This is a genomic window from Kribbella sp. NPDC104740, from assembly GCF_055583505.1.
Genome location: NZ_JBVJNV010000005.1, coordinates 57,672 through 111,850 on the forward strand (window position 1 = coordinate 57,672; position 54,179 = coordinate 111,850).

The 54,179-nt window shown below is 70.1% G+C and carries 58 protein-coding genes (2 of these 58 cut by a window edge); 30 read left to right on the forward strand and 28 right to left on the reverse strand.

What is annotated here, in order from left to right:
* Window positions 1-142 carry the end of a ricin-type beta-trefoil lectin domain protein gene (locus ACZ6Z4_RS25820; protein ID WP_465569363.1) on the forward strand. It extends 794 nt beyond the left edge of the window, so only the last 142 of its 936 coding nucleotides appear in the window; its start codon lies beyond the left edge, outside the window; the stop codon is at window positions 140-142.
* Here ACZ6Z4_RS25820 and ACZ6Z4_RS25825 read toward each other — a convergent pair.
* Window positions 139-1,053 (reverse strand): 1,4-dihydroxy-2-naphthoyl-CoA synthase, encoded by a 915-nt coding sequence (locus ACZ6Z4_RS25825; RefSeq protein WP_465569366.1) that lies wholly within the window; start codon window positions 1,051-1,053, stop codon window positions 139-141. The genes ACZ6Z4_RS25820 and ACZ6Z4_RS25825 overlap by 4 nt on opposite strands.
* A gap of 15 nt (window positions 1,054-1,068) precedes the next feature.
* Window positions 1,069-2,082 (reverse strand): LacI family DNA-binding transcriptional regulator, encoded by a 1,014-nt coding sequence (locus ACZ6Z4_RS25830; protein WP_465569368.1) that lies wholly within the window; start codon window positions 2,080-2,082, stop codon window positions 1,069-1,071.
* Between the two features lie 145 nt (window positions 2,083-2,227).
* Between ACZ6Z4_RS25830 and ACZ6Z4_RS25835 the strand changes: the two genes are divergently transcribed.
* Entirely contained in the window at window positions 2,228-4,189 is a 1,962-nt protein-coding gene (locus ACZ6Z4_RS25835) for a Xaa-Pro dipeptidyl-peptidase (protein ID WP_465569370.1), read from the forward strand.
* A 238-nt stretch (window positions 4,190-4,427) separates the two neighbouring features.
* Here ACZ6Z4_RS25835 and ACZ6Z4_RS25840 read toward each other — a convergent pair whose 3' ends face one another.
* A complete protein-coding gene (locus tag ACZ6Z4_RS25840) occupies window positions 4,428-4,700 on the reverse strand; it encodes a hypothetical protein (protein ID WP_465569371.1) in 273 nt (90 codons plus the stop codon).
* A 77-nt stretch (window positions 4,701-4,777) separates the two neighbouring features.
* Between ACZ6Z4_RS25840 and ACZ6Z4_RS25845 the strand changes: the two genes are divergently transcribed.
* Both ACZ6Z4_RS25845 and ACZ6Z4_RS25850 read left to right on the forward strand, forming a co-directional pair.
* The gene (locus tag ACZ6Z4_RS25845) at window positions 4,778-5,359 is read left to right on the forward strand and encodes a helix-turn-helix domain-containing protein (RefSeq protein WP_465569373.1); all 582 of its coding nucleotides are present in this window, start codon (window positions 4,778-4,780) and stop codon (window positions 5,357-5,359) included.
* Window positions 5,356-5,811 (forward strand): hypothetical protein, encoded by a 456-nt coding sequence (locus ACZ6Z4_RS25850; RefSeq protein ID WP_465569375.1) that lies wholly within the window; start codon window positions 5,356-5,358, stop codon window positions 5,809-5,811. Before ACZ6Z4_RS25845 ends, ACZ6Z4_RS25850 begins: the two co-directional genes overlap by 4 nt.
* 209 nt (window positions 5,812-6,020) lie before the next feature.
* On the opposite strand, the gene ACZ6Z4_RS25855 is transcribed toward ACZ6Z4_RS25850, so the two are convergent.
* Both ACZ6Z4_RS25855 and ACZ6Z4_RS25860 read right to left on the reverse strand, forming a co-directional pair.
* A complete protein-coding gene (locus ACZ6Z4_RS25855) occupies window positions 6,021-6,422 on the reverse strand; it encodes an arsenate reductase ArsC (protein WP_465569377.1) in 402 nt (133 codons plus the stop codon).
* Window positions 6,419-6,778 (reverse strand): ArsR/SmtB family transcription factor, encoded by a 360-nt coding sequence (locus ACZ6Z4_RS25860; protein WP_465569379.1) that lies wholly within the window; start codon window positions 6,776-6,778, stop codon window positions 6,419-6,421. The genes ACZ6Z4_RS25855 and ACZ6Z4_RS25860 overlap by 4 nt, the downstream gene beginning before the upstream one ends.
* 88 nt (window positions 6,779-6,866) lie before the next feature.
* Here ACZ6Z4_RS25860 and ACZ6Z4_RS25865 point away from each other — a divergent pair, with 88 nt between their 5' ends.
* Together ACZ6Z4_RS25865 and ACZ6Z4_RS25870 are read left to right on the forward strand one after the other, a co-directional pair.
* Window positions 6,867-8,288 carry an FAD-dependent oxidoreductase gene (locus ACZ6Z4_RS25865; RefSeq protein WP_465569381.1) on the forward strand — a complete coding sequence of 474 codons (1,422 nt, stop codon included), beginning with the start codon at window positions 6,867-6,869 and terminating at the stop codon, window positions 8,286-8,288.
* A complete protein-coding gene (locus tag ACZ6Z4_RS25870) occupies window positions 8,288-9,001 on the forward strand; it encodes a hypothetical protein (RefSeq protein WP_465569383.1) in 714 nt (237 codons plus the stop codon). The genes ACZ6Z4_RS25865 and ACZ6Z4_RS25870 overlap by 1 nt, the downstream gene beginning before the upstream one ends.
* A 289-nt stretch (window positions 9,002-9,290) precedes the next feature.
* On the opposite strand, the gene ACZ6Z4_RS25875 is transcribed toward ACZ6Z4_RS25870, so the two are convergent.
* The gene (locus ACZ6Z4_RS25875) at window positions 9,291-10,052 is read right to left on the reverse strand and encodes an SAM-dependent methyltransferase (protein ID WP_465569384.1); all 762 of its coding nucleotides are present in this window, start codon (window positions 10,050-10,052) and stop codon (window positions 9,291-9,293) included.
* Between the two features lie 131 nt (window positions 10,053-10,183).
* Between ACZ6Z4_RS25875 and ACZ6Z4_RS25880 the strand changes: the two genes are divergently transcribed.
* Genes ACZ6Z4_RS25880 through ACZ6Z4_RS25890 form a run of 3 tightly spaced genes read left to right on the forward strand, consistent with a single transcriptional unit; the run spans window position 10,184 to window position 13,672 of the window.
* A complete protein-coding gene (locus ACZ6Z4_RS25880) occupies window positions 10,184-10,762 on the forward strand; it encodes a dihydrofolate reductase family protein (protein ID WP_465569386.1) in 579 nt (192 codons plus the stop codon).
* Window positions 10,763-10,805: 43 nt separating this feature from the next.
* Window positions 10,806-13,109: a glycoside hydrolase family 95 protein gene (locus ACZ6Z4_RS25885; protein ID WP_465569388.1), complete on the forward strand. Its 2,304-nt coding sequence runs from the start codon at window positions 10,806-10,808 to the stop codon at window positions 13,107-13,109.
* 59 nt (window positions 13,110-13,168) lie between these two features.
* Window positions 13,169-13,672 (forward strand): hypothetical protein, encoded by a 504-nt coding sequence (locus ACZ6Z4_RS25890; protein WP_465569390.1) that lies wholly within the window; start codon window positions 13,169-13,171, stop codon window positions 13,670-13,672.
* On the opposite strand, the gene ACZ6Z4_RS25895 is transcribed toward ACZ6Z4_RS25890, so the two are convergent.
* Window positions 13,669-14,589: a helix-turn-helix domain-containing protein gene (locus tag ACZ6Z4_RS25895; RefSeq protein ID WP_465569392.1), complete on the reverse strand. Its 921-nt coding sequence runs from the start codon at window positions 14,587-14,589 to the stop codon at window positions 13,669-13,671. The genes ACZ6Z4_RS25890 and ACZ6Z4_RS25895 overlap by 4 nt on opposite strands.
* Window positions 14,590-14,767: 178 nt before the next feature.
* Here ACZ6Z4_RS25895 and ACZ6Z4_RS25900 point away from each other — a divergent pair, with 178 nt between their 5' ends.
* The gene (locus tag ACZ6Z4_RS25900) at window positions 14,768-15,100 is read left to right on the forward strand and encodes a PadR family transcriptional regulator (protein WP_363677177.1); all 333 of its coding nucleotides are present in this window, start codon (window positions 14,768-14,770) and stop codon (window positions 15,098-15,100) included.
* Complete coding sequence (locus ACZ6Z4_RS25905) at window positions 15,097-16,377, forward strand: DUF1700 domain-containing protein (RefSeq protein ID WP_465569394.1); 1,281 nt, start codon at window positions 15,097-15,099, stop codon at window positions 16,375-16,377. The genes ACZ6Z4_RS25900 and ACZ6Z4_RS25905 overlap by 4 nt, the downstream gene beginning before the upstream one ends.
* A 12-nt stretch (window positions 16,378-16,389) precedes the next feature.
* Here ACZ6Z4_RS25905 and ACZ6Z4_RS25910 read toward each other — a convergent pair whose 3' ends face one another.
* The 4 genes from ACZ6Z4_RS25910 to ACZ6Z4_RS25925 form a co-directional block, all read right to left on the reverse strand.
* A complete protein-coding gene (locus ACZ6Z4_RS25910) occupies window positions 16,390-17,103 on the reverse strand; it encodes a GNAT family N-acetyltransferase (RefSeq protein WP_465569395.1) in 714 nt (237 codons plus the stop codon).
* Between the two features lie 34 nt (window positions 17,104-17,137).
* Window positions 17,138-18,133, reverse strand: coding sequence for an adenylate/guanylate cyclase domain-containing protein (locus tag ACZ6Z4_RS25915; RefSeq protein WP_465569398.1), 996 nt, complete (start codon window positions 18,131-18,133; stop codon window positions 17,138-17,140).
* Window positions 18,111-18,518, reverse strand: coding sequence for a cyclic nucleotide-binding domain-containing protein (locus ACZ6Z4_RS25920; protein WP_363677184.1), 408 nt, complete (start codon window positions 18,516-18,518; stop codon window positions 18,111-18,113). The genes ACZ6Z4_RS25915 and ACZ6Z4_RS25920 overlap by 23 nt, the downstream gene beginning before the upstream one ends.
* Window positions 18,519-18,583: 65 nt before the next feature.
* Window positions 18,584-19,201, reverse strand: a complete 618-nt coding sequence (locus tag ACZ6Z4_RS25925; protein ID WP_465569400.1) for a TetR/AcrR family transcriptional regulator — start codon at window positions 19,199-19,201, stop codon at window positions 18,584-18,586.
* Window positions 19,202-19,261: 60 nt separating this feature from the next.
* Here ACZ6Z4_RS25925 and ACZ6Z4_RS25930 point away from each other — a divergent pair, with 60 nt between their 5' ends.
* Window positions 19,262-19,921: a hemerythrin domain-containing protein gene (locus ACZ6Z4_RS25930; RefSeq protein WP_465569403.1), complete on the forward strand. Its 660-nt coding sequence runs from the start codon at window positions 19,262-19,264 to the stop codon at window positions 19,919-19,921.
* On the opposite strand, the gene ACZ6Z4_RS25935 is transcribed toward ACZ6Z4_RS25930, so the two are convergent.
* Together ACZ6Z4_RS25935 and ACZ6Z4_RS25940 are read right to left on the reverse strand one after the other, a co-directional pair.
* Window positions 19,878-20,696, reverse strand: coding sequence for a class I SAM-dependent methyltransferase (locus tag ACZ6Z4_RS25935; RefSeq protein ID WP_465569405.1), 819 nt, complete (start codon window positions 20,694-20,696; stop codon window positions 19,878-19,880). The genes ACZ6Z4_RS25930 and ACZ6Z4_RS25935 overlap by 44 nt on opposite strands.
* Window positions 20,693-21,901, reverse strand: a complete 1,209-nt coding sequence (locus ACZ6Z4_RS25940; RefSeq protein WP_465569406.1) for a 3,4-dihydroxy-2-butanone-4-phosphate synthase — start codon at window positions 21,899-21,901, stop codon at window positions 20,693-20,695. The genes ACZ6Z4_RS25935 and ACZ6Z4_RS25940 overlap by 4 nt, the downstream gene beginning before the upstream one ends.
* A 257-nt stretch (window positions 21,902-22,158) precedes the next feature.
* Between ACZ6Z4_RS25940 and ACZ6Z4_RS25945 the strand changes: the two genes are divergently transcribed.
* The 4 genes from ACZ6Z4_RS25945 to ACZ6Z4_RS25960 all read left to right on the forward strand — a co-directional run bounded on the left by ACZ6Z4_RS25945 (window position 22,159) and on the right by ACZ6Z4_RS25960 (window position 27,161).
* The gene (locus ACZ6Z4_RS25945) at window positions 22,159-23,415 is read left to right on the forward strand and encodes a glycosyltransferase (RefSeq protein WP_465569408.1); all 1,257 of its coding nucleotides are present in this window, start codon (window positions 22,159-22,161) and stop codon (window positions 23,413-23,415) included.
* 97 nt (window positions 23,416-23,512) lie between these two features.
* Window positions 23,513-25,039, forward strand: a complete 1,527-nt coding sequence (locus ACZ6Z4_RS25950; RefSeq protein WP_465569409.1) for a DUF4185 domain-containing protein — start codon at window positions 23,513-23,515, stop codon at window positions 25,037-25,039.
* On the forward strand, window positions 25,039-26,634 hold the full coding sequence (locus tag ACZ6Z4_RS25955) for an RICIN domain-containing protein (protein WP_465569411.1): 1,596 nt from the start codon (window positions 25,039-25,041) through the stop codon (window positions 26,632-26,634). Before ACZ6Z4_RS25950 ends, ACZ6Z4_RS25955 begins: the two co-directional genes overlap by 1 nt.
* A 44-nt stretch (window positions 26,635-26,678) precedes the next feature.
* On the forward strand, window positions 26,679-27,161 hold the full coding sequence (locus ACZ6Z4_RS25960; protein ID WP_465569413.1) for a hypothetical protein: 483 nt from the start codon (window positions 26,679-26,681) through the stop codon (window positions 27,159-27,161).
* Window positions 27,162-27,224: 63 nt separating this feature from the next.
* Here ACZ6Z4_RS25960 and ACZ6Z4_RS25965 read toward each other — a convergent pair whose 3' ends face one another.
* Genes ACZ6Z4_RS25965 through ACZ6Z4_RS25975 form a run of 3 tightly spaced genes read right to left on the reverse strand, consistent with a single transcriptional unit; the run spans window position 27,225 to window position 28,707 of the window.
* Window positions 27,225-27,665, reverse strand: coding sequence for an iron chaperone (locus ACZ6Z4_RS25965; RefSeq protein WP_465569414.1), 441 nt, complete (start codon window positions 27,663-27,665; stop codon window positions 27,225-27,227).
* Between the two features lie 45 nt (window positions 27,666-27,710).
* Entirely contained in the window at window positions 27,711-28,316 is a 606-nt protein-coding gene (locus tag ACZ6Z4_RS25970) for a glyoxalase (protein ID WP_465569416.1), read from the reverse strand.
* Between the two features lie 40 nt (window positions 28,317-28,356).
* Complete coding sequence (locus ACZ6Z4_RS25975; protein WP_465569418.1) at window positions 28,357-28,707, reverse strand: VOC family protein; 351 nt, start codon at window positions 28,705-28,707, stop codon at window positions 28,357-28,359.
* Window positions 28,708-28,885: 178 nt separating this feature from the next.
* On the opposite strand from ACZ6Z4_RS25975, the gene ACZ6Z4_RS25980 reads away from it, so the two are divergent.
* A complete protein-coding gene (locus ACZ6Z4_RS25980) occupies window positions 28,886-31,702 on the forward strand; it encodes an ATP-binding protein (RefSeq protein WP_465569420.1) in 2,817 nt (938 codons plus the stop codon).
* Here the strand turns inward: ACZ6Z4_RS25980 and ACZ6Z4_RS25985 are convergent.
* Window positions 31,695-33,230, reverse strand: coding sequence for a threonine/serine exporter family protein (locus ACZ6Z4_RS25985; protein WP_465569422.1), 1,536 nt, complete (start codon window positions 33,228-33,230; stop codon window positions 31,695-31,697). The two genes, ACZ6Z4_RS25980 and ACZ6Z4_RS25985, sit on opposite strands and share 8 nt — an antisense overlap.
* 602 nt (window positions 33,231-33,832) lie before the next feature.
* Between ACZ6Z4_RS25985 and ACZ6Z4_RS25990 the strand changes: the two genes are divergently transcribed.
* From ACZ6Z4_RS25990 to ACZ6Z4_RS26010, 5 genes are all read left to right on the forward strand, one after another.
* Entirely contained in the window at window positions 33,833-34,996 is a 1,164-nt protein-coding gene (locus ACZ6Z4_RS25990; RefSeq protein ID WP_465569424.1) for a Gfo/Idh/MocA family protein, read from the forward strand.
* Entirely contained in the window at window positions 34,993-36,207 is a 1,215-nt protein-coding gene (locus ACZ6Z4_RS25995) for a dihydrodipicolinate synthase family protein (RefSeq protein WP_465569426.1), read from the forward strand. Before ACZ6Z4_RS25990 ends, ACZ6Z4_RS25995 begins: the two co-directional genes overlap by 4 nt.
* Entirely contained in the window at window positions 36,204-37,019 is an 816-nt protein-coding gene (locus ACZ6Z4_RS26000) for a sugar phosphate isomerase/epimerase family protein (RefSeq protein ID WP_465569428.1), read from the forward strand. The genes ACZ6Z4_RS25995 and ACZ6Z4_RS26000 overlap by 4 nt, the downstream gene beginning before the upstream one ends.
* 26 nt (window positions 37,020-37,045) lie before the next feature.
* The gene (locus ACZ6Z4_RS26005; protein WP_363677202.1) at window positions 37,046-37,795 is read left to right on the forward strand and encodes a sugar phosphate isomerase/epimerase family protein; all 750 of its coding nucleotides are present in this window, start codon (window positions 37,046-37,048) and stop codon (window positions 37,793-37,795) included.
* Window positions 37,796-38,011: 216 nt separating this feature from the next.
* Window positions 38,012-39,439 (forward strand): diguanylate cyclase domain-containing protein, encoded by a 1,428-nt coding sequence (locus ACZ6Z4_RS26010; RefSeq protein ID WP_465569430.1) that lies wholly within the window; start codon window positions 38,012-38,014, stop codon window positions 39,437-39,439.
* Here the strand turns inward: ACZ6Z4_RS26010 and ACZ6Z4_RS26015 are convergent.
* Genes ACZ6Z4_RS26015 through ACZ6Z4_RS26030 form a run of 4 tightly spaced genes read right to left on the reverse strand, consistent with a single transcriptional unit; the run spans window position 39,423 to window position 41,630 of the window.
* On the reverse strand, window positions 39,423-40,022 hold the full coding sequence (locus tag ACZ6Z4_RS26015; protein WP_465569432.1) for a DUF6461 domain-containing protein: 600 nt from the start codon (window positions 40,020-40,022) through the stop codon (window positions 39,423-39,425). The genes ACZ6Z4_RS26010 and ACZ6Z4_RS26015 overlap by 17 nt on opposite strands.
* The gene (locus ACZ6Z4_RS26020; protein ID WP_465569434.1) at window positions 40,019-40,501 is read right to left on the reverse strand and encodes a GNAT family N-acetyltransferase; all 483 of its coding nucleotides are present in this window, start codon (window positions 40,499-40,501) and stop codon (window positions 40,019-40,021) included. The genes ACZ6Z4_RS26015 and ACZ6Z4_RS26020 overlap by 4 nt, the downstream gene beginning before the upstream one ends.
* 35 nt (window positions 40,502-40,536) lie before the next feature.
* Window positions 40,537-41,388 carry a Fic/DOC family protein gene (locus ACZ6Z4_RS26025; RefSeq protein WP_465569436.1) on the reverse strand — a complete coding sequence of 284 codons (852 nt, stop codon included), beginning with the start codon at window positions 41,386-41,388 and terminating at the stop codon, window positions 40,537-40,539.
* The gene (locus ACZ6Z4_RS26030; protein ID WP_465569438.1) at window positions 41,385-41,630 is read right to left on the reverse strand and encodes an antitoxin VbhA family protein; all 246 of its coding nucleotides are present in this window, start codon (window positions 41,628-41,630) and stop codon (window positions 41,385-41,387) included. Before ACZ6Z4_RS26030 ends, ACZ6Z4_RS26025 begins: the two co-directional genes overlap by 4 nt.
* 147 nt (window positions 41,631-41,777) lie before the next feature.
* On the opposite strand from ACZ6Z4_RS26030, the gene ACZ6Z4_RS26035 reads away from it, so the two are divergent.
* The 3 genes from ACZ6Z4_RS26035 to ACZ6Z4_RS26045 all read left to right on the forward strand — a co-directional run bounded on the left by ACZ6Z4_RS26035 (window position 41,778) and on the right by ACZ6Z4_RS26045 (window position 44,737).
* Window positions 41,778-43,358, forward strand: a complete 1,581-nt coding sequence (locus tag ACZ6Z4_RS26035) for an alkaline phosphatase D family protein (RefSeq protein WP_465569440.1) — start codon at window positions 41,778-41,780, stop codon at window positions 43,356-43,358.
* Between the two features lie 98 nt (window positions 43,359-43,456).
* Window positions 43,457-44,329 (forward strand): aldo/keto reductase, encoded by an 873-nt coding sequence (locus tag ACZ6Z4_RS26040; RefSeq protein WP_465569442.1) that lies wholly within the window; start codon window positions 43,457-43,459, stop codon window positions 44,327-44,329.
* A 63-nt stretch (window positions 44,330-44,392) separates the two neighbouring features.
* Window positions 44,393-44,737 carry a tetratricopeptide repeat protein gene (locus ACZ6Z4_RS26045; RefSeq protein WP_363677211.1) on the forward strand — a complete coding sequence of 115 codons (345 nt, stop codon included), beginning with the start codon at window positions 44,393-44,395 and terminating at the stop codon, window positions 44,735-44,737.
* Here the strand turns inward: ACZ6Z4_RS26045 and ACZ6Z4_RS26050 are convergent.
* Entirely contained in the window at window positions 44,730-46,382 is a 1,653-nt protein-coding gene (locus tag ACZ6Z4_RS26050) for a glycosyl hydrolase family 28-related protein (RefSeq protein ID WP_465569445.1), read from the reverse strand. The two genes, ACZ6Z4_RS26045 and ACZ6Z4_RS26050, sit on opposite strands and share 8 nt — an antisense overlap.
* Before the next feature lie 122 nt (window positions 46,383-46,504).
* On the opposite strand from ACZ6Z4_RS26050, the gene ACZ6Z4_RS26055 reads away from it, so the two are divergent.
* From ACZ6Z4_RS26055 to ACZ6Z4_RS26065, 3 genes are all read left to right on the forward strand, one after another.
* Window positions 46,505-47,638 carry an LLM class flavin-dependent oxidoreductase gene (locus tag ACZ6Z4_RS26055; RefSeq protein WP_465569447.1) on the forward strand — a complete coding sequence of 378 codons (1,134 nt, stop codon included), beginning with the start codon at window positions 46,505-46,507 and terminating at the stop codon, window positions 47,636-47,638.
* Window positions 47,635-48,261, forward strand: a complete 627-nt coding sequence (locus ACZ6Z4_RS26060) for an FMN reductase (RefSeq protein ID WP_465569449.1) — start codon at window positions 47,635-47,637, stop codon at window positions 48,259-48,261. The genes ACZ6Z4_RS26055 and ACZ6Z4_RS26060 overlap by 4 nt, the downstream gene beginning before the upstream one ends.
* A gap of 79 nt (window positions 48,262-48,340) precedes the next feature.
* Complete coding sequence (locus ACZ6Z4_RS26065) at window positions 48,341-48,715, forward strand: YciI family protein (RefSeq protein ID WP_465569451.1); 375 nt, start codon at window positions 48,341-48,343, stop codon at window positions 48,713-48,715.
* A 10-nt stretch (window positions 48,716-48,725) separates the two neighbouring features.
* Here ACZ6Z4_RS26065 and ACZ6Z4_RS26070 read toward each other — a convergent pair whose 3' ends face one another.
* The gene (locus ACZ6Z4_RS26070) at window positions 48,726-49,493 is read right to left on the reverse strand and encodes an SDR family NAD(P)-dependent oxidoreductase (RefSeq protein ID WP_465569452.1); all 768 of its coding nucleotides are present in this window, start codon (window positions 49,491-49,493) and stop codon (window positions 48,726-48,728) included.
* 205 nt (window positions 49,494-49,698) lie between these two features.
* Here ACZ6Z4_RS26070 and ACZ6Z4_RS26075 point away from each other — a divergent pair, with 205 nt between their 5' ends.
* Window positions 49,699-50,238 carry a GNAT family N-acetyltransferase gene (locus ACZ6Z4_RS26075; protein ID WP_465569454.1) on the forward strand — a complete coding sequence of 180 codons (540 nt, stop codon included), beginning with the start codon at window positions 49,699-49,701 and terminating at the stop codon, window positions 50,236-50,238.
* A gap of 204 nt (window positions 50,239-50,442) precedes the next feature.
* Window positions 50,443-50,820, forward strand: coding sequence for a hypothetical protein (locus ACZ6Z4_RS26080; protein ID WP_465569455.1), 378 nt, complete (start codon window positions 50,443-50,445; stop codon window positions 50,818-50,820).
* A gap of 1 nt (window position 50,821) precedes the next feature.
* On the opposite strand, the gene ACZ6Z4_RS26085 is transcribed toward ACZ6Z4_RS26080, so the two are convergent.
* The 5 genes from ACZ6Z4_RS26085 to ACZ6Z4_RS26105 all read right to left on the reverse strand — a co-directional run.
* Window positions 50,822-51,409 carry a GNAT family N-acetyltransferase gene (locus tag ACZ6Z4_RS26085; protein ID WP_465569457.1) on the reverse strand — a complete coding sequence of 196 codons (588 nt, stop codon included), beginning with the start codon at window positions 51,407-51,409 and terminating at the stop codon, window positions 50,822-50,824.
* On the reverse strand, window positions 51,406-52,293 hold the full coding sequence (locus tag ACZ6Z4_RS26090; RefSeq protein ID WP_465569459.1) for a DUF72 domain-containing protein: 888 nt from the start codon (window positions 52,291-52,293) through the stop codon (window positions 51,406-51,408). Before ACZ6Z4_RS26090 ends, ACZ6Z4_RS26085 begins: the two co-directional genes overlap by 4 nt.
* A 6-nt stretch (window positions 52,294-52,299) precedes the next feature.
* Window positions 52,300-53,304, reverse strand: coding sequence for a glucose-6-phosphate dehydrogenase (coenzyme-F420) (fgd, locus tag ACZ6Z4_RS26095; RefSeq protein ID WP_465569460.1), 1,005 nt, complete (start codon window positions 53,302-53,304; stop codon window positions 52,300-52,302).
* Between the two features lie 105 nt (window positions 53,305-53,409).
* Window positions 53,410-54,096, reverse strand: coding sequence for a hypothetical protein (locus tag ACZ6Z4_RS26100; protein ID WP_465569462.1), 687 nt, complete (start codon window positions 54,094-54,096; stop codon window positions 53,410-53,412).
* Window positions 54,093-54,179: the 3' end of a hypothetical protein gene (locus tag ACZ6Z4_RS26105; protein WP_465569464.1), read on the reverse strand. Its footprint extends 504 nt past the window's final position; the window shows 87 of its 591 coding nt (coding positions 505-591); its start codon lies off the right edge, out of view — the gene reads right to left on this strand; the stop codon is at window positions 54,093-54,095. The genes ACZ6Z4_RS26100 and ACZ6Z4_RS26105 overlap by 4 nt, the downstream gene beginning before the upstream one ends.

Consider the following 54,179-nt stretch of genomic DNA (forward strand, 5'->3'; position numbering starts at 1 on the left):
GAAGTTCCGCCTCAACTCCGCCCACGACCTGGTGAACATCGCCGCCGACCGCTGCGTCACCGCCGGCGGCACCGGCAACGGATCCCTGCTGTCGCTGGGCTCCTGCAACGGCTCGGCGCGCCAGAAGTGGTACAAGAACTAGAACGCGTACGGGTACGGCGACCAGTCGGCGGGCCGCTTCTCCAGGAAGGAGTCGCGGCCCTCGGCGGCCTCGTCGGTGCCGTAGGCCAGCCGGGTCGCCTCACCGGCGAACAACTGCTGGCCGACCAGCCCGTCGTCGACCAGGTTGAACGCGTACTTCAGCATCCGCTGTGCGGTCGGTGACTTGGCGCAGATCTTCTTGCCCCACTCCAGCGCGACCTGCTCCAGCTCGGCGTGCGGGACGACCTTGTTCACCATGCCCATCCGGAACGCGTCCTCGGCGGAGTACTCGTCGCCCAGGAAGAAGATCTCGCGGGCGAACTTCTGCCCGACCTGCCGGGCCAGGTACGCCGAACCGAAGCCGCCGTCGAACGACGCCACGTCCGCGTCGGTCTGCTTGAACCGCGCGTGCTCGGCCGAGGCCAGCGTCAGGTCCGCGACCACGTGCAGGCTGTGCCCGCCACCGGCGGCCCAGCCCGGGACAACACAGATGACGACCTTCGGCATGAAGCGGATCAGCCGCTGCACCTCGAGGATGTGCAGCCGGCCCGCGCGCGCCGGGTCGATCGACTCGGCGGTCGTGCCCTCGGCGTACTTGTAACCGTCCTTGCCGCGGATCCGCTGGTCGCCGCCGGAGCAGAACGCCCAGCCGCCGTCCTTGGCCGACGGCCCGTTGCCGGTGATCAGCACGCAGCCGACGTCGCTCGACATCCGCGCGTGGTCGAGCACGCGGTACAGCTCGTCCACCGTCTGCGGCCGGAACGCGTTGCGCACCTCGGGCCGGTTGAAGGCGATCCGCACCACCCCGGCGTCGACCGCGCGGTGGTAGGTGATGTCGGTCAGGTCGAAGCCGTCGACCTGCTTCCACGCCGACGGGTCGAAGATCTCGCTGACGTTCACGGGCTCGGTCACCCGGCCGAGCATATTTCAGGCCCTGGTGGTGCTCTCCCGCAGCACTACCTCGGGCGCGTAGGTCTCGGTCCGCGGGTCGCCACCCTCGATCGCCAGCTCCAGCGCCCGGCGGCCCATCTGCTCCAGCGGCAGCCGGACCGTGGTCAGCCCCGGCCAGACGTCCCGCAGCGTCGCGATGTCGTCGAACCCGGCGACGCCGAGCCGGCCCGGTACGTCGATCCCGCGCTGCCGCAGCGCCGACATCGCACCGACCGCCATCACGTCGTTCACCGCGAACAAGCAGTCCAGCCCCGGCTCCCGGTCCAGCAGCTCGGTCGCCGCCGCGTGGCCACCGTCACGGGTGAAGTCACCCGGCTGCGACGCCACCGGCTCGAGCCCGGCCTCGGCGAGCCCGGCGACGAACCCGTCCTTGCGGTCCCGCGCCGTCGCCAGCTCCTCCGGCCCGGCCAGTACGCCGAACCGCCGCCAGCCCTGACCGACCAGCTCACGCGCCAGCTGCGCCGCGCCCGCCCGGTTGTCCGGCTCGATCGTGTGCGCCGGCATCCCGGCCTGACTGACCAGCGCCAGCCCCGCGCCCGACCCGAGGAACGACTCGATCTCGTTCGCCGTACGGGCCAGCTGGTCGGCGTCGGTCCGCCGGGAGCCGATCATCACCGCCGCGCGGGCCCGCTGGGCGCGCAGCGACGACAAGTAGGCGATCTCGCGTTCGGCGTCGCGGAACGTGCTGGCCATCATCACCAGCAGGTGCCGCTCGTCGGCGGCGCGCATCACGCCGTTCGCGATCGCCGCGAAGTACGGGTCCTCGATGTCGTGCACCAGGATGCCGACCACGTTCGTGGACGACTTGGCCAGCGCCTGGGCCTGCGCGTTCGGCGTGTAGCCGAGCTCCGCGGCCGCCTCGCGGACCCGCTCCTGCAGCTCCGGGCGTGGCACCCGGTCGCCGCCGTTCAGCACGCGGGAGGCGGTCGCGACGGACACACCTGCCCGCTGCGCGACGTCCAGCAATGTCACCGGCGCTCGCAGATTCACTGGCCACCCACCTTCCTTTGGCTCCCCCCGGGTGGCGGTCACCCTATCGGACCAGTGGTGTCGATCACGCTGAGTGCCCGGGAAGTGCCTGGGAATGTCGCCAGAGCCTGGCTTCTCGGCGGACGAGTGACTAGCCTTCCGAGCCATGACGACCGTCCGCGCCAGGGTGACCGTCCTGGCCTCGTCCACCCTGCTCTGCCTCGTTGCGGTGACCGGTACCTCGACGGCCGCGCCGGCTCCCGACGGAGCGCCCAGCCCGTCCGCCGACGTCGCCGCGCCCGCGCTCGAGGCGAGCCTGGCCGGCGGCGTACCGGAGCACGTCGACACCAAGACGAAGAGCACCAAGCCGGTCTACGACTACGCCGGCGCGATCCGCGAGTCGGTCTACGTCGACACCCGGATGGACACCGACTCCGACGGCGTCGACGACAAGATCGCGGTCGACATCGTCCGCCCCCGCGAGACCGACGCCGCCGGCGTCCGGATCCCGGTGATCATGGACGCCTCGCCGTACTACTCCTGCTGCGGACGCGGCAACGAGAGCGAGAAGAAGACCTACGACGCGGACGGCGTCATCCAGAAGATGCCGCTGTACTACGACAACTACTTCGTCCCGCGCGGTTACGCCGTCGTCGGTGTCGACATCGTCGGCACCGGCCGCTCCACCGGCTGCGGCGACGTCGGCGGCGAGGACGAGGTCGACTCGGTCGTCGCGGTGATCGACTGGCTGAACGGTCGCAACACGGCTTCTCTGGCTGATGGCTCGCCTGTGCGTGCCTCGTGGACGACCGGCGCCGTCGGGATGATCGGCAAGTCGTACGACGGGACGCTGGCCAACGCGGTCGCCGCGACCGGCGTACGGGGGCTGAAGACGATCGTGCCGATCTCGGCGATCTCCTCCTGGTACGACTACTCGCGCTCCGGCGGCGTCCCCTACTCGGTCGACTACATGCCCTGGCTCGGCGCGTACGTCGGCCACGACACGCCCGCGTGCGACGCCGTACGGGCCGATCTCGGCGAGTCCGACGACGACGAGACCGGCGACTACACCCGCTTCTGGGCCGAACGCGACTACGTGAAGGACGCCCGCAACATCAAGGCGTCGGTCTTCGTGACCCACGGGCTCAGCGACTACAACGTCCAGACCAACCACTTCGCGCAGTGGTGGGACGCTCTCGCCAAGAACCGCGTGCCGCGCAAGATCTGGCTGGGGCTCGAGGACCATGTCGATCCCTTCGAGTTCCGGCGCGACGAGTGGGTCGACGAGCTGCATGCATGGTTCGACTACTGGCTTCAGGGTTTGTCCAACGGAGTGATGCGTTCACCGCAGGCTTCCGTGGAGGTCGCCCCCGACGTGTGGCGCTCCTACGCTTCCTGGCCCGCTGTCTCGCGGACCGTCCCCGTCCCCCTGGCCGCCGGCAAACTAGGTGCCTACGGCAAGGGAACCGTGACCGTCACCGACGATCCCTCTTTGACGGAGGACACGATCGTCGCGACGCCGACGGAGGAGATCGCCGGCCGCCAGATGTTCCTCTCCGCGCCGCTCCCCGCAACCATCCGCCTCAGCGGAACGCCCACCGTCACCCTCCGCGTGAAGGCCGACTCCGAGACCACCCCCGTCACCGCCCGCCTGATCGAGTACGGCGACGCCGAGCGCTACACGGGCATCCGGCGTACGTCTCAATCGACCTGCGAAGGCGAAAGCACCGAGTACGACGACTCCTGCTACTTCACCGTGGAAAAGCTCACCGCGCCGTCCGACCACGGGATCGTCAGCCGGGGTTGGATTGATGCCGCCCACAGCTCTTCTTTGGCCCACCCCAAGCCTCTAGTGCCTGGCAAGTGGACGACGGTCACCGTGCCGCTGCGCGCCCAGGACGAGGTCATCCCCAAGGGCCGGACCCTCGGCCTCGCGGTGACTTTGTCGGACACCGAGTGGACGACTCCGAACGACACGGGCGCGACGGTCGACATCGACCTCGCCCACAGCCGGTTGAATCTCCCTGTCACCGCAGGCAAGGTCCCCGCGCCTTCGAAGGTCGTTCCCCTCGATGTGGACATCACCACGCCGACTCAGCGACCCAACCTCCACGATCCCCTCGGCTAGTTTCATTCCCACGCGGGGCGCTATGGTCGCTCCTTCGTCGCGACCTACGCACCCCGCTCCCACCCACCCTGAGTGCGGGCTAGCGCCCTGGGGTGCGGGCTAGCGCCCTTCAAGTGCGGGCTAGCGCCCTCAAGCGACGGCAGGTGGGCGCACGCCTGTGTGAATCCGATGCGCGCGAGTAGCCGGACGCTGGCGGCTGGCGCAGCACAGCCCGGCCGCCCTCAGCGGGCGATCGCGTCTACCGCACCTCGGTCAGCGTGAAGCTCCCAGCAGGCGTCAACGCGTTCACCAGGACCATCACCGTGCTGTCATCCGGAAAGCGAAGCTCGAACGCCTCGTCGAACTCGCACAGGGCTGCGACCTCCACGTACTCCTCGGCCTGCGCGAGCTCTCCCGTCGCCGCCCATCCCTGCTCGTCGACCGAGATGCTCACAGACACCGCGAACGCGCCCAGGCACGTCAAACGGTTCGCCCACCACTCGAGCCTCGCCGCGGTCGTCACTGAGTCCATGAGGCGATCCTGGCACGCACCGGTGCCTAACCGGAGCACCTCGCGTATTATCTGATCAGATAAGGGAGGGTGGCGAGATGGACAGAGACAGCCAAGCGGTCATCGACCAACTGAATGCCTCCCTCGCCGAAAGCGGGCTGTCGCAAGCTGCGTTCGCGACAGCCCTCGGGACGTCCAGCTCCCGCTTCTCCACCTATCGGTCAGGGAAGACGAAACCAACCGCCCAGTTCTTCGTCAGGGCAGGTCGGATCGCTCGAGCGCTGCACGCTGCGCATGAGTACCGGATCATGACTGCACCCTCCACGGCGGCTGCGATTCGTGAGGCGAGTGATGAGGAATGGGCGTGGCGGATGTTGCTGCAGGGACGGGACCATCTGCGATTGCTGTTGCGTCGCCACGACGGCTCGGACGCGGCCTGGGAGGCTGCGCCGGGGACCACTGGGCAGGCGGGATTCGACACACTGCTCGCCGTTCTGACTGCGCGCGAGTTCGAGGCAGCGGGTGAGGAACCGCCTGAGTGGAGCAGCGTCGAGGCTCTCCCAGAGCCGTGGGTTCCCGAGCATCCGTTCCTGGACCATGACGAGATCGTCGAGCAGACGCCGGACTACCTCGCACGCTTCAACGTCTTCGTTCCCGCTCGTGACCTGGTGACCGCGTGAGCAGCGGACAGAGCGAGTTCACTGCCGCAGAGATCGTCGACCTCCTGACGGAGCTCGACCAGCGGCTGAAAGCACGCGGTGTCACAGCATCGGTGTTCGTGGTCGGCGGCGCCGCGATCGCCGTCACGGCGGACGGCACGTCGCGCCGTACCGAGGATGTCGACGCGATCACCCGCGACCAGCCGGTGATCGACGAGGCTCGTGCGATGGCCGAGAGCCGGAAGTTGCCCGAGGACTGGCTGAACACTCAAGCCGGGCCGTGGATGCCGCCGCTGCCCGAAGGCGCTCTGCACCACAACGACAACCTGGCTTGCGCATCACGTACGCCAGTGACGAGTTTCTCCTGGCCACCAAGCTCATTGCTCAGCGTCGCAAAGACGCCGGCGACATCGTCTCGCTCGCGCGGCGTCTGCACCTGGAGAACGCAACGGCCGACGATCTCGAGCAACTGATCCGGCGCTACTACACTGACGAGGACGCCCTCGAGCTCATTGTCGGGGGCAACGACGTCAACGGCGAGCTCCGCTTGCTGTCAGTCCATGCGGAGCGACTGCTGGCATCCCGCCGTCGGCCTGCACCGACGACCGACGTACCGGCACCTGGACGCCGGGTCGCGCCTCGCCAGGATCGCTCGTCGTCACGCGAGTGGAGCTAGCGGCGCTCAGCCCTGCTGGAGCTTGTGGATGAGGGTCTGGACGCGCATCCGGATCTCGTCGCGGATCTCGCGGACCACCTCGATCGGCTGGTCGGCGGGGTCGGTGAGGGCCCAGTCTTCGTAGTGCTTGCCCGGAAAGATCGGGCAGGTGTCGCCGCAGCCCATGGTGATGACGGCGTCGCTGTCGCGGACTGTCTCGGTTTTCAGGAGTTGGGGTACGGCGGTGGTGATGTCGATGCCGACTTCGTGCATGGCTTCGACGGCGACCGGGTTGAGGTGGGCGCGGGGTTCGGAGCCGGCGGAGCGGGCTTCGATGGTGTCGCCGGCGAGGTGGCGGAGCCAGCCGGCGGCCATTTGGGAGCGGCCGGCGTTGTGGACGCAGACGAAGAGGACGACCGGCTTGGTCACCGGGCGGCCTTGGCCGGGATGGTCAGCAGGGACGCGATGTGGTGCAGGGTTTCGGGGACGGGCCAGTAGTAGACCCAGGTGCCGCGGCGTTCGCAGTCGACCAGGGCTGCTTCGCGGAGGATCTTCAGGTGGTGGGAGATCGTCGGGCCGCTCACTTCGAAGTGAGGGGTGAGGTCGCAGACGCAGGTCTCGCCGTCGGACGCGGCGATGATCGACAGCAGGCGAAGGCGGATCGGGTCGGCCAGCGCCTTGAACAGAGCCGCCCCTTCGGCCGCCCTGGCCGGATCGAGCGCAGCCTCGGAGATCGGCGTACAGCAGCCACCGGCCGACGGCGAGGCGGTCTTCTGTTTCGACATGCGTCTATCTTGACTCCTGTCGAATCAAGAGGCAAGGTGGGGCTCGTTGATTAGATGAACTTCGATACAGCGAGAGTGGGGACGGATCGTGAGTGAGCAGAACACCGCCGTGTCGCCGGCGGGACCGGTCGTGGTCATCGGAGCAGGACCGATCGGTCTGGCCGCCGCCGCACACCTGGCCGAACGCGGCCTCGACTTCCTGGTGCTCGAGTCCGGACCGGGAGTCGCCGCCGCGGTCGACGAGTGGCGGCACGTCAAGCTGTTCAGCCCGTGGCGCTACGACATCGACAGCGCGGCCCGCCGCCTGCTCGAGCAGACCGGCTGGGTGCAGCCCGACCTCGGCACACTGCCAACCGGCGGCGACCTGATCGACTCCTACCTCGAACCGCTCACCAAGACCCCCGCGCTCAACGACAGGATCCGGTACGACGCGACCGTCGTCGCCGTCACCCGCGAGGGCTTCGACCGGGTCCGCACCACTGGACGCGAGCAGGCGCCGTTCCTGATCCGGCTGGCCGACGGTGCCGAGATCCTCGCGTCCGCGGTGATCGACGCAGCCGGCACCTGGCGGCGCCCGAACGTGCTCGGCGGTTCCGGGATCCCGGCCCGCGGCGAAGCTGCGATCGCCGACGGCATCGCCCACGCGCTGCCCGACGTCCTCGGCCGCGACCGCGACCGGTACGCCGGACGTCGTACCGCTGTCGTCGGAGCGGGCCACTCCGCCGCTACGACGCTTCTCGACCTCGGGACTCTGGCTGAGCAGGCGCCCGGCACCGAGATCGTGTGGGTCGTCCGCGGCACCGACCAGGCGCGCACGTACGGCGGTGGCGACGCCGACGAGCTGCCCGCGCGCGGCGCTCTGGGCAGCCGGCTGAAGAAGCTCGTCCGGTCCGGTCACGTCGAGCTGGTGAGCAGCTTCCGCATCGACAGCGCCTCCCGCACGGCGGACGGCAGGATCGAGCTGGCCGCCGGAGAGCAGCGCGTCGTCGCGGACACCGTGGTCAACTCGACCGGCTTCCGGCCCGATCACGACATGGTCGGCGAGCTACGGTTGGACCTGGACCCGATCATGGGATCGACGCGCGCTCTGGCGCCGCTCATCGACCCGAACCAGCACTCCTGTGGGACGGTCCCGCCGCACGGTGCCGACCAGCTGTCCCACCCCGAACCGGGGTACTACGCGGTCGGCGCGAAGTCCTACGGCCGGGCGCCGACGTTCCTGCTGGCCACGGGGTACGAGCAGGCTCGCTCGGTGGTCGCCGCGCTCGCCGGGGACTGGGCGGCGGCACGCGACGTACAGCTCGACCTTCCCGAGACCGGTGTCTGCTCCTCGAACCTGGCCTACGGGGACTCCACCGCGGAGACCGCCGGCGGATGCTGCGGACCGGCGCCACAAGCCGCCGCAAGCTCCGCTCCGGCCGGGCGGGGCCTCGCGACCGGTATCAGCGGCGGCCTGCTGACCGTGATCGACGACCAGCCGGCCTCGTCGAGCTCGGGCTGCTGCGGCTGATGCACCCTGCGACGGTCGCCGCGGCCGGAAGCGGCGTCCGTTCCGGCGTGCCTCGCCGCCTGGTGGCAGCGTTGGCCGTCACCCAGACCGTCGGGTACGGCGTTCTGTACTACGCCTTCGGCGTTCTGCTCGGTCCGATCAGCCGAGACCTCGGCGTCACGACGGCGACCGTCGCGGGTGCACTCGCCACCCCGGTCCTCGTCGCCAAGGCCTCCGCCCCGCTCGGCGCCGCTCTCCTGGCCGCGGCCGCCGGGTCCCGCCCGGTGATCCTCGCCGTCGGCGGAGCGTGCATCAGCGCGGGTCTTCTGCTCTTCAGCACGTCACGCACGCTGCCGCGCCACCAGAGGTCAGTGGAGCGGCAACGCATCGAGGACGGCCGCGAGGGCGCTCGGATCCCGCCGGGCGATGTTGTGGCCCACCGGGATCTCGTGGAAGTTCCACGTCGGGTCGTTGCGGAGGCGGGCGGCCAGGGTGGTGAAAGGGGTGCCGGGCCAGTCGCCGCCGCTGATGAAGGTTCGCGCGTACGGCGGGGTGGTGGGCGGCGGCAGGGTGATCGACTGGAGGAAGCTGGGGAGCGGGTGGGGCGGGCTCTTGGGTCCATACCCTCGGGGACCGCGACCCAGCGGCCGTCGGGGTGGGCGCCGGTGATGAAGAGGTTGCGGAAGGTGTCAGTGGTGAGGGACCAGCAGGAGTCGCCGTCGGTGGGGACGTAGGCGTCGATGAAGACCAGGTGGGTGAGGCGTTCGGGGAGGCGGGCGGCGGCGCCTGCGATGACCAGGCCGGCGTAGCTGTGGCCGCAGAGGGTCAGGGGGCCTTCCACTCCGGCGATGAGGTCGGTGAGTTGGGTGATGTGCGTGGTCAGGTTGGGCGGAACGGGTGGGCGGTCGTCGTCGAGGCCGGCGAGGGTGATCGCTTCTGCTTCGTGGCCGGCCGAGCGGAGTTCTGCAGTGACGGCGTCGAAGGCCCACGCGCCCTGCCAGCCGCCGGGGACGAGGAGGTACTTCACGCCGGGTTCCGGGTGGCGATGACACGGGTGAGGCCGAGGGTTCGGCCTTCGTCGGCGCGGAGCATTTGGGCTTCCTCCTGGTCGGGGGCGCCGCGGTAGAGGTCGCAGGCGTCGTTCCATTGGAGCCAGTCTTGCCAGCTGTTCGGGAGGTGGTCGGCGGTGTCGACGGTGACCAGGCCGGTTTTGGTCCAGTGGTGGCGCCACCACGTGGGGCTGTGCCAGGCGCAGAAGTCCCATTTCCAGTACGGCGTGAGGTGCGGGGGCGGGAAGGTCTCGTAGTCCTCGAGCGGGCCGGGTTGGGAGATGGCCAGTTGGGCGCCGGGTTTGAGGAGGCGGGTGAGGTAGCCGAGGTAGAGGTCGTCGGTGCCGAAGTAGTGGTAGGCGCCGATGCTGATGGCGGCGTCGAAGAAGTCGTCGGCGTACGGGAGGGTGTGGGCCTCGGCGTGGATGGGGTGGACCTGGTCCTCAAGGCCGGCTTCGGTGATGCGGTGGAGGTTTTCGTCGGGGTGGATCCAGAGGTCGGTGGCCCAGACCTCCACGCCGAACTCGCGGGCCAGGAAGATCGAGCTCAACGCCGTACCGCAGCCGAGGTCGAGGACTCTTTGACCCGGCCGGAGGGACATCAGTGAGGTGAGGGCTTCGGCTTGCCAGAGGGGGTTGGGGCCCATGGCGGCGTCGACCATCCAGCGGGCGGAGTAGGTGGCGGAGCGGGGGTAGCGGTCGTTGCGCAGCATGAGGGTCAGCTCGGCGTCGTCCATGGGTTTCGAGTCTGGGGACGGGAGAGATCCCCAGCAAAGGATTTTCGGCGACGGGTGTCGGATCGGGGGTGCGGGGTTCGTTGGAGGGGTGAGTGGCCGAGCGACGGCCGCCGGACGCAAGGAGTACGACAGTGACGGTCAGTTACACCTATGACATCTTCGCCAGCCTCGACGGCTTCGGGTCGCACACCGGGGACTGGGGTGGCTACTGGAGCAAGCAGGGGCCGGAGTTCCTGGCGCGGCGGGCCGCGCAGTACGGCGTACCGCAGCGGATGGTGTACGGCGCGGCGACGTACCGGTTGAACGCGGCGATGCTCGCGGGGGCCGACGGGATGGACGAGTGGATCGGACGGATGAAGGCGCTGCCGGCGACGGTCGTGTCGAACACGCTCGAAGGCCCGCTCGACTGGCCCGACGCCACGCTGGAGAGCGGGGACGCGGTCGAGGTCGTCAGGCAGCTGAAGGAGGAGTCCGACGTACCGCTGCGCTCGCACGGGAGCGTGTCGCTGAACCTTGCGCTGATGGCCGCCGGTCTGGTCGACCGGGTGCAGCTGACGATCTTCCCGGTGCTCACCGGGCAGACCGGCCAGGTCCCGGTGTTCGCGGGCGCTGCGGACTTCGATCTGGAGCTGCTGGAGAGCCACACGCTCGACGGCAACATCCAGGAGCTGATCTACAGGCCGACGCTGCACCAGGAGTCCAGGATCTGAGGGGTTGCGGCCATCGCACGAGCGGCGCGCTTAGGGTGTGGCGGTGCTTAAGCGTGAGGTGGTCGAGCGGGTCGCGGGTGCCGGGAAGTCTGCGGGGCGGCTTTGGTACGAACGGGCCGCGGAGCGGTGGTTCGAGGCGTTGCCGGTGGGGAACGGGAGCGTTGGGGGGATGGTGTTCTCCGGGGTCGACGCCGAGCGGGTGCGGTTGTCGGCGTCTACTGCTTGGTCGGGGGCGCCGGGGGACAGTGATGTGAGTACGACGGCGTTGAAGTACCTGCCGCAGATTCGGCGGCTTCTGCTGAGAGGTGAGTACGCCGAGGCGCAGGCGCTGGCGGGGGAGCATCTGCTGGGGCGGCCGTCGGCGTTCGGGACGAACGTGGCGTTGCCGGAGTTGGTGGTCGAGCACGGGCTCGACGGGGAGGTCGAGGGGTACGAGCGGTCCTTGGAGTTGGACGACGCGATCGTGCGGTCGGGGTTCCGGCGGGGTGGTAACAGCGTCCAGCGGGAAGTGTTTGCGAGCAACGTCGCGGGGGTGCTGGTCGTCAGGGTGACGAGCAGTGCGCCGGTGAGTCATCGGGTCGGCTTCAGTGAGGACGCGATTCCGGCTGAGGTGACCGTCGAGGGTGATCGGCTGGTGCTGCGGGGGCAGGCGTACGAGGAGCTGCACAGCAACGGGAAGGTCGGGGCGACCGTCGAGATCCACGCTCGGGTGATCACCGACGGGGTGATCGAGGAGGACGAGGACGGACTGCGGGTCAGCAACGCCACCACGGTGACCGTTGTGGTTGCTGTGGGCACCGATTGGCTGGGGGCGGATCCGGCGCAGGCTGCGGCGTTGCTGGAGGTGCCGGCGTACGACGTACTGAAGCGGGAGCACGTTGAGGATCACGCGGCGCTGATGGGGCGGGTGAGCTTCGACCTCCAAGGCGACACCAACCCGAAGCCGACCGATGAGCGGCGCAGACTACTTGCTGAAGGCAACGAAGACGCGGGCTTGATCGCGCTGTACTTCCAGTACGGGAGGTACCTGACGATCGCCGGGTCGCGCGCCGACTCACCGCTCCCCCTTGCGCTGCAGGGATTGTGGAACGACGGCCGCGCCTCCGGCGGCCCGTGGACCAACGACTACCACCTCGACATCAACACCCAGCAGAACTACTGGGCCACCGAGATCACCAACCTCGGCGAGTGTCACCCGCCGTTGTTCGGCCTGATCGACCGGCTTCGGGCGAGCGGGAGCAAGACCGCCGCCGAGATGTACGGCGCACCCGGCTGGGTCTCGCACACCGTGTCGAACGCGTGGAGCTACAGCGCGCCGGGCTGGGGGCTCGGCTGGGGCTTGCACGTGACGAGCGGGATCTGGATCTCGCTGCAGCTGTGGGAGCACTTCGAGTACCACCGCGATCTCGACTTCCTCGCGACCAGGGCGTACCCGGTCCTGAAGGACGCGGCGCAGTTCTTCCTGGCCTACCTGACCGAGGACCCGGAGACCGGCTACCTGCTCAGCGGACCGTCGGACTCCCCCGAGAACTGGTACCTGACGCCCGACGGCGAGAAGGCGTCGCTTTCGCTGGGCAACACGACCGACCGGGTGCTGATCGACGCGCTCTTCCGGATCTGTGGTGAGGCGTCCGAGCTGCTGAACGTCGACGAGGACTTCCGCGCCGAGACCGCGAAGGCCCGCGCGAAGCTGCCGCCGTTCCAGATCGGGAAGCACGGGCAGCTGCAGGAGTGGCTGCACGACTTCGACGAGGCCGAGCCGAACCACCGGCACACCTCGCACCTGATCGCGCTCTACCCCGAGCGGCAGATCACGCCCCGGACGACGCCGGAGCTCGCGCGGGCGGCCGAGGTGATCATCGACCGGCGGCAGGGCGCGGACGGGTGGGAGCAGACCGAGTGGGTCGAGGCGAACCTGATCGCGTTCTACGCGCGCCTGCAGAAGGGCGATCTCGCGCTGCAGCACGTCCGGTCGCTGATCGCCGACGCGAGCGAGGCGAACCTGCTGTCGTACTCCGTGGCCGGCATCGCGGGGGTCGACGAGAACGTGTACGCCTTCGACGGGAACTCGGGCGGGACCGGCGCGATGGCCGAGCTGTTCGTGCAGTCGACCGGGACCGAGATCGAGCTGTTGCCGGCGCTGCCGGGCAGTTGGCCGACCGGGAGCGTCACCGGACTGCGGGCGCGTGGCGGGTACACGGTCGACCTCGCATGGGCGGACGGGAAGCTCACCGCAGCCGAGATCACCGCCGCGGAGCGCTCGACGCCGCAGCAGGTCCGACTGGGTGACGAGCTGGTCGACCTGGATCTCCAGCCGGGCGAGACCACCCGGATCACCGTCGCCTAGACCTCGCGCACCGGTCGCCGGCTCCATCAGCTGGACCCACAGCGTCCTACGCTGACGAAATGCTGAAGATCGGTCTGGTCGCCGCCACACTCTGTACGGCGGCGGTCCTGACCGGCTGCGGCCCCGGCTACATCCCCTCCCAGGTCGGCCTCACCGTGGACACGACCGGCCGCCCGGTGATCGTCCTGGAGGACTGCAAGGAGGGAGAGCTCGTCGAGTTGCAGCTGTTCGACGAGTCCCGCAAGGACACGAAGCTGCCGATCGCCCAGTACACAACGTCAAAGGGCGCGAAATCGGTCCAGCAGTTCCCACTGGCGACCGGCGACGCGCGCTGGAAGCCCGTCACGGCTGTACCGGAGTTACGGCCGGGGACGTCGTACAAGATCCGGAGCTGGGCCGAGAAGCACCAGTCGTTCGGCGGGCTGACGGTCTTCACTCCGGAGGACCTGAAGACGCTCAAGCCCGGCGAGATCCGGTACGGCGTACAGCAGGGTTCGCCCGACTACAAGGACGTTTACCGCGTCACGTCGCTCGACGAGTTCACGCCTACCCGCTGCGACTAGCCGGCGACGAACTCCATCGGGTCGCCGAAGCCGAGGTCGGTGACGCCGGCGCTGTGGAAGGCGCCGACCAGGACGCAGCGCCGGTGCGCGGCGAAGGTGAGCACGTGCGCGACCATTCCGCCGTACGTGAAGACCCGGGGTGGTTCGCAGGTGGTGTCGACGAAGCTCTCGTCGAAGCGGCCCTCGTCGTTCAGACGGTTGACCAGGGCAACGAACCGGGCGCCGGCGTCGGCGTGCCGGGTGCGCAGCTCCGGGATCGGCGTGGTCACGTCGCGGCCGCACTCCGGCACCTGGAACGGCCGGTCCTCGACCGAGGCCAGCCACATCTCCTCCTGCCAGACCAGCCGGTCCAGCAGGTACCGGATCGAGGTGTCGTCGTCGATCCCCTCGACCGACAGCTCGATCGGCCGGTCCAGCGCCGCGGCGTCGAGCCGGGCCCCGCGTTCGATCAGTTCACCGGTGAGCCACGCGTGGTGCTCGACCATCCGGACCAGAACGTCCATCCCTCTCACCTTTCTCCTCGCCGGCAGCCGGAGCCCTGCCGGTGGCTGGAAGTGCACGCCGCTCGGTGCGGCCAGGAAGAACACCCGGGACGGCTCGCCGCGCCAGCTGCGCGGCGACATCCCGTACGCCCGCGCGAACGCCCGGGTGAACGCCTCGTGCGAGCCGTAGCCCGCGTCGACCGCGATCTCCAGCACGCCGACGTCCTCGGCCAGCAGCCGGTACGCCGCCCGTTCGAGCAGCAGCCGGCGCCGGAACGCGGCGGGCGACTCGCCCGCGGCCGCGCTGATCACCCGGTCGAAGTGGAACCGGGACAGGTAGGCGCGGCGGGCGAGCGTCGTACCGGTCGCCGCCGGGGCGGAGCCGTCCAGGCTCTCCGCGACGGCGGCCACGAAGTCGGCGTACACGTCGGTCATGGGTCCACTGTGCGGCCTGGAGGCCGGGACGGACTTGATCGAACTTGCGCAACCGGACCGATGTTGATGATGCGGACTACTGCGGGATGTGTAGTAGTGTGAACGGCAGAGCACCGCCGGTCCGGTCTGAGGGGCCCGGGGCGGCGGTGCGCCGGACGTGGACGAGCGGGAGAGGCCGATGGATCCGAGTCAGTTGCTCAAAGGCGTGCTGGACCTGGCGGTGCTCGCCGTCCTGCGCGACGCCGACGGGTACGGCTACGACGTGCTCCGGCGGCTGCGCGCCGCCGGGCTCGAGGACGTCGCCGACGCCTCGGTGTACGGGACGCTGCGGCGGCTGTTCGCGGCCGGCGCGCTGACGTCGTACGTGCAGCCGAGCGAGGAGGGCCCGCACCGCAAGTACTACGGGCTGAACCCGATCGGTCTCACCCTGCTGGCCGAGTCCACCAAGACCTGGAACCACTTCGCCGGCACGATGGCGGGCCTGCTGACCACCAAGGAGGAGGCAGCGTGAACAGCACCTTGACCGGGACGATCGCGACCTATCTGGCGCAGGTCAAGGCGGAGCTGTCCGACCTGCCGCCGGGTGAGCTCGAGGACGTGCTCGACGACGTCGCGAGCCACCTCACCGAGGTCGCGGCCGAGTTCCAGCAGGAGCCGACCGAGGGTCAGCTGTGGGAACGCCTCGGCACCCCTCGCCAGTACGCCGACCAGCTGCGCACCGCGGCCGGGTACCCGGCGTCCACGCGACCGCCGGAGCTGAACGAGAGCGCCGCCGAGAAGGCGCTGCGCTGGGGCATCATCGCGGGGATCTTCGGGCCGTTCCTGGTGCTGATCGGGCTGCTCACCGCGTCGCCGGGGCCGGCTGGGTTCCTCGGGCTGATCGGGCTGGCGGTGCTGTTCGCCGCCGCGTTCCTCGGCGTACGGGCCCTGGGCAACAACAGCCCGCGGGCGGTGCTGGACACGCCGCGCGGTGCGCAGGGTGCGGAGTTCGTCCGCGGGCTGATCGCGCAGATCCCGCCGAACGTGCGGACCGAGCTGGTCAGCGTCGGGCAGCCGGTCTGGTGGGTGTTCCGCGGCGCGATGGGCGGCGGCGGGTTCTTCGCGCTGTTCGGCGCCGGGGCCGTCGCGGTCGTGGGTGCGATCGCGGGCGCCGGGGTGTCGATCTGGATCGGGCGGCGCAGCCAGCAGGACCGGCGCTGGCTCTGGTACGTCGTACCGCTGAACGTGATCGCGGTCCTGGCGGTCCCGGCGGCCCTCGCCGGGAGCTTCGTCGGGGCGTCGAACGGGCTGTTCTCGTTGCGCACCTACGACGACCGGAGCGGCGGCCCGTCGTACCAGAACGGGCTGGTGCTCGACGGCGAGCCGATCAACAACCTGTACCCGTTCGACGAGCAGGGGCGGCAGGTCAGCGTCCGGCTGTACACGGAGAACGGGCAGCCGCTCAACCTGCCGCTGAGCGACTGCGCGAACACCTACGGCCGGGGCGGGAGCACGGTCAGCAACCTGTTCCCGCAGCCGGTGATCGAGCCGGACTCCCCGACCGGGGAGTACAACCCGGACACGGGTGAGGAGATGGGCTGCAAGGACAGCACGAAGGCGCCGTTCGTGCCGCCGCCGGCGCCCGCGACACCGACCGCGCCGACCCCGGCACCGACCGGTGGGCCGAGCGCGAACCCGACGCCGACGCCGAACCCGACGCCGACCTCCGGGACCGCCAAGCCGACGCCGACCCCCAGCGCGAAGCCGTCGACCGGCGTCACGCTGACCGTCCCGCCGCCGACCCGCTGACGTCTCGCTGGGCTACAGGTGCGCCGCCCCGACCGGGTGGTACCGGTAGCCCAGCTTGCGGTACAGCCCGATCGCGGTTTCGTTGCCGCCATCAACCATCAGCCCGACCCGCCCGTGCCGCTTCACCAGCTCAGTGGTGACGAACGCGCACACCTGCCGCGACAGCCCGCGGCCGCGCGCTGCCGGTCGCGTCGCGACCCCGGCGACGAATCCGACCTCCGGCGCACTCCAGGCGTCGGCCGCGACGCTCAGCAGCTCGCCGGACTCCTCGATGCCGGCCCAGCGGTTGATCCCGCGGTCCCCCGGCCAGGCGTACGACGTCGGCGAGGCCTGCTCGAGCAGCTCGGCGACGCCGGTGTCGTCCGAGAACCAGCGCGCGGTGACGGTCTCGACCGGTGCCTCGTCGATCTCCATCCAGCCGAAGGTCGCGCGCAGGTTCAGCTCCGGGATGCGGTCGACGAGCCCGCGGATCAGCTCCTCGTCGCCGAACGGCCGGTACGCCGTACCGACGATCCCGAGGACGTCCCGGACCAGCGGTGCCGCATCGTCGACCGGACCGTGGACGACGATGCGGTCGTGCCGGGACAGGTCGGGCGCCACGACGGCGACCGCGTCCCCGGCGGACCAGGCCCGGTTGCCGTCGGTGAGGCCTTGGGCGGCCCACAGGACCTTCGCGTCGCCGTCGGCGGCCGTGGACAACTCCGCCGGGCTCAAGATTTCACGCACTCAACCATTGTCCCAACAACCACCAGGGATCGACTCAGTGGTTGTGCTGCAGCGCGTACGGCGTGAGGTGGTGGTAGCCGCGGACGCTCACCCGGCGGAGGCGGCGCAGGTGGTACGACGTGTGGCCGTCCAGCGCGGCCGCCAGCTCGCGGTCGACCAGGACCCGGCCGGGCTTGCACTCCGATGTGAGCCGGGCGGCGAGGTTGACGGTCTCGCCGTACACGTCGCCTAGGCGGATCAGGATCCCGCCGTACGCGAGGCCGATCCGCAGGTCGGGCAGGTCCTCGACGCTCGCGACGTGGTCCTGGAGAGCGAGTGCGACAGCGGCGCCCTGCGCAGCGGTGTCGGTGACGAACAGGACCTCGTCGCCGATCGACTTGATCACCCGGCCGCCGTTCTGCGCGACGACGTCGGCGGCCATGCCCTCGAAGCGCTCGATCAGCTCGCCGAGCTCGGCCTCGGTCAGGCGGCGGGTCAGGCGGGTGTAGCTGACGATGTCGGCGAACCCGACGGCGCGGATCCCGCGGGCCAACTCGTCGGAGCCGGCCACCGAACGGCCCGCGGCAGCGGCGAGGTGGCGCCGCCAGACGTAGGTCTGCAGCTTCTCCATCGCGGGCAGCAGCATCCCGGCGACCTCGATCGCCTCGTCGGCCGGGAGCTTCGCGTGCGCGAGGAAGTCGAGGAACATCGCCGACTGCCAGGACGCGAGGCGGGACTGGGTCTGGCCGAGCTTGCGCGCGAGCGAGGACTCGACCGACGGGTCGATGAAGCCGTCGTCCTCCAGCGCGGCGACCAGCCGGAGCGCTTCGACGTCGTCCGCGGTGAACGCGACCTCGTCGTCCGGGACGGTCGCGAACCCGAGCGCGCGCCACATCCGCTCGGCGCGCTCGTACGAGATCCCGGCCCGCTCGGAGACCTGCAGGCGGGTGAACGTCCGCTCGCCACCGAGCAGCGTGCGCTCGAACTCCTTCGCCAGCGCCCCGAGGTCAGGCGGAGCCGCGGCGGGCTCAGGCGTCGGGCTGGGGGCCACGGCGTTCGGCGATGGTGGCGTCGATGGCGTCGCGGAAGTTGGGCAGGCGAGTGGTCAGGTCGTCGAACTTCTCCCGGGTGAAGTGCAGCAGCTGCAGCCGGGACCGGGCCGTGACCGTTGCCGTGCGCAAGCGGTTCTGCCGGACCGCGACCTCGCCGGCGATGTCGCCCGGGCCGAGCTCGGCGATCTCCTCGCCCTTGACCCGCACCGAGGCGGTGCCGGCCAGGATCAGGTACGCCGCGTCCGGCGGCGTCTGCTCCAGGATCAGCGACCAGCCCGCCGGGACCGAGACCTCTTCGCCGGCCCGGAAGATGTCCTTGATCTCACGGCCGGACAGGTCCGCGAACAACGGCAGATCCCTGGGGGACGTCCTACCAAACGCCACGTCGATCCTCCGAGCCACAGATGATGTTTCCCGTCGGTAACTCTAACGCTTGAACCGCCCGGGGGTCACCCGCGCCCGGGATCCAGTACGGCGTACGCCTGCTCCCGCAGCCAGTCCTCGGCTGCGTCCCACGTCCAGCCGCAGTCGCGGACGAGCGTCCGCCAAGCGCCGAAGCCGAACGTCAGCCAGAGCACGTCCGCCACCTTCTCCACGCTCAGATCGACCGCCTTCAGCGCGATCAGGTGGTCGGCCGCTTCTCTCAGGGCCGCCCGGTACGCCGTGGTGCTGTCGCGCCACGCCTGTTCGGCGACCTCGTGCGCGCCCAGCGCGGAGTAGATGACGTCGACCGCCTCCTCCTGCTCCGCGTTGGCCTGCCTCGTCCCGGCGGCCAGCTCGGTCAGCGCTCCCCGCAGGTCCGCGCTCGCGCGCACCCGGTCCAGCACGGCGCTCGCGTCCGACTCCTGGATGCTCAGGCCGATGATCTCGGCGAGGATCTCGGGCTTGTTGCCGACGCTGGCGTACACGGTCTTCACCGAGACCCCGGCCGCCGTCGCGATCTCGGTCACCGGGACGCGGGCGTAGCCCTGCGCCGCGAACAGCCGGCGGGCGGCGTCGACGATGTCCCGACGGGTGCCGGCGGCAACTTCTTGCCGTCGTGGGGAGTGGTAGGACCGCGGCGTCATGGGTTCAGGCTACGCTGGCAGAAATCATTAGAAACACCTTCACCTGAATTTGGAGTCACCGTGAACGAGGGCCTGCGGCTGTACGACGAACTGATCGCGGTGCACACGATCATGCGGCGCAGCACCGCGCTGGTCGTGGACGCACTGCTGGCCGTGGACGCCGGCCGCCCGGTGCAGGTGAAGGCGCTGGTCAAGCTGATCGCCTGGCAGGCCGGGTTCATCCACCATCACCACGAGAGCGAGGACGAGCTGTTCTGGCCACTGCTGCGGGCGCGCTTTCCGGAGGTGGTCGCGGAACTGGACGCCCTGTCGGTCGAGCACGACAAGCTGGACGTGGCACTGGAGCAGCTCTCGGCGCAGGCCGTCGCTCTGGGCACCGCTGCCGCCGGCCGGTCAGCGTTTCCTGCCCAGCCGGGGGCGATCCTGACCGCCGCGCTCGAGGTCCGGGACGTCCTCGCCGGCCATCTCGACACCGAGGAACCGATCCTGCGCGAGCTGTTCCCCGACGTACCGGCCGACGAGATCGTCAAGCTCCGCAAGGCGATCGTCGCCGGCGCCCCGAAGGCCGGGCCCGAGTGGGTGCTCGGTCTGATGGAGAATCCCACTCGAGCCCAGGGCTACGACATCATGATGGCCAACTTCCCAGCGCCGGTCCGCTGGCTGCGGCCGCTGCTGCTCAGCCGCTACGCGAAAGCGCGGGCTGCGCTCGCGGTGGACTGACCAGCCGCGCCCCGATCAGTAGGATCGGTGGGCGGCGGCGGTGGATCGCCAGGTGGGGCTTGCTGTCCACCTGCGCGCGGGTTGGTTGCGGTTCCCGCAGGGCTTCGATCGTGAAACCCTGCCCGAGCAGGGTTTCGACGGTCGAGCCGATCGTGCGGTGGTACTTGACGACGTGGTCGACGAACCAGGTTCGTTGCCTGGAGCCCTCATCGGCGTAGTCGTCGACGAGCAGGTCGGCGGCGCCGCGCGGTGCGGTGATCACGGGATGCTCGACGGAGAAGACGAAGCGGCCGCCGGGGACCAGCCAGTGGGCGACGCGGGAGACCAGGCCGGTGAAGTCCTCGACGTAGTGCAGTGCGAGGCTGCTCACCACGAGATCGAGGGACGACGCCGGCAGGTCGAGTCGCGCCAGATCCTCTTGCCGGTAACGGATCCGAGGATGTTCGGTGGCCCGGCTGAGCATGGCGGCCGACGCGTCGACCGCAACCACCCAGGCACCGGCCGAGGCCAGCCGCAGGGCGAGCTCGCCCTCGCCGCACCCGAGATCCGCGACTCGCAACCCGCCACGTCGATCGCGTCCGGTCCGACCGCGTCGATCCGCTCCTTCAGGTCCGCCCCGCCCCCCGCGCTCGCGACCGGCCTCTGCGAGCGTCCCGCCGAGCGGCAGCAGCGCGTTCATCGCCGGGATCTCCAGGTCCTCGTTCAGTCCGCGCCCGCTGCGGCGGAGCTCGCGGTAGCCGGACAGGAAGTCCGGGTCGTCGTACAACGCGGTCACAGCCAGCGGGCCAGGTCGTCGACGTCGATCATCGGCAGCTCCCAGCGCAGCGCGAACTGCTCCAGGTCGGTCGCGTCCGCCATCACGCCGTCCGGGCGCATCACCTCGCAACACACCCCGACCGGCGCGAGCCCCGCCGCTTCACAGAGCGCGACGGTCGCCTCGGTGTGCCCCTTGCGTTCGGCGAGCAGGCCCGGTCGCGCGGCCAGCGGGAAGACATGCCCGGGTCGCAGGAAGTCGGCCGCAACAGCATCCGGCGCGGCGAGCCGTCTGATGGTCGCCGCACGATCGGCCGCGCTCACACCGGTCCCGGGCAGCGACGCGAGGTCGACGGGCACATGCATCGCCGTCCCCTGCCGATCGCCTTCGCCCGGCATCGGCGGAATCTCCAGCCGCTCCAGCACGCTCGCCGCACAGGGGATCGTCGTGTGCCCACACACCTGCGTCAGCAGGAACGTCATCGCCTCCGGCCGGAACCGCTCCCCCGCGAACACCACGTCCCCCTCCCCCTCGAGCGTCGGGTCCCACACCACGACCCCGCCCCCGGCCGCCAACTGCGCGACCACCTTCTGTACGCCGACCTCCCCGCTCAGCTGCCCGGCCCACGGCAGCCGCGCGACCGCCCGCAGCAGCTCCGGCCCGTGCCCCTCCCGCGCCATCCGCGTGAGCAGGTCGCTCTCCAGGTTCACCCGGTCCCCGGCCGCGAGCCTGCCGAGCGTCGTACGCCGGAGCGTGTTCGGCACCAGCACCACCGAGAAGCGATCCTTCAGCACCTCGGCGACGGTCAGACTCACCCCGTTCAGCGCGACCGACGACTTGGCCACCAAGCGGGCCAGCTGCCGGTCGGCCGGCTTGATCCACACCCGGCGCCCGGCCGGTTCGTCGTCGATCCGCAGCACCTTGCCGACGCCGTCGACGTGCCCCTGCACCAGGTGCCCGTCGATCCGGTCGCCCGCCGCCAGCGGCAGCTCGAAGTGCACCTCGGCGCCGGCCTCGACCCGGTCGAACGTCGTCCGCCGACGCGTCTCGTCGGTCAGCGTCGCGACCAGCGCGCCCGGCGCGGCCGCCTGCATCGTCATCCGTACGCCGTCCAGACAGACGGCACCACCCTCGGCGAGCGGTACGTCGGTGTCGACGGTGATCCGGAGCGCCTCGGCGCCCACCTCCGCGACGACCGCGGTCCGCTCGATTCTTCCGGTGAACATGTGTCAGCTCCCGCGTCCAGAGATGACCAGGGACCCGGCAGGGTCCGAGCACGAGAGCGGGGTATCACCGCGTGGCCCCGGTCGGACCGGGTCACTCCGTACGCCGTACGGAGCCGACGGGCCGGGGATCAGCTCCCCGCCGTCACACCTTGGAATCGCACCAGCAGCAGTAAACCACGCCGGAAGTCCGGCGTACTGAACCGGTCTAGACGGCTAGCATCGGTGATTCGTGTGCCGACTGGCTCTGGGGTGGGCTCGTGCGAATCGCTTTGGTGGGGATGGGAAGCCGTGGGGACGCGCAGCCGATGGCTGTGCTGGCCGCCGAGCTGATGGGGCGCGGGCACGACGTCGTCCTGGCGACGTCGTCGGACCTGGCCTGGATCGGGCCGGCGTTCGGCGTACCGACCGTCGACATGGAGATGAGTGCGCGCGAGTTCCTGGAGTCGGAGCAGGGGCGGCGGTGGCTCGCGGCCGGGGACGTCGCGTCGTACGTGCGCTGGCTGATCGACCACAAGCACCAGATCGCGGACCAGCTGCACGCTTCGTTGCTGGAGCTCGTCGAGGGCGCCGACGTGCTGGTGTCGGGGACGGCGACCGAGCTCGAGGGTGTCGTGATCGCGGAGAGCCGGGGGCTGCGGTACGTCGCGGTGCACCACGCGCCGATGCGGCGGAACGCGGCGTTTCCGCACCTGCTGGTGTCGACCGACGTGTTCTCGCCCGAGGAGAACCTGGCGACGTACGACGAGGTCGAGCGGAACAGCTGGCCGCTGTTCGCGCCGTTCGTGAACGATCTGCGGGCGAAGCTCGGGCTGCCGAGCACCTCGGAGACTTCGTCGCGGCGGCTTGCTCGGGCGGGCGCGTTGGAGGTGCAGGCGTACAGCCGGTACGTCGTACCGGAGTTGGCGGAGTGGGATGTACGGCGCCCGCTCACAGGGTTTCTGACGCCCTCGCCGTCGCAGCGCGCTGCGTTGCATCAGTCGGCCGGCGACGGGCTGGTGGAGTGGATCGCCGCGGATGAGGCGCCGGTGTACTTCGGGTTCGGGAGCATGCCGGTGCTCGATCCGCAGGCCGCGCTGACGCTGATCAGCAAGGTGAGCAGCTCGCTCGGGGTGCGCGCGCTGGTCGGCGCCGGGTGGAGCGAGGTCGCGGCCGGGGCGTCCGACGACGGCAAGGTCCGCGTGGTCGCCGAGCTCGATCACGAGGCGGTGCTGCCGCTGTGCCGCGCGGCCGTCCACCACGGCGGAGCCGGTACGACGGCCAGCTCGCTGCGCGCCGGGTTGCCGACGGTCGTGTGCTCTATCTTCGCGGACCAGCCGTTCTGGGGTGCGCAGCTCGGGCGCCTGGGCGTGGGGACGACGTTGCCCTTCACGCAGCTGACCGAGCTCACGCTGCTCGACGCGCTGGAACCCGTGCTCACCGAGGGTTTCCGGGATCGCGCGGCGGAGATCGGCGCGCAGCTGCGGGCGGAGCGGGCCGCCGTACAGACCGCGGACGCGATCGAACGCGCGTCCTGATTTCACCAGGACTTCAACCGTTGACCTCGCGCGGGTGGGCGGTTACGTTGGCTGGGAAATCGATTTCTCTCGCGTCCGCCCCCGCTAGGAGATCCGTATGCCGAAGCGTTTCGCCCTCCTCCTGCCACTCGCGCTCGGCGCCGCCCTGCTGCCCGGCACCTCTCCGCCGGCTGCGCTGGCCGGCGCCGTACCGGCGCCTGCGACTCAGGTCGCCAAGCTGACCGGGCCCGGCTCGATCAACGACACCGAGGCCCGGTTCGCCTTGAAGGCGACCGATCTCGGGATCCTCTGGGACAACGGGTCCGGCGAGATCCTGACCGCGTTCGGCGACAGCTACGGGAGCGGCTGGACCGGTCCGGGCGGCGGTGTCGGTGACCCGGCGACCATCGACTGGCGGTGCAACCTGCTGTTCCGCAGCAAGGACCGCAACCTGGCCGACGGGATGACGCTGGACAGCGCCGCCGCGGACCGGCCCGGGCACGCCAAGGAGTTCCTGGGCTGCAAGAAGATCGACCGCGACGAGCACACGGTGATCCCGACCGCCGGTGTTGCCGTGGGCAAGCGTCAGTACGTGCAGTACATGTCGGTCAACTACTGGGGGCCGGCTGGCAGTTGGTTCACCAACTACTCGGGTTTCGCCTACTCCGACGACAACGGCGAAACCTGGACGAAGGATCCGAAGGCGCGCTGGGTCAACGACAGGACCTGGTCGAGCAACTTCCAGATGACCGCGCTGGTGCGCTCCCAGGGCTACGTCTACATGGTCGGTACGCCGAACGGCCGGTTCGGGAACGCTCACCTGGCGCGCGTTCCGGAGAAGCAGGTGCTGAACAAGGGCGCCTGGCGGTACTGGGACGGGCGGTCGTGGTCGCCGCGGGAGAGCGCGGCCGCGCCGATCGCGATCGGGCCGGTGAGCGAGGTGTCGGTGCAGTGGAACGCGCACCTCGGGAAGTGGCTGATGATGTACCTGGACGAGCAGCGGGCGTCCGTCGTACTGCGGTCGGCAGCGTCGCTGACCGGGCCGTGGAGTGGTGAGAAAGTCGTTGTCAAGGGCACCGACTTTCCGGGGCTCTACGGGACGTTCATGCATCCCTGGTCGTCGGGGTCCGATCTGTACTTCACGATGTCGCAGTGGGATCCGTACAACGTGTTCCTGATGCACACCAAGCTGACCGACGACGGGTCGGTGACGAACCTGGTCACGGATCCTGGGTTCGAGGAGCAGGCGGGGGCGACGCCGTCGGCGCCGTGGCAGTTGAACGGGCGGGGTGGGATCGACTCGACCGATCTCGGGCACAGCGGGTCGCGGAACGCCTATCTGCGGGACTCGATCGGGGCGCACTCGGTGCAGCAGAACGTGGCGGTGCGGCCGGGGCATCGGTACCGGTTGTCGGCCTGGGTGCGGACGGCGGAGAACAACCGGGACACGGTGGTCGGGGTTCGGACGTTGTCGGGGCGGGCTGTTTCGTCGAAGGCGGGTGGCGCGCATCCGGCGTACGAGAAGGTGAGTGTCGAGTTCGACTCCGGGCGTGAGTCGTTGGTGCAGGTGTACGCCGGGTTCACCGGGCACGGGCAGGACGTGTGGTTCCAGCTCGACGACGTGGTGCTCGAGGAGATCCGGTGATGCGCCGCCTGTTGCTGGCGATCGCTCTGCTGGCCGGCGTTCTGGTCGGTACGACGAGCGCTTCCGCGCAGGTCGAGGCGACCGGGCAGTTGCTTCGCAGCGACACCGGGCTCTTCCCGCGCGCCGTACGGCTCGAGCACAACGGCGCCGCGAACGGGCGAATCCTCGCGAGCGTCGTGACCTTCAGCGGGAACAACGGGCTCGGGGCGATCTACGAGAGCACCGACAGCGGCGCGACGTTCGCGCAGGTCGGAACGGTCGCCGACCCGGGGTCGGCCGGCGGGAAGGGCTTGTGCTGCGCGACCTTGTACGAGCTGCCGCAGCAGGTCGGCGCGATGCCGGCCGGGACGATGCTGTGGGCCGCGTCGGTCGGCGCGGACGCGCGGCCGATGGCGCTGAGGATCTGGAAGAGCAACGACCTCGGGCGCAGCTGGTCGTACCTGTCGAACTGCGCCACGGCGCCGAACATCAAGGGGTTGTGGGAGCCGGAGTTCTCCGTTTCTTCCGATGGGCGGTTGGTGTGCCACTACGCGGACGAGACGGATGCGGCGCACAGCCAGAAGCTGATGGAGACCCGCAGCGTCGACGGGATCACGTGGACTGATCGGAGCCCGACGGTGTCCTCGCCGACGTTCGGGCACCGGCCCGGCATGCCCGTCGTACGGAAGCAGCCGAGCGGGACGTACGTGATGGTGTACGAGATCTGCGGGCTCGGCGGGCAGTACGACTGCGTGGTGCACACGCGGACGTCCGGGGACGGGTGGAACTGGGGGTCGCCGGCGGCGCTCGGCGTACGGGCGCAGACTCCGGACGGGAAGTACTTCACGCATGCGCCGACGCTCGCGTGGTCTTCCAGCGCCGGTGCACCCAACGGGAAGCTGCTGCTGGTCGGGCAGATCCTGCAGAACGCGAACGGGACCATTGCCGCTGACAACGGCCGGACGGTGTTCGTGAACACCGAGGGGTCGAACGGTCTCTGGTACGAGATCCCGGCACCGGTGGCGGTGAACAACCCGGTGAACAACTTCTGCCCGAACTACAGCTCGCCGCTGGTCCCGTCCGCGGACGGCTCGCGGGTGCTTCAGCTGGCCAGCGACTGGGACGGCTCGGTGTGCAAGACGTACTACGCGTCCGGGTCTGCGATCGGCACCCAGGATGCTGCGGGCGTGGCGAATGCGACGTACCGTCTGGTGAGCGCCCAGTCGGGCCACTGCCTCGACGTCGCTGCCGACTCCCGCGTGCCTGGCGGGAACATCCAGCAGTGGACCTGCAACAACCTGGGCCCGCAGAACTTCCAGTTCACCTCGGAGGGCAACGGCTTCTTCCGGCTGCGCGGCCAGAACTCGCAACTCTGCGTCGAAGTCGCCAGCAACTCCTCGACCCCCGGCGCGAACGTCCAGCAATGGACCTGCCAGGACGGCGGCTGGCAACGCTGGCGAGCCGTCAACGTCGGCCGCAACTACTACAAGTTCATCGGCCAGAACAGCAACCTGTGCCTGGATGTCGCCGGCGGCTCTTCCACCCCTGGCGCCAACGTTGCGACCTGGACCTGCAACAACCTGCAACCCCAGACGTGGCGCTTGGAACCACGCTGAAAACTTGATGGCGGTGAGCTGCGGGCTCCTGCGACGATCGGCTCATGGACGTCGTCGTACAGCGGGTACGGACGAGCTGGACCACACAGTCACGCGGAGGAGCCGCCGCGACGGTCCCGAACGCCGTACCCATCGCCTTCCCGGTGCCGCGGGCGCCGCGGCCGATGCTGCACTCGGTCGTCCAGACCGAGGCGAACGCGTTCGAGCCGTTCGACGAGGTGGTCGAGCTGCCGGGGACGCCGCGGAAGGTGCTGTTCGCGACGGGGCTCGAGCTGACGGATGAAGGCGACGCGCTTCGGGTGTACCCACAGCTTCGGTATCCGATGCCGCCGCGGGGGCGGCGGCCTCCGGCGGTTCGGGTGGAGCGTGGGGAGTGGCTGCGGTGGCAGCTCAACTACCGCGAGTCCCGGAACGCCGGGTGGGTGTACTCACTCGACACGTTCAACGTCGCGTACGGGGACGTCGGTGCGGAGGCCTTTCTCGGTGCGCCGGACCAGCTGGTCGAGGAGCTCGGCCTCCTGCGCTGAACGCGCCAAGGCCCAGGTCAGATCCGTGGGGATCTGGGCCTGGGCCTTTGGGGGTTGGCGGGGTCAGTTGACGGCTTGTTCGACCAGGGCGGTGATGCGGGACTCGGTGGCCGGGGTGATGGCGGTGAGGGCGTAGGCGGCGGGCCACATGGTGCCGTCGTCGAGGGCGGCCTGGTCGGTGAAGCCGAGGGTGGGGTAGCGGGACTTGAACTTGTCGGCGGGCTGGAAGAAGCAGACCAGCTTGCCGTTCAGGGCGTAGGCGGGCATGCCGTACCAGAGCTTCGGGGCGAGCTGGGGAGCGGCGGTGGTGACGACGGTGTGGACGCGCTCGGCGATGACGCGGTCGGTGTCGCTCATCTCGGCGATCTTGGTGAGGACGTCGCGGGCGGCCTCGGCGGCCTTCTCAGCGGCGCTGGTGCGGCGGGCGGCCTTCTTCTGGTCCTTGGCGTGCTCCTTCATCGCGGCCCGCTCTTCGGCGGTGAAACCTTCGTACGTCGCGGTCATCGCGGTTCTCCTTGCAGATGTTGGGTCTTCGGGTGTTGGTTGAGGTCAGGCGGCGGTGGTTTCCCAGACGAAGCCGTCGGGGTCGGTCAGGGTGGCGTCGCTGCCGAGGACGATGCGGTGCGAGCCGCTGCCCTCCGCGGAGACGCCGGCGTCCTTGGCGAGGGCCCGCCGCGGGTACAGCGCCAGCGTGACCGGGGACTCGGTGCTGAACTCGACGTACTTGCCGCCGAAGCTCTTGCCGACCGGCAGCCCCTGCTCGACGTAGAAGCGCTTGCTGGCCTTGACGTCGGCCACACCGAGCAGCAGGGCGACCTGGTCGATCTCGCGGGTCACCGGGTCGGTGTCCTTCTTCTTCGAGGTGGCGATCTTCAGGATCGTGCCGTCCGGGGCCTGCAGGATGCCGCCGTACCCCCAGAAGGACTTCACGGCCGGCTTCAGGACCGTGGCACCGGCGGCGACCGCGGTCTCGACGATCGCGTCGACGTTGCCGGGCTGGGCGACGACCAGCGAGATCGCGAAACCGCGGAAGCCGGTCGACGGGCCCTCGGCGGGGCGGACGGTGACGTAGCTCTCCAGACCGGTGGCGCGGTAGAAGTCGGTGGCGGCGGCGGTGTCGGAAACTTCGAGGGTGACGGCGTCGAACGTGGTCATGACGGGGTTCCTTTGCGGGAGAATGCGGGTTTGCGGGGTTTCAGCTGTCCTGGAGCAGGCCGAGGACGTTGCCGTCGGGGTCGATCACGGTCGCGACCCGGCGGCCGGCGCCGACCTCGTGCGGGGCCTCGTGGACGGTGGCGCCGGCCTCGGTGACCTCGGCGAGCTTCGCGTCGAGGTCGGCGACGTGCCAGTACGCGACCGGCGACGTCATGCCCTGCGGACCACCGTCCGGGACCAGGCCGATGTGCTGGCCCTCGGCGTCGAAGCCGACGTAGTACGGCGAGTCGGTCTGCGGCTCGACGCCGAGCAGGGCGGCGTACACGGTCTTGGCCTTGGTCAGGTCGGAGACGGGGTGGAGGACGGTCAAGATGCCGCGGGTGCTGGTCACGGTGGCTCCTGGAGGTCGGGGGCCGGTGCGGCCCGCTGTGTTCGTGACTTCAGTTTTTCGGTTCGGGGTACTGGTCCACATCCGTGCTGAGCACGGATTCCGGTACGGAAAGCGACCACGGGGACGCGGTACGGAAACCGCTCCGTGCTGGGTCCCCGGATGGGGGAAGATGGCCCGCATGACCGCCGTCGCCGAGATCTCGCTCCGTGAGTCGGAGGTGCTGGAGCTGGTCGGCGCCCACCTCACCAACGCGGAGATCGCGGCCCGGCTGCACATCTCGGTGCGCACGGTGGAGAGCCACGTGTCGTCGCTGCTGCGGAAGCTGGAGGTGTCCGATCGGCGGGCGCTCGCGCAGGGTGCCGCCGACCGTCAGGGGTCGCTTGCGGAGAAGACGACGGACGCACGCCCGTCTCGACCAACTCTGTTACTGCCCGCGCCTCTCACTTCGTTCGTCGGGCGGAATGGCGAGAAGGCTGCGCTGCTCGACCTGCTCAAGGCTCATCGTGAGGTGACTGCGGTTGGGCCCGGCGGAGTCGGCAAGACTCGGCTGGCGTTGGCTGTGGCAGCTCAGGCTGCGAGCGAGTACGACGGAGGCGTCTGGTTCGTCGATCTCGTGCCGGTGGCCGACGCGGACATGATCGCGACGGCGATCGCGGGGACGCTCGGGCTCGGCGAACAGCCGGGGCGGGACATGACCGAGTCGGTGGTGGCCGCGTTGGCCGATCGGCAGGCGCTGCTCGTCCTCGACAACTGCGAGCACGTCGTCGACGGTGTCGCGGTGCTGCTCGAGCGGCTGCTCGCGGCGTGCCCGCGGGTCGCCGTACTGGCGACGAGTCGGGCTCGGCTGATGGTGCCGTTCGAGCGCGTGTACGCCGTACCGCCGCTGTCGCTGCCGGCTGACGGAGAGTCGGACGCGGTGACGCTGTTCATGGAGCGCGCGGCGGCGGGTGGATCGCCGCTCGCGGAGGCGGATCGTGAGCGGGTCGCGGCGATCTGTGAGCGGTTGGACGGGATGTCGCTGGCGATCGAGCTGGCGGCGGCGCGGTACCAGACGCTCGGGCTGGACGGGATCGCGGCGGCGCTGTCGCATCCGTTGCGGATGCTGACCGGTGGGTCGCGGGCTGACGAGCGGCATCGGTCGGTGCGGGCGGCGCTGGACTGGAGTCATGCGCTGCTCGAGGCCGAGGACCAGGCGTTGTTGCGGCGGGTGTCGGTGTTCGTGTCGCCGTTCACTGTCGCTGCGGCTTCGGAGGTGACGGGGGTTGAGGATTTCCTCGTCGCTGAGGGGCTGGCTCGGTTGGCGGAGCAGAGCTTGCTGGTGGTGACCGCGGTGGGCGGCGGTACGGCGTACCGGGCGTTGGAGACGATTCGGCAGTACGCGACTGAGCGGTTGAGCGACGCGGGCGAGCTCGCGGATGCTCGGGCTCGGCATCTGCAGTGGTGCTTGCGGCAGGCTGCTTCGCTGGCTGTGGCGCGGGTTGACTGGCGGGCTGGGTTTGATGCGGTGGCTGATGATCTGCGGGCTGCGTTGGCTTGGTCGGCTGAGGTTGAGCGGTCGGATGCTTATCGGCTGGCGCTGGGGTTGGCGGAGCTGACGTTCACGCGGACGTTGATCGGGGAGTCGCAGCAGCGGTACGAGCAGGCGGCTTCGCTGGCCGATGACCCGCGGTTGGCCGCGGATGCGTTGCGGCTTGCGGCGGCGGTGGCGGGGTGCCGGATGCGGGGGGATGACGTGTACCGGCTGTACCGGGCGGCGGCTGAGGCTGCGCTCGGGGCGGGGGATTCGGCGGGGGCGGCGCGGGATCTGGCGACGGTGGCGCTGACGTCGTACCGGTTCGCGGGGAACTTCGTACGGCGGTTGGCGCTGGAGGAGACGGATGCGCTGATCGCGCGGGCGCGGGGGTTGGTTGCTGACGCTGACGAAGGTCTCGGGCTTGAGGTTGCTCGGGCGACCGTTGCGGTGGCTGAGGCTGGGCAGGCGCTGAATGCTGCGGTGATGACCGTGGAGGGGCATCCGGGTGACACCGTCGCGGCGACGATCGCGCTGGCTGAGCGGGCAGTCGAGTTGACTCATCAGGCGGGTGATCGGCTGGCGGAGTCGGTTGCGCTCGACGTACTGACTGGTGCTTTGAGCTGGGCTGGGGAGACGTTCGGTGCGGCGGCGATGACGCAGCGGCGGATGGAGCTGCTGGCGTCTGCGGCGCCGACGCCGGCGGCGACGCATGAGCTGATCGAGGCGCTCGCGGAGGCTGCTGAGGCGAGCCTCGGGACGGGGGATCTGCAGGCGGCTCGGCGGTGGGCGGGGCAGCTGGCGGATCATGCGCTGCTGGCTGAGGTCGGGCATCGGGCTACCAACTGGCTGCTGGTTGCTGATGCGTTTGCGGGGAACGTCGATGAGGTGTTGGCGCGGAGTGTTCGCTTCCTGGATGCGTGGGAGCGGGCCGGCCGGCCGGCGGGGTCGTCGTTGAGTCCGGCAGTGACGGCGGTCGCGATGGTGCATGGGATGCGGGGGGATCGCGAGGCGCAGCGGGAGTGGTTGGGGGTGCTCGAGCAGTTGGGTACTCCGGCTGAGCAGGCCTCCGGGTATGGCGCGGTGTTCGACACGTTGTTGCTGCTGCACGACGGGGACGTTGCCGCGGCGCTCCAGCGGGTTTCGCGGGAACCGGATGAGGTGTGGAAGTGGGTGACGTGGATCTGGCACCACTGGTACGTCGCGCTGCGGGCTGAGACTGCGGTGCTGGCGGGTGGTGCGGATGCGCGTGAGCGGGTGAGTGAGGCGCGGGCTGTGGTTGCTGGGAACCCGATTGCTGCGGCGATGGTGGATCGGGCGGAGGCGTTGCTGGACGGCGATCGGGCTGCGGTGCTGGCGACGGTTGCGGCGTTCGAGGCCGCTGGGTGCGGGTATCAGGCAGCGCGGACGTTGGTGCTCGCGGGTGGGGAGGACGCCGTACGAGGGAACGCCGCGCTGGTGGAGCTGGGGCTCACAACTACTTAGATCTGCGGGAGCGGCGGGACGTCGTACGGCGGGGGCGCGGCTGGCGGGGGCGGATCGGGCGGCGGGGGCCGACGAGGCGCGGGCCGGCCAGGCGGTCTTCGAGGCGGCGGGCTTCGCGGCGGATGGGCTGGGCGACGTACTCGCCGAGGATCACTCCGGAGGCCAACGCGACTCCGATCGCGACCGCGGTGGCGAGGCTGACGATGCCGATCAGCTGGCCGCTGCCCATCAGCTCGAAGAGGCCCTTGTAGATGGTCAGCCCGGGAAGCAGCGGGATCGTGCCGGAGACGACGACCACCAGCGGCGGGACGCCCGTACGGCGACCCAGCGAGTAGCCGGCGAGGCCGACGACGAAGGCTGCCACGGCGGTCGACCACGCCGGGCCGAACTGGGCCTCGGCCATCAGCGTGTACGCGAGCGAACCAGCCGCGCCGACGAGTGCGACGGGGAGCAGCGAGCGCAGTGGTGCGTACGACGCGTAGCAGAACGCCACGGCCATCAGCGCGCCTGACGTGACCATCACCGGGAGGTTCGCGAGCTGGATCGTCTGCGCCTCGATCGCGACCGGGAGGCCGAGTTTCAGCCCGAGCGTGAGGCCGAGGCTGACCCCGGCGATGATGCCGCCGGTGAGCAGCATCGCCTCCAGGAGCCGGGCCGCGGCGGTCACGTAGTACCCGGTGATCGCGTCCTGCACGGCACCGGTGAGCGCGATCCCGGCCAGCAGCATGATGATGCCTGCGGCAACGACCAGGGACGGTTTGACGGGCGCGTGTACGGCGTACAGGACGAGCGCGACCGCGGTCGCGACGAAGGCGCCGGCGACCTGCTGGTAGAACGCGGGGAGGCGCTGGCGGTTGAACCAGCGGTTGCTCAGCTCGATCAGGACCGCGGTGACGACGGCGATCGCGGTGATCAGCCAGCCGCCGCCGAGCAGCAGCGTCGCGCCGCCGGCCATCACGCCCCACGCGAGCACCGAGCTCCAGCGCGGGAACGGCGGGCCGGCGGAGACGATCCGGGCCAGTTCGCGGCTGGTCTCCTCGCGGGTCAGCTCGCCGCGGGCGAAGTGCCGGACCAGGCGGTCGACGTCGGTGAGGCGGGAGAAGTCCTGGCTCCGGTACCGGACGACGCGCATGTGCGTCTCGGGTGCGACGTCGGGCGCGGCCTGGTAGGAGATCGCGATCGAGGTGAAGGTGATGTCGACCTCGCAGCCGCGCAGCCCGCCCGCCGCGGTGACGCCGAGGATGGTGGCGGTGGCGTCCGCCGTACCGGCACCGCTGGAGAGCAGGACCTCGCCGATCCGCAGGGCGAGGTCGAGGGTGCTGTAGAGCTCGCGCTGCTCATCGCGGGCTTGCTGCTCCTCGGCGGCCCGGTGGTCGTCGGCTCGCCGTCCGCCCTGCCGGCGGTCGACCGCGTGATCCTCGCGGACGGCGTCCGCCAGGCGATCCTGGACGACGCCCGGCGGGCGCGCGTCGTGGATGTCCTGCCCGACCTCGTGGATCTGGCCGACCTCGCGCTCACCGTTGGACACCGTGCTCCTCTCGTCGCCTGACGCTAACGCCCACCGGGGCTGCGTACCCAACCGGACGTGCATCACTCACCAACTCGCGCTCGGGTCGTGCTTGCGCGCTCAGCCCCGCTTGGCGAGGTGGGGTTGGTGAGTGGTGGGCGTCCGGGCTGGGCCGATGCGGACGTGAGCCGGCGGAGGGGCTGACCCTCTTGGGCGGTGGGCTGGTCGCCGTTGTCCCGCCGGGGCACGTTGTTCGAACGTCCCGCCGCTGCCGGCGGAAGAGCGTTGGTGCGGTTCCGGGACGCGCTGCACGACGTACGGCGGTTGTGTCGCGAGGTGCCGGGATCAGGGCTGAGCTGGATCGGGTGGGCCGCGGGCGGGGTTGGTGGGTGGTGGGCGTCGGGGTGCGTGGGCGGGGTTGCTGTGCGTGTAGCACAGCAATCGCTTTCCGGCCGGTTTCGGCAAGCGGTTGACTCGTCGTGGTGGTCGACCTAAGGTTGCGAGCACGCGCTTGGAAAGGGCTTTCCGAGCGGGAGTCGGGAGGCGTTGCGCGTGCCCGGCGGTGTCCGCCCCGACCGAACCCTGCGCAGCAAGTACCAGCGCGCCGAAGAGAGGTAGTGACTGTGAGCGAACGACGCGTCGGCATCGTGATGAACGGCGTCACCGGACGGATGGGACTGCGCCAGCACCTGGAGCGGTCGATCGTGGCGATCCGGGAGCAGGGTGGGATTCCCGCGGCCGACGGGTCGATGATCATTCCGGACCCGATCCTGGTCGGGCGGAACGAGCTGAAGTTGCGGCGGATCGCCGAGCAGTACGGGTTGACTCGGTGGACCACCGATCTGTCTGCGGCGCTGGCGGAGCCGGACGTGGAGATCTACTTCGACTCCCAGCTCACGCAGTTGCGGGAGAAGGGGGTCCGGGCCGCGGTCGAGGCCGGGAAGGCGATCTACTGCGAGAAGCCGATCGCCGAGGGACTCGACGCGGCGGTTGATCTGGCGAAGCTGGTGCGCGACTCGGGGCTGAAGAACGGGGTCGTGCAGGACAAGTTGTCGCTGCCGGGGCTGCGGAAGCTGAAGCGGCTGGTCGACGGTGGGTTCTTCGGGAAGATCCTGTCGGTGCGCGGCGAGTTCGGGTACTGGGTGTTCGAGGGCGACTGGCAGGAGGCGCAGCGGCCGGCCTGGAACTACAAGTCCGAGGAGGGCGGCGGCATCGTCGTCGACATGTTCTGCCACTGGCGGTACGTGCTCGACCAGATCTTCGCGCCGGTCAAGTCGGTCTACTGCCAGGGCGCGGTGCACATCCCGCAGCGCTGGGACGAACAGGGTTACGAGTACGTCGCCACCGCCGAGGACGCGGCGTACGGCGTGTTCGAGCTCGAGGGCGGAATCATCGCCCAGCTGAACTCGTCCTGGGCGACCCGGGTGTTCCGCGACGAGCTGGTCGAGTTCCAGGTCGACGGGACCGAGGGGTCCGCGGTCGCCGGGCTGCGCAACTGCCGCGCCCAGCACCGTTCGGCGACGCCGAAGCCGGTCTGGAACCCGGACCTGCCGGCGGCGTACTCGTTCCGCGACCAGTGGGCCGAGGTGCCGGACAACGAGGTGTTCGACAACGGGTTCAAGGTGCAGTGGGAGATGTTCCTGCGGCACGTGGTCGACGACGCGCCGTTCACCTGGGACTTCGTCGAGGGCGCCAAGGGCGTGCAGCTGGCGGAGCTCGGGCTGCAGTCCTGGAAGGAAGGCCGCAAGCTGGAGGTCCCGGCGCTGGCGATCGAGAACAAGGCATGAGCCTCTCGCTCCGACTCCCCGCCTTCGGCGGGGGAAAAGAAGAGGGTGGGGGGAGCGGAGCCGCCCCGGCCGGACCCGGCGGGGCCGGGCCGGGCGGGCTCGCCGAGTACCGGCTGGTTGGCGAGCCTGTTGCTCATGGCAACTACCAACCAGCGCGCAGTCGGCTGGCGTTCGCGGCCGCTCACGTGGTGGCCGATCCGCTGGGCGACAACTCCCCCGGAGCGCCCGCCGTCGTCGACTGGGAGCACACGCTCGGGTTCCGGCGGCACCTGTGGTCGCTCGGGCTCTCGGTCGCTGAAGCGATGGACACCGCTCAGCGCGGCATGGGGCTGGACTGGGCCGCCACGCAGGAGCTGATCCGGCGATCGGCCGCCGAGGCTCCGAACGGGCGGATCGCGGTCGGCGTGGGCACCGACCAACTCCCAGCCGGTGAGCACAGCCTCGACGCGGTGATCAAGGCGTACGAGGAGCAGCTCGCGGTCGCCGAGGAGGCCGGCGCGCAGCCGATCCTGATGGCCAGCCGGGCGCTCTGCGCGGCGGCAGCAGGGCCGGACGACTACCGCAAGGTCTACGACCACCTGCTCGCCCAGTCGACCCGACCGGTGATCCTGCACTGGCTCGGCAGCATGTTCGACCCGGCGCTCGACGGCTACTGGGGCACCGACGACCTCGACGCCGCGGCCGATGTCGTCGTCGAGCTGATCGAAGCGAACACCGCCAAGGTCGACGGCATCAAGGTCTCGCTCCTCGACGCCGCCAAGGAAGTTGCTCTGCGCAACAGAATCACCACCAGGCTCTACACCGGCGACGACTTCAACTACCCCGAGCTGATCCGCGGCGACGACCAGCGCCACAGCGACGCCCTGCTCGGCATCTTCGCCGCCATCGCCCCCGCGGCCGCCGCCGCGCTGAAGGCGATCGACGACGGCGACCTGACCCGGTACGACGAGGTCTTCGCGCCGACCGTCCCGCTGGCCCGGCACATCTTCTCGGCGCCGACGCCGTACTACAAGACCGGGATCGCCTTCCTGGCCTGGCTGAACGGCTACCAGCCGGGCTTCGGCATGGTCGGCGGCCTGCAGACCGGCCGCTCGGTCCCGCACCTGGCCGAGACGTTCCGGCTCGCCGACCAGGCCGGCGTGCTCACCGACCCCGAGCTCGCCACGCGGCGGTTCACGCAGCTGCTCGCGACGTACGGGATCGACGCATGAACCGCTACAGCCTCAACCAGGCGACCACGAAGTACTGGCCGCTGGAGGACGTCGTCGCGGCCAGCGCGAAGGCGGAGCTGGAGTGGATCGGGTTGTGGCGCGAGCCGATCCAGGAGTACGGCGTCGAGAAGTCTGCACGACTCGTCCAGGAAGCCGGCTTGAAGGTCTCGTCGCTGTGCCGTGGTGGTTTCTTCACGGCGACCGACCCGACTGAGCGCAAGGCGAAGATCGAGGACAACCGCAGGGCGATCGACGAGTCCGCAGCCCTCGGTACCGACACGCTGGTGCTGGTCAGCGGTGGATTGCCGCCCGGCTCCCGGGATCTGGAGGGAGCAAGAAGCATGGTGCAAGAGGGTTTGGCGGAACTCGCGCCGTACGCCGAACAGCACGGCGTCCGGCTCGCGATCGAACCCCTGCACCCGATGTTCTGCTCCGACCGCTGCGTCGTCTCGTCGCTCGGCGGCGCGCTCGACCTCGCCGAGCAGTTCCCCGTCGAGCAGGTCGGCGTGATCGTCGACGCCTACCACCTGTGGTGGGACGCCGACGTCTACCGCCAGATCGAGCGGGCCGGCGCCCGGATCTGCTCGTACCAGGTCAGCGACTGGACCGTCCCGCTCCCCGCGGACACGCTGCTCGGCCGCGGCATGATGGGCGACGGCGCGATCGAGCTGCGCCGGCTGCGCGAGGCCTGTGACGCGGCCGGGTACGCCGGGCCGGTCGAGGTGGAGATCTTCAACCAGGAGCTGTGGGACGCGCCCGGCCAAGAGGTGTTCGACCTGGCGCTCGCCCGCTACCAAGAGCACGTTGCCTGAAGCCCCCAACTGAAGGAGCACGTCTCGTGAGCATCCCCGCCGACGGAATCGGCATGCACCTGTACACGATGCGCGACGTCCTGAAGGACGACTACTCCGGCACCCTCAACCAGCTGGCCGGGATCGGCTACCGGACCGTCGGCGTCAGCGGCCGGTTCGGCCACTCGGCCGCCGACATCCGGCGGTTCGCCGACGACGCCGGGCTGAAGATCGTGCTCGAGCACGTCGGCTACTCGCGGCTGACCGACGACTGGGAGGGCGCGCTCGAGGACGTGCGGACGCTCGGCGGCGAGTGGATCGTGGTCCCGTCGCTGCCCGACGAGCTGCGCACACTGGACGGGTTCCGCGAGGCCGCGGCGGCGTTCAGCAAGGCCGGCGAGACCGCCAAGCAGGCGGGGCTGAAGCTGCTGTTCCACAACCACGGGCACGACTTCGAGGTCGTCGACGGGCAGGTGAAGTTCGACATCCTGCTGAACGAGGTCGAGCCGGAGCTGCTCGGCTTCGAGCTCGACCTGTACTGGGTGGTGAACGGCGGCCAGGACCCGATCGACTACTTCCAGCAGCACCCCGGCCGCTTCCCCGCGCTGCACGTCAAGGACATGGCCGCGGACGGTTCCTGGGAGGACGTCGGCGCCGGCACGCTCGACTTCCCGGCGATGTTCGCGCACGCGGACAGCGGCGGTGTGCGGCAGTGGCTGGTCGAGCACGACGCGCCGACGGATCCGTGGGTCTCCGCGCGAACGAGCTACCAGAGCTTGGCGCAAATGCGGTTCTGACCGGCGTACGGCGTACAGTCGTCACTGGCAGTACGTGAACGGTCACCGCCCGAGGTCAGCACGATCGTGCCACGGCATTCCGGGGACGTTGCTCTCCGGGCGCGATCTGTCACTCTGTGAGGGGGCCCTCACCACGGCGGGGTTCCCGTGAGGCCGCCGACGCCGTGACGCCGGAGCAGCGCAGTGCAGAACGAGCCCACCGTACGGTTGACGGCCGTGCGCCGTCTCTACGAGGTGAGTGCCCGGATGGGCGCCGGCCGGAGCCTGGCCGAGACCCTGCAGGCCGTCGTCGACGGGGTCGTCGACGGCCTCGGGTTCGGCATCGCCGTGCTGAACCTGCGGCAGCCGGACGGCAAGTTCGAGGTGATCGCGGTCTCCGGGTCGCCGGAGGCGCGCGAGGCGCTGCTCGGGACGGTGAGCGCCGCGGACATCTTCGACGGCGAGTTCGAGATCGCGGACGTCTGGGGCGGGCTGCGGTTCGTGCCGCACGAGCGGCTGCCCGAGGGTGAGGTGGTCGGCTGGGTGCCCGACGTACCGATCTCGACCGATCCGGACGCGTGGCACCCGCTGGACGCGCTGTTCGCGCCGCTGCACTCCTCCGACGGCGAGCTGGTCGGGATGCTGTCGGTCGACCTGCCCGAGGACCAGCGGCGGCCGGGTCCGGTGCACCGGGAGCTGCTGGAGATCTTCGCGACCCAGGCCGGGCTCGCGATCGACAAGGCCCGGCTGACCGACCAGCTGCTCGCCGAGAAGGCCCGGCTGGAGGCGAGCGAGACGACGTTCCGGCTGGTCTTCGAGGGCGCCGGGAACGGGATGGCCACGATCGCGCTCGACGGGCCGGAACGCGGCCGGGTGCTGCGGGTCAACGAGGCGTTCTGCCGGATCACCGGCTACACCGCGGCCCAGCTGGTCGGGTCGCCGCTGATGGACTACCTGGAGGACGAGAACGCCGGGCAGACCGAGCGCGAGGTCGCCGAGCTGACCGAGGGCCGCGGTCCGTACCGCTTCGAGCGGACCTTCCGGCGTACCGACGGCCTCGACATCTGGCTCGGCGGCACCGCCGCGATCGTTGATCAGGGCAACAAAGAGCAGCCGCGGATCGTGCTGATCCAGATCGACGACGTGACCGCGCGCAAGGAGACCGAGCGCGAGCTGCAGCACCACGCCGCGCACGACGCGCTGACCGGCCTGCCGAACCGGCGCCTCCTGCAACACCGGTTCACCACAGCGCTGCAGCGCTCCCGCCAGAGCGGGCGGCGCGGGGTGCTGCTGTTCTGCGACCTGAACCACTTCAAGCTGGTCAACGACAAGTACGGCCACGAGGCCGGCGACCAGGCGCTCCGCGAGATCGCCGGGCGGCTGCTGTCCGCCGTACGGCACGGGGACACGGTGGCGCGGCTCGGCGGCGACGAGTTCGCCGTACTGGCCGAAGAGATCGACGGCGCCGACCTGGCCGCGCTGATGCGCCGGATCGAGGACTCGGTCAACCGCCCGCTGACCGGGATCGACGTCCCGGTCACGACCAGCATCGGCACGGCGGTGGTCAGCCCGTACACCGCCGACCTCGACGAGCTCCTGCGCACCGCCGACCACGAGATGTACCAGGCGAAGCAGCGCAGCCGGGGTATCACCGCGGCAGAGTGACCAGCCCGGACAGGTACTCGGCGTCCTCGAGCAGCTGCTCGGTGACGGTCAAGCCGGTCAGCGCGTGACACAGCACCATGGTCTTCTCCTCGTAGTGCTCGTAGTCGCTGTCCTCCTCGTCGCTGAGGTCATAACCGATCTCGACCAGGAGGTCGCGCAGACCGTCCGGATCCGCCCCGTCCCGCCAGGCGGGCCGCATCGGGTCGAACCGCAACCGGATCTCGCCGTCGCGGCACCAGAGGAAGAAGCTGTCGCAGTCCACGTTGCTGGAGTGCGCCGTGACGTCGGTGCCGACGGACAGCGGGACGGCGATCGACGGGCTGGTCCCGAGGAACCCGTTCGACTCGACCAGCAGGGTGCCGCCGGGCAGGCCGATCGCACCGATCGGGTACGGGTTGTGGGTGTGGAAGGGGAAATGCCGCTCGGCGTACATTCGGAACGGGAGCAGGCCGGCGACCGATTCGATGTTCTCTGCGCCGAGGCGGTTGAGCGTCTCGATCGGGTCGAGGTCCTTCACCGAGGTCAGGCAGTAGGCGTCGTTGAGCGGGTGCCGCCGGAACCAGGTGTAGTCCGTGTAGTTCATGAACCGAGCGCCGTGAGCGCGTCGTCGGTGAGGCGGAAGGTCGTCCACTCGGACTGCGGGCGGGCGCCGAGCGCGGCGTAGAAGTCGATCGCGGGGGTGTTCCAGTCGAGGACGGACCACTCCAGGCGCTCGTAGCCGTTCTGGACGCACTCCTGGGCCAGCGCGGTGAGCAGGGCCTTGCCGAGGCCGGAGCCGCGCTGCTCGGGGCGGACGAAGAGGTCTTCCAGGTAGATGCCGTGGACGCCGCGCCAGGTGGAGAAGTTCAGGAACCACAGCGCGCAGCCGACGATCTCGCCGTCGTGTTCGGCGACGTGCGCGAACACCGCGGGCGTGGGGCCGAACAGGGCGGTGTCCAGTTGGGTCGCGGTCAGCCGGCAGGCGTCGGGCTCGCGCTCGTACTCCGCCAGCGCGTAGACCAGCTCCACGATCGCCGGTACGTCGTCCGGCCGGGCGCGCCGGATCCGCTCATCGATCTGCATGGGGCCATCCTGCCTGGTCAGCGCTCGATGCCTGGTCAGGCCTCGCGTTCGGGCGCCTTGGCCGGGCTGATGGTCTGGGGCCGCGGGGCGGACTGCTCGGCGGTGGGCCCGCTGCGGTGCGTGCTCACGTTCTGGTACGTCGAGTTCTGCAGTGCGATCGCCTTTGCCAACTCCGGGTCAGCGGCGGCCGCGGGCTGCGGGTCGCGGGCGACGACGACCCGGTCGAAGACCGGCTCCAGCTTGTCCGGGAGCAGCGTGCCGGTTTGGGTCGGGTCGGTCATCGACTCGTAGGCGGCCTGGTTCCACTCGAGCTGCTCGACCTGGTCGAAGTCCAGCCGGTACGGCGTACTCTCGGTCAGCTGCTGCAGGAACAGCTTGGTGGAGGCGCCGTTGCCCTCCCGGAACGGGTGCGCGCAGTTCAGCCGGCAGTGCACGTCGGCGATCCGGCGGACGAACTCGTCGCGGGACAGGTTCGGCCAGTCGGTGCTCTGCGCGATGGCGTTGATCCGGTCCATCCACTCGCCGGTCCGCTCGTACGCCAAGAACGTCTGGCCGAACTTCACCAGGTCGACGTCGCGGAACTCACCGGCCCACTCGTACACGTCCTGGAACAGGTGCTGGTGGATCGCCTGCAGGTGCGCCGCGTCGAAGGTGCGCGGGATGTCGACCTCGCCGCGGTCGATCTCGCCCTGCCGCATCGCGCGGATCTTGTACTCGGCCTCGCGCAGCGCGAAGGGGTCGGTGAGGCCGAGCTTGTTGCGCAGCGGGCCGCCCGGGGCGACGAGCAGGCGGTTCCAGCGCTGCATCTCCGCCGAGAGCTGCGGCTCGGGGGCCGGAGCCTGCTGCTCGGCGGCTTGGGGCTGCTGCTCGGGGGCCGGTTCGGTCACGCCCCGCCCTCGGCCGGGCTGCTCCGGCGGGTCACCTTCGCGATCGTCCGCCGCGTGTACTCGGCAGCGTCGATCCGCCCCAGCTCCCGGTCGACCAGATCGGCGACATCCTCCTGATCAGGCTCCCACCCGTCCAGCCGCCCACTCGCCAGCGCATCGCTCACACGCTGCTTCTGCGCGTCGTCCAGCGGCGCGAACAGCTCCGGCCAGCGGCGGGCGTAGCGGCACGGCTGGTACGTCATCTCAAGCACTCCTGCAGGTTCGGTGGCCAGATCTCAGCGTATCGAGCAGTTTCGTTCACTTCGGCGTCGCACCGCGGTCCGCGCGCCGTCATCCACCGGCTGAAGGCTGATCCGGACCCCCCTCTCCCCGCTCCAGGAGGATCTGTGATGTCTGTCTCCCGACGGCGTTTTCTCGGGTACGGCGGTGCCGGCACCGCCGCGGTGCTGCTCGGCACCGGTGTCTGGGACGCCTCGACCACGTACGCCGTTCCCGGCCGGGCCGGCAACCCGTTCACGCTCGGCGTGGCCTCCGGCGACCCGAAGTACGACAGCGTGGTGCTCTGGACCCGGCTGGCCACCGACCCGTTCGCCGTCGACGGCAAGGGCGGGATGCCGAACAAGCCGGTCCGGGTCGAGTACGAGGTCGCGCTCGACGAGCGCTTCCGGTTCGTCGTACGGCGGTCCAGCGTGCTCGCGACGCCGGAGCTCGGGCACTCGGTGCACCCCGAGATCCACGGGCTGCTGCCGGACCGCGAGTACTACTACCGCTTCCGCACCGGCCACGAGGTCTCGCCGACCGGCCGGACCCGGACCACGCCGCACCCGCTGACCACGCCGCGCAACCTGCGGTTCGCGTTCGCCTCGTGCAACGCCTGGCAGGACGGGTACTTCACGGCGTACGAGCACATGGCGCGCGAGGACCTCGACCTGGTCGTGCACCTCGGCGACTACCTGTACGAGTCGGGTGTGAAGACCAACAAGCGCGGCGTCGAGACCGACCCGCGGTTCCACACCGAGACCTTCGACCTGGCCCGGTACCGGCTGCAGTACTCGCTCTACAAGTCCGAGGCGCCGCTGCAGGCCGCGCACGCGGCGCACCCGTGGATCCACACCTTCGACGACCACGAGGTGGAGAACAACTGGGCCGGCGACCTGTCCCAGGCCGACACCGAGCCGGACCAGGACCCGGTGATCTTCAAGCAGCGCAGGGCGCAGGCGTTCCAGGCGATGTACGAGAACCTGCCGCTGCGGCACGAGCAGATGCCGTCCGGCCCGGACATCCGCTACCACCGGCGGCTGCCGTACGGCCGGCTGGCGGACTTCACCATCCTCGACACCCGGCAGTACCGCTCGGACCAGCCGTGCGGCGACGGCGACTCGTCGACCTGCGACGACCGCTTCGACCCGGACAACACGATGCTCGGCGGCAAGCAGCGCAAGTGGCTGCTGGACGGCTTCCGGCAGTCGCGGGCCCGCTGGCAGGTGCTCGGCAACCAGACCCCGATGGGCCAGACCGACTGGACGCCCGGGCCGGAGACCCACGTCTGGCTCGACCCGTGGGACGGTTATGTTGCCGAGCGCAACAAGGTGCTGGCCGCCGCGCAGGACAGCGGCGTCCGCAACCTGGTCGTCATCACCGGCGACCGGCACCAGAACTACGCGCTGGAGCTGAAGCGCGACTTCGCCGACCCGGACTCGCGCACGGTCGGCACCGAGTTCGTCGGTACGTCGATCACCAGCGGCGGTGACGGCGCCGACAGCACCGACCAGGGCCGGCAGTTCCTGGCCGCGAACCCGCACCTGAAGTTCTTCAACTCCCAGCGCGGCTACGTCCGGGTGACGGTCGACGAGCACCAGTGGCGCTCCGACTTCCGCGTCGTCCCGTTCGTCAGCAAGCCCGACGCCCCGGTCAGCACCCGCGCGACCTACGTCGTCGAGGACCGGCGCGCGAACGTGCACCTGGGCTGACGCGCAGCCCGGCCGAACGGGATTCAGCAACTGGAGTGCTTACTGCATCCGTATTTTGCTGTTGGATTTCGTTCGGCCGGTGCGGGAACTTGGAGCGCATGGCTACGAACAAGAACCGCAGGATCGGCGACGTCGAGGTCAGTGCGATCGGGCTCGGCGGGATGCCGATGTCCATCGAGGGCCGTCCGGACGACGAGAGCCGGTCGGTGGCGACGATCCACGCGGCGCTGGACGCCGGGATCACGCTGATCGACACCGCCGACGCCTACCACCTGACCGCGACCGACGTCGGGCACAACGAGTCTCTGATCGCGAAGGCGCTGGCGTCGTACGGCGGTGACACGTCGAACGTGCTGGTCGCGACCAAGGGCGGGCACCTGCGGCCCGGTGACGGCTCCTGGACGCTGAACGGCTCCCCGGAGTACCTGAAGCAGGCCGCCGACGCGTCGCTGAAACGGCTCGGGGTCGAGGCGATCGGGCTGTACCAGTTCCACCGGCCGGACCCGAAGACGCCGTACGAGGAGTCGGTCGGCGCGATCCGCGACCTGCTCGACGCGGGCAAGATCCGGCAGGCCGGCATCTCCAACGCGAACCCGGAGCAGATCAAGCAGGCGCAGGAGATCCTCGGCGGCCGGCTCGTCTCGGTGCAGAACCAGTTCTCCCCGGCCTTCCGGTCGAGCGAGCCGGAGCTGGAGCTGTGCGACGAGCTCGGTATCGCGTTCCTGCCCTGGTCGCCGCTCGGCGGGATCTCGAAGGCGTCGGACCTCGGCGAGAAGCACCCGGCGTTCCACCGGATCGCTCAGGAGCTGCAGGTCAGCCCGCAGCAGCTCACGCTGGCCTGGATGCTGGCCAAGTCGCCGCACGTGATCCCGATCCCGGGGTCGAGCCGGCCGGAGACGATCCGCGACTCCTCCGCCGCGGTCGACCTGGAGCTGACCGCGGAGCAGGTCGCGGAGCTGGACGCCGCCTAGGAATACCGCCGCCGGGGCGGGCGTTCGAAACGATGTTCGCCCACCCCGACAGGAGGTCTGCTGATGGAAGACATGCGTGCGTTGAGCTACGGCCTCGGCCGGCAGTACTTCGAGGAGAAGGACTACCGCGGGGCGATCAAGGCGCTGAAGCCGGTGGTCGACGAGACGCCGGACGACGTGGGCACGCGGCTGCTGCTGGCCCGCGCCTACTACCACTCCGCGCTGCTGAAGCCCGCCGAGGAGCACCTGACCGAGGTGATCGCCCGCGAGCCGACCGAGTACTACGCGCACCTGATGATGGCGCGCACGCTCGAGCGGCAGTCACGGGCCGACGAGGCGGTCAAGCACCGCCGGATCGTGGCGGCGCTGACCGGCGACGACAGTCACCTGGCCACGCACACTATTTGAGCGAGCGCTGCGCGGCGTACAGATCCGGTACGCCGGGCCGCGCGCCGAGCAGGAAGGTGCCGTTCTCCAGGTCGCCCTGGAAGTCGCGCGGCAACCCGCTCGGGTCCGACGTGAGCCCCTGCAGCCCGACCGTGAGGCTGCGGGGCGCCACGTCGGCCAGCTGAATCGCGTACGGCGTACCGCTGGTGATCCGCACGTTCCAGTGTGCGATCCGCGCGCCGAACAGCGGACCGGACGCCGCCGAACCACCGACGCGACCGTTGTTGACCAGCGTGATGTCGGTGCGCGCGTTCTCGAACGGCATCGCCCGGTGCGTGTCGAACGTCCCCTCGGCCATCCGGCCGCGGCGCCAGACGTTGCCCGCGGACAGCCCTTCGAGATTGAGCCCGTGGTGCAGCGCTCCGGATGGCAGCGGCACCGTGAACGCCTCGATCTCGAACCCGTCGACCAGGTTGTCGTGGGCCTGCATCCGGCAGGCGAAGCTGTGGTGCGCCGACCGGCCGCCGACCACGACGTCGGTCAGCGTGACCGCCTTCGTGGTGGTGAACCCGAAGCCCAGGTCGCAGTTCTCGACGCGGACGTCGTCGGCCCAGCAGTCGTGCACCGCCTGGAAGCACAGGCCGTTCGCGCCGGGATGGCGGTTGTGGATGGTCATCGGCTTCAGCTCGTTGCGGATCGTCAGCGACTCGACGCCGACGTCGTGCACGGTCGGCCCGATCTCCCGCAGCCGCGACGGCCAGCTCGGCCTGAGGTCGTAGCGCAGCGGCTGCGCGAGTTCGACCAGGCGGTCGCCGAGGATCTTCGCGATGCGGACCGGCCACTGCAGCGTCGCGTACTGGATGTACTGACCGGCCGACCCGGTGGTCAGCTGCGGCGCCTTGACCGGCCAGTCGTACGCCGCCGTACCGGGGACGTCGCCGGCCAGGTGCTTGAGGACACCGGCGTCGGCCGGGTTGTCGGTCTCCAGTACGACGAGGTCGCCGGCCTTCAGGCTCGCGGTGCTGGACACGAGCAGCGTCCGCTGGCCGCGCGACGCGGCGCCGACCTCGGCGAGCGTGTCGCCGAGCAGCCAGCCCTCCGACGCGGCGAAGTCCTCCGCCTCCGACTTGGCCTTGCGCTCCGGCGCGATCACCCAGATCTGGCCGCCGGTCCACGACCAGCGGCTCTGCAGGCTCGGCTGGAGGTTCGGGCGGTAGCTCTCCTCGAGCGGCCGGGTGAAGTGCAGGATCGTGCGGTCCCGGCCGGAGCCCTTGAGCACGACGTTCGACCAGTGGATCCAGACCGGTGAGTCGAGGCGGTAGACGCCCGGCGGGACGAGGACGGTGGCGCCGCCGTGCGTACCGGCGTACTGGACTGCTTTGTTGAAGGCTGGGGCGGCGTCGGTGCTGCTGCCGGGGCGGGCGCCGAAGTCGGTGACCTTCACGACCTTGCGCGGGCGGCTCGGACGTTCGCCGCCGCGGTAGCCGGCGTGCGAGATGTCGGGGATCAGCGGGTGCGTGCCGGGCGTCTCGGCCCACTCGGCGAGCAGTTCGGTGGAGGCGTCGCGTCGGCCGTACTGGCTGGCCTGGGCGGGCGCGCCGGAGAGTAGTCCGGCGGCGGGAATCGCGGCGGCGCTGCCCAGGACGAGGCGGCGGGAGAGCATCATGAACGAACTCCTCGGGGCGGAAGGGGTTTCGCAGGGTGGGACCAAGTTTCACTGGGCGGACCGGAATAGACAAGAGCTGGAAATAGTTCAATAATTAACTACCTACTTCGAGGAGAACCCTGATGCAGTTCGGCATCTTCAGCGTCAGCGACGTGACGCAGGACCCGACCACGGGCACGACCGTGTCCGAGGCCGAGCGGATCAAGGCGATGGTGACGATCGCGCTGAAGGCCGAGGAGGTCGGCCTGGACGTCTTCGCCAGCGGCGAGCACCACAACCCGCCGTTCGTGGCGTCGTCCCCGACCACCATGCTCGGCTACATCGCGGCCCGCACCTCGAAGCTGATCCTGTCCACCTCGACCACGCTGATCACCACCAACGACCCGGTGAAGATCGCCGAGGACTACGCGATGCTGCAGCACCTGGCCGACGGCCGGGTCGACCTGATGATGGGTCGCGGCAACACCGGCCCGGTCTACCCGTGGTTCGGCCAGGACATCCGCAACGGCATCCAGCTCGCCGTCGAGAACTACGCCCTGCTGCGCCGCCTGTGGCGCGAGGACGTGGTCGACTGGGAGGGCAACTTCCGGACCCCGCTGCAGGGCTTCACCGCGACCCCGCGGCCGCTCGACGGCGTCCCGCCGTTCGTGTGGCACGGCTCGATCCGCTCACCGGAGATCGCGGAGCAGGCGGCGTACTACGGTGACGGCTTCTTCCACAACAACATCTTCTGGCCGGCCTCGCACACCGCGCAGATGATCGGCCTGTACCGCCGCCGCTTCGAGCACTACGGGCACGGCGCCGCCGACCAGGCGATCGTCGGCCTCGGCGGCCAGGTCTTCATGCGGAAGAACTCCCAGGACGCCGTCCGCGAGTTCCGCCCGTACTTCGACAACGCGCCGGTCTACGGCCACGGGCCCTCGCTGGAGGACTTCACCCGCGAGACGCCGCTGACCGTCGGCAGCCCGCAGGAAGTGATCGAGCGGACCCTCGGCTTCCGCGAGCAGTTCGGTGACTACCAGCGCCAGCTGTTCCTGATGGACCACGCCGGTCTGCCGCTGAAGACGGTGCTCGAGCAGCTCGACATCCTCGGCGAGGAGGTCGTGCCGGTCCTGCGCAAGGAGTTCGCGGCGCTGAAGCCGGCGCACGTGCCGGACGCGCCGACGCACGAGTCGCTGAAGACCGCGGCCGAGCGGGCGCACTCGCTGGAGTCGCTGTCCACGCCGGAGTCGGTCGCGGAGGGAGTCGAGCGATGAAGGCGCTGCCGCGTCCCGCCGGCGAACGCACCATCGCGGTGGTGACCGCCGGGCTGACGACCCCGTCGTCGACCCGGCTGCTCGCCGACCAGCTCGCCGCCGCCGTCCGGGACACCCTGGACGGCCGCGGGGTGCCGCACCGGATCGTCGTCGTCGAGCTGCGCGACCACGCGCACGACCTGACCAACAACCTGCTCACCGGCTTCCCGTCGGCGGCGCTGCGCGAGGTGCTGGAGACGGTCGTCGAGGCCGATGCGCTGATCGCGGTCACGCCGACCTTCAGTGCGTCGTACAACGGGCTGTTCAAGATGTTCTTCGACGTGCTCGACGACAAGGCGCTGGTCGGCAAGCCGGTCCTGATCGGCGCGACCGGCGGGACCGAGCGGCACTCGCTGGTCCTGGAGTACGCGCTGCGGCCGCTGTTCGCCTACCTGCAGGCGGTCGTCGTACCGACCGGTGTGTACGCCGCGTCGTCGGACTGGGGGCCGCACGCGGCCGCGCTGAAGACGCGGGTCGAGCGGGCGGCGACCGAGCTCGTCGACCTGGTGACGGCCCGGCCGGCGACCGGGGCCGTGGACCCTTTCGCGAACCCGACGCCGTTCGAGGACTTGCTGAACAACTAGAAATGTCGAGGGCCGCTGACCGGATCCGATGTAGCGTCGGAAGGCCGATCAGCGGCCGCTCGTTCGTTCAGGAGTCCACATGAAGTACGTCGTACTGATCTACTCCAGCCCGCGGCCGTGGGGCCACCCGACCGGCGACTTCATGCCGGAGCACCAGGCGCTCCCGCAGGCCGAGCGCGACCAGCTCAACAGCTCCTTCGAGACTCTGCTGGGCGATCTCCAGTCGAAGGGCGAACTGCTCGGCGGCGAAGCCCTCGGCGACCCCGCGACCGCCAAGCTCTACCGCTGGTCCGGCCGCGCCGTCGTCACCGACGGGCCGTACTCGGAGTCCAAGGAGCACCTCGCGGGGCTGTTCCTGATCGACGTCTCCCCCGAACGCGCCGAGGAGGTCGGCCAGGCCTTCGCAGGGCCGGGCGAGACGGTGGAGATCCGCCCGATCCACTCGTTCGACTAGGGCGTGCCTCTTAAGGCATCAGCTGGCCGCCGTTGACCTCGACGATCTGGCCGGTGACGTAGGAGCTCATCGCGTCGCTGGCCAGGTAGAGGATGGTGCCGACGCACTCGTGCGGCGTACCGGTGCGGCCCATCGGGATCGTGCCGAGCATCGCCTTCAGCTGCTCCTCGCCGGTGTGCCGGTCGTGGAACGGGGTGCTGATCACGCCCGGGGAGATCGCGTTCACGCGGATGTTGTCGGGCGCGAGCTCCTTGGCCAGGCCGTGCGTGAAGGTGCTGACCGCGCCCTTGCTGGTCGCGTACACGACCGACCCGCCGCCTCCGCCGTGCCGGCCGGCGATCGAGGTGACGTTCACGATCGCGCCGCTGCCCTGCGCGCGGAACACCGGCACGATCCGGCGGCTCATCGCGAACACCGAGGTCAGGTTCACGTCGATGATCCGGCGGAACTCGTCGTCCGGTACGTCGGTCACCGGCGACCGCTTCACCAGGTCGCCGGCGTTGTTGACCAGTACGTCGATCCGCCCGTGCTTGGCCAGCACCGCGTCGATCAGCGCTCCCGCCGCGTCCGGGTCGGCCAGGTCGGCCTGGTGGACGGACCCGTCGCCGCCGGCCGTCTGCACGGCGCTCAGCGTGTGCTTCGCCCCGGACTCGTTCGCGTGGAAGTGCAACGCGACCGTCGCCCCCGCCTCCGCGAACCCGACGGCCGCAGCCGCCCCGATCCCACTACTGGCGCCGGTGACGAGCACAACCTGGTCCGAGAAGTCGAGAAATCGCATTCCCCCATCCTGCCCAATGACAGAGTTCCCAAAGGTTTTGGGGCCGCCCGGTCTGGACTGAGGAGGGAGGGAGCGCAGCGACCGACCGACGAGGGAAGACCGGGCGAGAAAGCCCCAAAACCCGCGGCGACGAAGTCGACGCCAAAAGTACTGAGACAGGCCGGTGAACGAGTTGCGGTTGTTCCGCCGGAGGTATGTTCGACGAATGGGTTACGACCTGGCGACGCTCGAGCTGCGGCGGTGGCGTGTGGCTGACGCGTTGCGCTTGACCGCGGCGCACGCAGACCCGGACATGGCGAACCAGGGCGGCATCCGCGATACCGCGAGCGCCGTCGACTGGATCGGCCGGGTCGCCGATCTCGACAACGGGCACGTGTACGCCGTCGCGGACGCCGACGACCACCCCGTCGGCTGTGTCGCGGTGACCAACATCGATCGCCACCAGGTCGGCTGGACGTGGTACTGGACGATCGCCGCGGTCCGCGGTCAGGGCATCGCCCGCGACGCCCTGCGCGCGCTCGCCGACTGGGCACACCACGACGCCGGGCTCTACCGCCTCGAGCTCGGTCACCGGACGAACAACCCGGCCTCCTGCGGTGTCGCCGCGGGCGCCGGGTTCCTGTACGAGGGCCTGGAGCGCGAGCGCCTCGCCTACGACGGCACCCGGTACGACGTCGAGCGGCACGCCCGCCTCGCCTCGGACCCGCTGGAGAGTCCGCAGCGCCCGGTCACCATCAACACCTGACGCTCTCAGGCGACGCGCGCCGTACTACGCGATGCTCAGGACGCCGCCGCGCCCGTCGCCAGCAGATGCTCCTTGCGAACGCCCCAAGCCCCGGCGCTGAGCAGCCACGCCCTCGCCTTCATGACCGGATGCTAGATGCTCCCCGGGTCCCGCGGACAGGCGTTGCGGGAGGCGACCGGGGCCGGGAGCCCATACGGTTGGACCATGGGCAAAGGCAACCGGCTGTCGTTCTTCTCGTTGGTGATCGGTGGGGCGGCGGGTTTCGGGTTGCTGTGGATCACACGCCGCGCCTGGGACGACTGCGGCGTCAAACTCACCGGCCCGGTCGGCAACGGCCCGACCCTGCTGTTCGTCGGCCTCCCGGTCTCGCTGGTGGTCAACATCGTCCTGTTCAGCGTCGTCTGGCGCGTGATGAAGAAGGGCGGCGGCGGCAAGTTCCTGATGCCCCTGATCGGCGCCCTGGTCGCGATCGCGATCGCCGACCTGGCCCTCTTCTCCTGGGCCGGCACGCCGGCCGGCCTGGCCGCCCCGATCTGCCCCGCGAACGTGCCGCCGTGGTGGCCGGAGTGGATCCCGACCTGAGTCAGACCGCGGGTGGCGCGTAGGAGCGCCACCGCTCCTCCACGACGTACCCGAGCGCCTCGTTCGCCCCGATGCTCGCCGCGTTGAGCGCCGCTCCTCCGGTCCCGAAGACGGTGACTCCCTCGTCGAGCAGCGCGAGGACCGAGGCTGCCTTGACTGCTTGCCCCAGGCCACGGCCGCGGTAACTGGCAAGCACCGAGGTGAAGCCGGTCTCCCCGAGCCGCTGGTCGCCGGCGCCCTTCAGGCTAATGGTCGTTGCCGCGACCAACCGTTCCCCGTCGAGCGCGCCGAAGACCCGGCCTTCGCTCCACAGCTCCCGGATCGTCGCGAGCGACCCGACGACCCGCTCGGTTGCCGGCGTGTACGGATAGTCCGCCTCGTTCGCCTTCTCCAGCGCGTGCAGTTCCTCGGCGTACGACGAGTCCAGCTCTCGTACGACGACGCCCGTCACCCGTCGCACCGCCGCGTCGAGCAGCGCTAGGTCGGGGTCGCGCAGCCGCGCACCCCAGGACTCGCCGACGACGGTGTACCCAGCGGCCTCCAGCTCGACGCAGCGCGGGTCGTCGGCGCGAAGCACCTCGTATCTCATCCGGTGATGCCCAACCGACGCGCCAGCGCTTCCGCGTCGTACGGGGCGTGGACCTTCACGTCGTTGTCGAAGTAGGCGTACACCTCGCGCTGACGGCGTGGCGCTGGCGTGCCGACGCGTTGGCCGTTCGTCGGGGTGCGTCCGCCGTGCCAGGTGTTGATGCGTCCGGCCCAGCGGTCTAGGGCGGCGTCGTCGTAGCCGCTGACGTAGAGCTCGTCGGCGCCGTGGAGGCGCACGTAGACGAAGTCCGATGCGGTGACGTCGTCCAGCATCGGCCACTTGCCGGCGGTGTCGGCGCAGACCAGGGCGATGTCGTGGTCGCGCAGCAGGTCGACGAACCGGCTGTGCTCGTACGACGGGTGCCGCACCTCCAGCGCGTGCCGGACCGGCTGGTCGACCGTTGCCTCCAGCAATGATCGGTCGTTCATCCGCTCGTCGTGCTTGCGCGCCAACGCAGCCGCTTCACCCGTCGTCCGCGGCAGCAGCTCGAAGAAGCGTGCCAGCCGGTCCTCGTCGTACCCGAGCGTGCCGGGCAGCTGCCAGAGCACCGGCCCGAGCTTCTCCCCGAGCGCGAGCACGCCGGAGGCGAAGAAGTTCGCCAGCGGCGTCGCGACGTCCTCGAGCTTCTTCATCTGGGTGATGAACCGCGGCCCCTTGACCGCGAACACGAACCCGGGCGGCGTCTCGTCGTACCAGCGCCGGTACGACGAGACCTGCTGCAGCGAGTAGAACGAGCCGTTCAGCTCGATCGAGTTCAGCCGCCGCGACGCGTACTCCAGCTCGGCGCGCTGCGGCAGCCCGTCCGGGTAGTAGACCTTGCGCCAGGGCGCGTACCGCCACCCCGAGATCCCGACCCGGTACGGACTGTCCGGCCAGCGCTCCACCAGCGATCAGCCGAGCTTGCGCAGCAGCGGTACGACGTCCTCGGTGAACTGGGTCAGGAAGCGCTCCTGGTCGTGGCCGGGGCCGTGCACCACGAAGTGGTTGAAGCCGGCGTCCAGGTACGGCTGGAACTGGCGGACGACCTCTTCGGGGTCGGAGGCGACGATCCAGCGCTTCGCGACCTGCTCGATCGGCAGCTCGTCGGCGAGCCGCTCCATCTCGGTCGCGCTGTCGACGCTGTGCTTCTGCTCGGGCGTCAGCGACAGCGGCGCCCAGAAGCGGGTGTTCTCCAGCGCGTGCTCCGGGTCGCGGTCGTAGGAGACCTTGACCTCGAGCATCCGGTCGACGTCCTCGAACTTCTTGCCGGCCTTCTCGGCGCCCTCGCGGACGGCCGGCATCAGCTTGTCGTTGTAGAGCTCCATGCCCTTGCCGGAGGTCGCGATGAACCCGTCACCCACGCGGCCGGCGTACTTGGCGACCAGCGGTCCGCCCGCGGCGACGTAGATCTTCAGCGGCGTCTCCGGACGATCGTAGATCGACGCCTCGACGGTCTTGTAGAACGGCCCGTCGGAGCTGACCGTCTCCTCGGTCCACAGCGCCCGGATCAGGTCGACGGACTCGCGCAGCCGCGCGAACCGCTCCTTGAACTCGGGCCACTCACGACCGGAGACCGCGATCTCGTTCAGCGCCTCGCCGCTGCCGACGCCGAGCATGATCCGGCCCGGGTACAGCACGCCCATCGTCGCGAACGCCTGCGCGATCACGGCCGGGTTGTAGCGGAAGGTCGGCGTCAGCACCGAGGTACCGATCAGGACCCGGTTCGTGCGCTCACCGACGGCGGCCATCCAGGCCAGCGCGAACGGCGCGTGGCCGCCCTCGTGCCGCCAGGGCAGGAAGTGGTCGGAGACGGTGACGCTGTCCAGCCCGAGCTCCTCCGCGCGTACGGCGTACTCGACCAGCTCGCGCGGCCCGAACTGCTCCGCCGACGCCTTGTACCCGATCCGAATGCTCACCCTGCTGCTCCTCCGTCGTAGTCGGTCCACCGAGTGACAACCCACGCGCCGCACGTTCTATGCCGCCACCGTACTGCGCGGGTGGGCCCGGTGATCGCGGAGGAGTCAGGGGGTCTGCGCCCAGATGTCGTTGATCACCCGCTGGGCCTGGGTCTGGTCGCCGGTGGCGACCGCTCCGACCAGCCACCAACGGCCGGCCGGCCCGCGGAAGGCGTGGCTCAGGGTCACCTGGTACCGCTTGCCGCCGGCGCCGAACCAGGTCCGGTCGCCGCGGGGCGTCGTCGGCGCGGTGGCCTTGAACTCCTTCGTCCAGTCCGCGTCGAACGCCGCCCGGCCGGCCAGGCAGGCCGCCCGCTCGCCGCACGGCCGGACCGCGATCCGCAGGTCGACCTCGGCCTGGCCGGGGTCGGAGCGGGTCAGCGCCCGGCGGTAGATCGTGGTCGAGGACTCCCCCGACCGGTCCTCGTCGAGCAGCGGCGGCCGCGGGAACCCGAACTCGAACGGCAGCTCGAGGCTGCGAGTCGAGTAGACCTCCGGGCCCTTCGGGTAGACCGCGCCGACCAGACCGACGTACGGCGCGGGCTCGAAGCGCTGGCCGCCGAGCGGCTTCGGCAGGCCCGGCGCGAGGACGCCGGTCGGCAGCGCGCCCGGGCTGACCGCGGGCTGCGGCGGCGCCGTCGGCTCGGTCTCGCTGGTCGCGCTGCGCACCGCGGCCCCGACCGAGTACGCGGCGCTGAACACGATCAGCACGGCGACGGCGGCGACGCCGTACACCCACCACTTGGTCTTCACTTCGCCTCCCAGATCGCGCGGTCCGCGAGCGCCAGTGCGGCCTGCTCGGCCTTGTCGGGGTTCACCGGGTGGGCCTCGTAGTC

Excerpts from the sequence above, each read along its gene's own strand:
- ACZ6Z4_RS25980 (WP_465569420.1), top strand. The coding sequence starts at position 28,886 with ATGACCGCCGTCGCCGAGATCTCGCTCCGTGAGTCGGAGGTGCTGGAG.
- ACZ6Z4_RS26075 (WP_465569454.1), top strand. The coding sequence starts at position 49,699 with ATGGGTTACGACCTGGCGACGCTCGAGCTGCGGCGGTGGCGTGTGGCT.
- ACZ6Z4_RS26035 (WP_465569440.1), top strand. The coding sequence starts at position 41,778 with ATGTCTGTCTCCCGACGGCGTTTTCTCGGGTACGGCGGTGCCGGCACC.
- ACZ6Z4_RS26020 (WP_465569434.1), bottom strand. The coding sequence starts at position 40,501 with ATGCAGATCGATGAGCGGATCCGGCGCGCCCGGCCGGACGACGTACCG.
- ACZ6Z4_RS25950 (WP_465569409.1), top strand. The coding sequence starts at position 23,513 with ATGCCGAAGCGTTTCGCCCTCCTCCTGCCACTCGCGCTCGGCGCCGCC.
- ACZ6Z4_RS26050 (WP_465569445.1), bottom strand. The coding sequence starts at position 46,382 with ATGATGCTCTCCCGCCGCCTCGTCCTGGGCAGCGCCGCCGCGATTCCC.
- ACZ6Z4_RS26015 (WP_465569432.1), bottom strand. The coding sequence starts at position 40,022 with ATGAACTACACGGACTACACCTGGTTCCGGCGGCACCCGCTCAACGAC.
- ACZ6Z4_RS25875 (WP_465569384.1), bottom strand. The coding sequence starts at position 10,052 with ATGGACGACGCCGAGCTGACCCTCATGCTGCGCAACGACCGCTACCCC.
- ACZ6Z4_RS26070 (WP_465569452.1), bottom strand. The coding sequence starts at position 49,493 with ATGCGATTTCTCGACTTCTCGGACCAGGTTGTGCTCGTCACCGGCGCC.
- ACZ6Z4_RS25900 (WP_363677177.1), top strand. The coding sequence starts at position 14,768 with ATGGATCCGAGTCAGTTGCTCAAAGGCGTGCTGGACCTGGCGGTGCTC.
- ACZ6Z4_RS26045 (WP_363677211.1), top strand. The coding sequence starts at position 44,393 with ATGGAAGACATGCGTGCGTTGAGCTACGGCCTCGGCCGGCAGTACTTC.
- ACZ6Z4_RS25970 (WP_465569416.1), bottom strand. The coding sequence starts at position 28,316 with ATGACCACGTTCGACGCCGTCACCCTCGAAGTTTCCGACACCGCCGCC.
- ACZ6Z4_RS26080 (WP_465569455.1), top strand. The coding sequence starts at position 50,443 with ATGGGCAAAGGCAACCGGCTGTCGTTCTTCTCGTTGGTGATCGGTGGG.
- ACZ6Z4_RS25895 (WP_465569392.1), bottom strand. The coding sequence starts at position 14,589 with ATGACCGACGTGTACGCCGACTTCGTGGCCGCCGTCGCGGAGAGCCTG.
- ACZ6Z4_RS25860 (WP_465569379.1), bottom strand. The coding sequence starts at position 6,778 with ATGTCGAAACAGAAGACCGCCTCGCCGTCGGCCGGTGGCTGCTGTACG.
- ACZ6Z4_RS26055 (WP_465569447.1), top strand. The coding sequence starts at position 46,505 with ATGCAGTTCGGCATCTTCAGCGTCAGCGACGTGACGCAGGACCCGACC.
- ACZ6Z4_RS25845 (WP_465569373.1), top strand. The coding sequence starts at position 4,778 with ATGGACAGAGACAGCCAAGCGGTCATCGACCAACTGAATGCCTCCCTC.
- ACZ6Z4_RS25940 (WP_465569406.1), bottom strand. The coding sequence starts at position 21,901 with ATGTTCACCGGAAGAATCGAGCGGACCGCGGTCGTCGCGGAGGTGGGC.
- ACZ6Z4_RS26060 (WP_465569449.1), top strand. The coding sequence starts at position 47,635 with ATGAAGGCGCTGCCGCGTCCCGCCGGCGAACGCACCATCGCGGTGGTG.
- ACZ6Z4_RS25835 (WP_465569370.1), top strand. The coding sequence starts at position 2,228 with ATGACGACCGTCCGCGCCAGGGTGACCGTCCTGGCCTCGTCCACCCTG.
- ACZ6Z4_RS25955 (WP_465569411.1), top strand. The coding sequence starts at position 25,039 with ATGCGCCGCCTGTTGCTGGCGATCGCTCTGCTGGCCGGCGTTCTGGTC.
- ACZ6Z4_RS25995 (WP_465569426.1), top strand. The coding sequence starts at position 34,993 with ATGAGCCTCTCGCTCCGACTCCCCGCCTTCGGCGGGGGAAAAGAAGAG.
- ACZ6Z4_RS26040 (WP_465569442.1), top strand. The coding sequence starts at position 43,457 with ATGGCTACGAACAAGAACCGCAGGATCGGCGACGTCGAGGTCAGTGCG.
- ACZ6Z4_RS26030 (WP_465569438.1), bottom strand. The coding sequence starts at position 41,630 with ATGACGTACCAGCCGTGCCGCTACGCCCGCCGCTGGCCGGAGCTGTTC.
- ACZ6Z4_RS26065 (WP_465569451.1), top strand. The coding sequence starts at position 48,341 with ATGAAGTACGTCGTACTGATCTACTCCAGCCCGCGGCCGTGGGGCCAC.
- ACZ6Z4_RS25840 (WP_465569371.1), bottom strand. The coding sequence starts at position 4,700 with ATGGACTCAGTGACGACCGCGGCGAGGCTCGAGTGGTGGGCGAACCGT.
- ACZ6Z4_RS25870 (WP_465569383.1), top strand. The coding sequence starts at position 8,288 with ATGCACCCTGCGACGGTCGCCGCGGCCGGAAGCGGCGTCCGTTCCGGC.
- ACZ6Z4_RS26000 (WP_465569428.1), top strand. The coding sequence starts at position 36,204 with ATGAACCGCTACAGCCTCAACCAGGCGACCACGAAGTACTGGCCGCTG.
- ACZ6Z4_RS25925 (WP_465569400.1), bottom strand. The coding sequence starts at position 19,201 with ATGACGCCGCGGTCCTACCACTCCCCACGACGGCAAGAAGTTGCCGCC.
- ACZ6Z4_RS25890 (WP_465569390.1), top strand. The coding sequence starts at position 13,169 with ATGCTGAAGATCGGTCTGGTCGCCGCCACACTCTGTACGGCGGCGGTC.
- ACZ6Z4_RS26085 (WP_465569457.1), bottom strand. The coding sequence starts at position 51,409 with ATGAGATACGAGGTGCTTCGCGCCGACGACCCGCGCTGCGTCGAGCTG.
- ACZ6Z4_RS25965 (WP_465569414.1), bottom strand. The coding sequence starts at position 27,665 with ATGACCGCGACGTACGAAGGTTTCACCGCCGAAGAGCGGGCCGCGATG.
- ACZ6Z4_RS25960 (WP_465569413.1), top strand. The coding sequence starts at position 26,679 with ATGGACGTCGTCGTACAGCGGGTACGGACGAGCTGGACCACACAGTCA.